Source organism: Litorivita sp. NS0012-18 (assembly GCF_040371945.1).
Classification (GTDB): Bacteria; Pseudomonadota; Alphaproteobacteria; order Rhodobacterales; family Rhodobacteraceae; genus Litorivita.
The window spans coordinates 1-56,160 of the sequence record NZ_BAABWS010000005.1; the positions used below are offsets into that span (position 1 = coordinate 1).

Below are 56,160 nucleotides of genomic sequence, written 5' to 3' on the forward strand. Positions count from 1 at the left end.
CCTTCCGATAATTTTGGAAGGCTTTGCCCCTCCAAAAAAGACGCTGCCTCGGCAGAACATTGAAAGCCGTCGTTGATGCGGGGTGCAGCATTCTGCACTTAGGGCTCAGAGTCCGCATTGCCGCGTGCCGACCCAATTTCTGGTATGCCAGCGTACCCTGTCCGTCAATATGAACTGGCGGCTACCTGAGAAGCCTATTTGCTGTCGCCGTTTCCGATCCGTTTCAAACCGTCGAAGTCGATTTCTTGCTTCTGTTCGTCACTTATATCCGGCCGGATTTTCGATACCGGCTGGGGTCCATGGACGTCCCACATCACCGCGTGCGCGCCTGTAGTCCAGCTATAAACCCAACCAACAACGCTGCGCCCGTCGGTCCCGATCAGATTGGCAATCGCGACGCCTTCACCATTATCATCGTCCACTGTTTACTGACTTCCTGCACTTTGGCGCTGCAATCGCGGCATCGTGTTCCCAGGCTTCGCCTGCACAGCATGACGCAATTGGTGGATGTTGGCTAACTGCTCTTCCTTGAGGTAGCGGATTTCACGAAGGGACATCCAAAGCGGTACGCCCCAAATTTGCATTTTTCTCAAATTCTATGGTCGGGCTCCGTGGCGGCTTCAACGATCGCGAGAACCTCGTAGGGGTCAAAGCCGATGGCGCGGGCGAGGACGACCAGTTCGACGACGTCGACTCGGCGCTGGCCGCTTTCAAGGCGGGCAATGAGGGATTGGTGGCATCTGAGCTTGGTCGCCAATTCAGCCTGTCCAAGGCCTGCCTTGATTCGGGCGTCGACCAACGCCTGGCAGAGTGCCACCTGTCCCGTGCTTCTGATTGTCTTTGCCACGCGTCACATACCTTTTGTGACGTCGCTAGCGGATGAAATCTGTTATCTAAAAAATAGATATTTGAGGGTGGTATCGGCGTCTGGTTTCCATGGGCGGCAAGTCTGATGCTCCCGAGGCTGCCCATCAATCCCCTACCAATTGCAGAAATCGGCCGTAGTCCTCGCTGACTTCCCGCGCTTCTTCGAAAGCGCGGGCCCGTTCGCCGTCGAGGCAACGGAAGTAGCTCTGGATATCCTGGATGTAATCTTCGAAATCGCCACGGATGATGTCCGCATAGTCCCGCGCTGCCTGCGAATCGCTTGGTAGGAAAGGACGGGCCGGGGCGAAGCAGGATTCCGCCAAAACCGGCCCGGGGAGGCAAATCAGGAGGGCCACAGCTTGTAATTGGAGCAGGCATGTCAACCGTGGGTTTCTCAAACCTGTTATCTCCTTGATCGCGGACACTAGCCGTGACTAGTGTTTGCGTAACCAAACTACAGCTAAAGCACGATATTACATCTTGCGGTTGATAGTATACTATCGTAACTCTGGGGTTCAAGTAGGAAGCCCCGAGGTTGCGCCATTGGAGAAAGCGTGAGCCGGGCCATGAACTGGGACATCGAAGCACCAAATGTGGTTACGGAAGCCAGGTTCCGCGAACTCGTGGAAAGCGGCTATAGCGCAGAAATCCTGTGCCAGGAGTCGGCACATAAGAAAGGCCCCAGTTATTACGGGGTCTGGATCATGCGTGCCGTCTCTGACGACGGCGTCGAAAAGCTTCTGGTCACAGCCCGCACGCGGACGACCTACAACGATATCAAGATCCGCGAATTCAAGACGATCTCCGGCGTGGTGTCTTTCTTCATTGGCCTTGGCTTTGCGCATGTCGACCTGCCGCTTGAAGCGGGGACAAGCCGAAGCCACAAGCTCGCCCCATCAGACGAGGGCGCTGGCAACTAACCTTGTCTGTCTCTGGCTGATCGCAGCACCAGCCTCAGCGCAAATGGTCCTGGTCATGGAGAGCGACGGCTCTCTGACCCCATCCCGGTCTCAGAGCAGTTTTGCTCGGAACTACAATGACGGCATCGGTCAGGGATCGGCAGCCGACGACCTTGCGATTTTCGGCAGCGTTGCAACTGTGCCAGAGCGTGAAGCGATGCGCTTTGCAGCTCATGTCGGTCCGGCACCCCTGCCCCGCGCCGATGTCGTAAACGCCATAGAGACCACGGCCCTGCGCTATGCCAGCCATCCCGGCCTAAGGCGCGCGGAGCTTTCCGTCACGGACTGGCTGAGCCTCTACCGCGCCAATATCGAAGTGGAGAGCGCCTATCGGCAGGATGCGATCTCACACGCGGGCGCCATTGGCCTTGGTCAGCTTATGCCCGACACCGCGCGCGACCTCGGCGTCGACCCGCGCGATCCACAACAGAACCTCGACGGTTCCGCTCGCTACCTCGCGATGATGCTGGAAAGCTTCGGCGATCCGCATCTGGCGCTGGCGGCCTACAACGCGGGGCCGGAAGCCGTGCGCCAACACGGTGGCATTCCCCCTTACCGAGAAACCCAGAACCACGTGGCCCGCGTCATGGCTGTCGTGGCCCGATTGGAAGGATCAAATTCGTGAGACAGATTTCAAACCTCTTTGTCGCCTCGCTGGCGCTATTCCTGTTCATTGCCGAGCCCGCCCTAGCACAGAGCATCGATCTCTCTCCGATCCAGAGCCTGTTACAGGGCATCGTCGATGCGCTGACCGGCCCACTTGGCGTTGTCATCGCGACGCTTGCCGTTCTCGGGGTCTTTCTCAGCTGGTTCTTCAACATCATCGATCTGCGCCAGGCGCTCTGGGTCCTGGTCGGCATCGCCGGTGTCGCGGCTGCCCCGACGATCGTTGCTGCGGTCTTTGCCGGTGGCTGAACGCTCGCCCCTCTTTCTTGGGCTCGTGCGCCCGCCGAAGCTTCTGGGCCTGCCCATCATGTATGCGATGGTCTGGCTCTTCGGTTCGGTGCTCTTGTTCGTCTGGGTCCAGCACATCGCGGTGCTGGGTTTCGCCGCCCTGAGCTATCCGGTGCTTTGGAAGGCCGCGGATTGGGACCCGCGTTTCATCGACGTAATGATGACGGCGCTGCAGGAGACGCCACCCACGCGCAACCGGTCCATCCACGGCGGGGACAGCTATGCCCCGTGATGACGCCCGTGATGCAGCGCTCGATCCCCGCACGATGACGCCAGAGTGGTATGCGCGCGAGACCCGCCTTGCGCATACGCTGCCCTATGTGAGCCTCGTCGACGACCAGACCGTGCGCACCCGGGTCAACGAGCTCTTCCGCTGCATCCGGCTCGAGGGGATCAACAGCTACACCGCGGATGATGCCTATCTCGACAAGGTGACCGCGCTCTTCGCCCGGGTCATCGCGCAACTGGGACCGGAATTCAGCTACTACGTCCACAAGGTCTCCAAGGCCATCAAACCGGAACTGGACCCCATTCGTGAGGACAGCTTTGCGGGAGAGGTCGACCGGCGCTGGCGCGCGAAACTTGCAACCAGCGGGCTGCGCGACAAGACCCTGACGCTCACCATCATTCACCGCGCGCCCCCGAAAAGCCTCCTGCCGTTCCTCGGCCGCAGCGCGCCGGACCGCCTGAGAGAAGAGACCCGCAAACGCCTGCAGCGCCTGGGCGAGGCCGTGAACGTCTTCCTGTCAGGCCTTACCGAGCTCAAGCCGCGGCTCCTCTCGGCCGCATCGGGGGAATTGGTGGGGTTTCTGGGGGCGCTCAACACCGGGCAGGAGCTGCCGCTCTACCCGGCCAACACCTACGGCTTTCTGTCCTTCAACGTCGCCAATACCCGCGTGACGTTTCACGGCGACCATTTCGAGCTTTCCGAGGGCGTCGTGGGCCACCGCTACGGCAAGAGCTTCACCATCGGAGAATACTCGGAAGGCACCTCCTGCACCATGTTCGACATGCTGAACCTGCCGGTCGACATGATCGTGACGCACTCCTTCACGCCGATCAATTCGAACCTCATGGCGGGCCGCATCAAGCGGCAAAAGCGCCAGATGCAGGCCAGCCAGGACGCCGCCCTCTCGCTCATGGAAGCCCTTGATATCGCCGCCGATGATCTCGAGGCCAAGCGCCAAAGCTTCGGCGAGCATCACATGGTCGTGACGCTCTTTTGCGACACGCTCGAAGAACTGCAAACCCTCAGCGCCGAGATCGTGAACGCCGCCGCGACTGAGGGCGTGAAGATGATCGGTGAGCGGGTCGCCGCAAAGGCCCATTACCTCAGCCAGCATCCCGGCAACCAGCCCAAGCGCGTGCGTGCAAGCGCCGTCACCAATCGCAACTTCGCGGATTTCGCGGCGTTTCATCGGACCCAGCTTGGCAAGCCTGCGGAGAAAACGCCCTGGGGTCAGGTCATCACCTACCTGCCAACGCCCGAGCAGAGCGCCTACCGGTTTTCCCATCACGAGCAGGGCAGCCCGGACAAAGAACCCACCAGCGGCCATACCCTGATCATGGGACGACCCGGGTCGGGCAAATCGGTGCTGTCGGCCTTCCTGATGACCCAGGCCCGTCGCGCAGGCGCCCGGATCTTCGTCTTCGATTACCGCCTCGGCATGGAGATGGCCGTCCGCGCCAACGGCGGGCGCTACGCCTCCCTCAAGGCCGGCCAGCCCACGGGTCTCAACCCGCTCTGGACAGAGATCGATGCGCGCGGCACCGCCTGGCTCTCGGATTGGCTTGCCACCCTGCTCTACCGTGCCGACAAGCCGCTGACGCCGGCGCAGACCAACCGCATCCAGGAAGTGGTGCGCCAAAACGCGCAGGCCACGAACCCGGCCTTACGGAACTGGCGGGATTTCGCATCGCTCTTCGTGTCCACCGATGACGGCGGCGATCTGCACCAGCGCCTGCTCGAGTGGACCGAAGACGGCCGCTATGGCTGGATCTTCGGGCAGAGCCTCGAGGACACGTTCTCGCTCAAGGGCGATGTCGTGGGCTTCGATCTGACCGGCATTCTCGACAGCGAGGCCGACAAGGAACGGATGGCGGTCCTGTCCTATCTTTTCCGCCGGGTCGAGCGCGAGATCGAGGACCGCCGCCCCACCATCATCGTGATCGACGAGGCCTGGAAGGCGCTCGACAACGCATATTTCGCCGAACGGTTGTCGAACTGGCTCGTGACTGCGCGCAAGCAGAACACCGTCGCGGTGATGATGACGCAATATGCCAGCCAGCTTGAGCGCACCCGGACCGGCAAGACCATCGTCGAAGCCGTTCCGACGCAGATCCTGCTGCCCAATATCCGCGCGCAGCCTGCGGATTACGCCATGCTGAACCTCACGGAGAAGGAGCTCGACGTCCTTCTCAACACGGGCAGCAACAGCCGCTTGGCGCTGATCCGCGACGATCAGGGCTCGATCGTCGTCGATGCCGATCTGAGCGCGCTTGGACCCAATCTCACCATCCTTGGCGGCATGGAAAAGGGCGAAGCGCTTGTCGGCTCCGATTACCGCGACCGCCCAGATTTTTGGAGGCTTTCATGATCCGTATTCTTGTCGCTTTGGCTGCGCTCGGCGCACTGGCCTCCTGCACCCAGTACCAGGAGCCGCAGGCGAACTGCTTCACATTCCTTGCGTCCACAGCACCTGTCGCGCCTGATTGTGACTTCACGCCCCTTGGCACCCCGGAGGGCGACATTGAAGTCTAGCCTGCCTCATATCCTGGCGTTTTGCCTGCTGCCCGGTCTCGCCTTGTCTCAAGGCGTGCCGACCAATGACAGTGGGCTGACCGCGCGCGACATCGTCGAGACCGGCGATCGCGAGGCAGACTTGGCTGTTCAGGCCGACAAGCTTGCCGTGCGCGAACTCATCGCCGAGATCGAACGGGAGCAGCTGGAAACCCTGCAACGCATCCTCGATGCCCAAACCAGCTTCGGCGGTCAAGGACTGCCGGCGATGGTCTCGGGCCTGGAAAGCGGCAGTGGCGATCCAGCCCGCTCTGTCGAGGCGGTCTATGGCACGGGTGACATTGATCCCAATCCCGGCGGTGCGCAGATGTTCGGGGATGCGGCGGAAAACATCGAGCAGCTCATTATCCGCGTGGCTCAGGAGACCAGCGGCTTTGCCGGCGTTGGCCGTGCGGGCCTCTCCCCGGTCCAATGGCGCGCACTCCTACAGGCGCTCATCTGGCAGGAAAGCCGGTTCACGATTGGCGCCCGCTCACCCGTCGGCGCCTTTGGCCTCACCCAGATCATGCCCGGTACCGCCAGCGATCTGGGCATCAATCCGGAATACTATGACAGCCCCTACCTGCAGGTGCATGGCGGTGCACGCTATCTCGCGACACAGCTCAACACCTTCGATGGCAACATCATCAACGCCCTTGCGGCCTATAACGCCGGACCCGGCCGGGTTTTCGAGTATGGCGGCGTGCCACCCTTCCGCGAGACCCAGCACTACGTCCAGGTGATCCCCGAACGCTATAACCTCTATTTGACCCGTATCGGCGGGATCGAAGCGCTTGGCACGATCGACCCCGCGCTTCTGGCCAATGCCAACCTCTCGCTCACTGGGCACGGCGCGGCCTTTTATGGCAGCAACTCACCCGCCGCGATCAGGCAAGCCGCCATGCGCATCCGCGATATCGTCGAACGGATTTCCGAAACCGAGGACGTGCAGGAGAGCGTCGCACTCAACACCTATGCCCGCGCCGAACTGGTGCGTCTCGTGGCCGCCCGCATCCGGCTTCAGGCCGCCCGCACCCGCGTGCTCTCCGCCGAAGAGCTGGCCCAGGCCAGCGCCCGCATGGCCGAAGGCGCGTTCATGGAATTCACGATCAGGGAAATTGACTAATGGGACATTTACTCATGAGAACGGCCTGGGCCACAACGCTTGGAATTGGCTTGCATTTCGCCACCCTCACTCCCGCCATGGCGCAAGGCGTGCCCGTCGTCGACACCCAGAACATCGCGCAAAACATCCAGCAGCTCCAGCAGATGATCGAAGACGAGATCCTGCAAAATGAGCAGCTGACGCAACTCCGCGAACAGCTTGCGACACTCACGGACCAACTCGCGGAGCTGCAAAGAACATATGAAGCCTTGACCCGATTGGCAGAGCTTCCTGAAATCATCCGCACCGAGATGGAGGACGAGCTGAACGGCCTGCTGGATCAGGAATTCGGGGACATCCTCGCCACCATCGAAGCCATCAAGACCGGAGACTTCTCCGGCTCTCTGGCTCCGGTGCGGGCGAGATCGAAACCCAGATGGACCGGGTTCTGGCTGATCTCGGTTTTGACGATGACACGCTTTCGGAAATGGCCACCAGCGGCAATCCCGGGGCCAATCGCGTGGCGACGCAGGCCACCACCGGTGCCCTTGTCTCGACGGCGGCCCAGAACAGCTATGAGGATGCCGGCCAATCGCTCGAGCGGGTCGATCGCCTTGTCGGGCTCATCGACGACATGGAAGAGCTCAAGCAAAGCGTCGATCTCAACACGCGCGTGACAGCTGAATTGGCCATCGCCCTCGTGGCGATGTGGCAGCTGGAAGCGATTCAAACCGTGGGCGATGGCACCGGCGGCGTGATCGATGCCGCCACCATCGCCGAGGAGCAGCGCTTCATGGATTTCACGCTGCCCGAGCTGCGGGCCGAGTGAGTGCGGGGTGTGACGCGTGGCGAGTGAACAAGAGATCATCGAGGAAGAGCTGGTCTACGGTGCCCTGCGCCGTGAACGGCTTTGGCAGCGTCTTGGCCTGATAGGCCTTGTCTTCGGCATCATCGGCTGTCTGAGCGCGGCAGCTGTCTCGATCCTCGATGTCGATCCGCCCCCCGTCGTTGTCCCCTATGATCCCGCCACCGGCTTTGCACTCCCCGAAGCATCGGTGGGCGCTTCCTCGGTGACCGCCAACCAGGCGATCATCGAGGCGGAAGTGTTCCGCTATGTGACCGACCGCGAGGTCTACAACCAGCTCGACAACGACCTGCGCATCCGCAGCGTCCTGCGCCGCTCTGACGGGGCTGCCGAGAGCGGGTTGCGCCAGATCTGGAACAGCGCCAACGAGAACTACCCGCCGACGGTTTACGGGCCGAACGCCCGGCTCGACGTGGAAATCCTCAGCATCAACCGGATCGGCACCAACCGCGCCACGGTGCGCCTGCGCAAGCGTCTGACCTCCATCAACGGCACCCAAACCGGGCTCTTCACCGCGACCCTTCTCTTCGAGTTCCGCCCCGAGACCCGCCGCTCCATCGACGAGGTCTGGACCAATCCGTTTGGGTTCACCGTGCTCGAATATTCCATCCGCTCCGACAGATTGGAGAATTAGTTTGATCAATAAGTTCTTTGTTGCTGGCCTTTTTGCCCTACTGCCGGTCCTCGCTTTCGCCGAAGCCATCCCGCGCGGTGGCCCAAATGACAGCCGCGTGCGGCTGGCAACATATCAAGAAGGTCAGGTCTACCGCCTCAGTGTCTCGCTCACCCATGTCACCACGGTCGAGTTCGGCGAGGGTGAAAGCATCCGCTCGATTATCGCGGGCGACACGGAAGGGTTTGAGATCGATGGCGTGCCGGGCGGCCTTGCCTTTGCAATCAAGCCCGTCGCGCGCGGTGTCCATACCAATGTGACCGTCTATACGAACAGGCGCAGCTACTATTTCAACGTCCAGGAGGTCCGCAGCCCGACCTTCTACGTGGTGCAGTTCCGCTATCCAGACGACGCTGCGCGCCCGACCCGGGCCATCGCGGCCCAGGCGCCGAACTACAACTACGGTGCCAGCGCGCGGACCGAGTTCACGCCAACGCGCATCTGGGATGACGGGACGTTCACGTATTTCGCCTTTCCGAGAAATGCACCTGTGCCAGCGATCTTCCGCTACGCGGGCGGCCGTGAGCGCACGGTCAACACGCAAACCCCTGAAGACGGCGTGATCCGCGTCAGCGGCGTGAACCGCCAATGGGTCCTGCGACTTGGCGAAGAGGTGGTCTGCATTGAGGCGATCGCGCCCCCGGAGGCCGCCCCATGAGCGATACCGAGAACACCGAGCTGGAAAAGCGCCTCGCCGCCCTTGAGAAAGGCAGTGCCCGCGCCCCCACGGCCGCGCAGCGCCGGTCGCCCCTTCTCGCGCTGATCGTGGCCCTCGTCATCGGCGCAGGTGCTGCCCTGCTCTATCTCCTCTCACAGCCCGACGAAGAGGAAGCCTTGCCGACGGCCACCCCGGACGTCTTTCAAAACGAAGGGGACGGCTTTGGCACCATCGAGACCTTGCCCCCGCCCGAGCCCGAGGTTGTGTTCGTCGGACCCGACCCAGTCGAGCCGAACGCGGAGCTTCTGGCGCAAATCACCGCCCTGCAGGCTCAGATCGAGGAATTGCGCAACGCCCCCGAACCGGTCGTCGAGGAAGACACCGCCGCCGCAGAGGCGATCGACGCGCTGACCGCTCAGATCGCGGCGCTGCAAGCCGCCTCGGAAGCAGCACAGCAACGGTTCCAGGACGAACTGACGGCGCGGGATCGCAGCCTTGAGCAATTACGCATGGATCTGGAACTGGCTCAACTGGAAGCCAACCGTCCTGCCCCCGCGCCCTTGGGGCCGTCTGAGGACGAGCTGCGCGCGCGGGACGAAGAACGGCTCCGCCGCGAAGAAGAGGCGAGACTTCTGGCCGAGCTCGAACGCCGCGCCGCAGAAGAACGTGCATTTCAGGAGCGCCGCATCGCCTCACCGACCATCGCTTTTGGCGGTGCCTCCGGAGCGAATGAAACGGCTCTGACCGAACGCACCTTCGGCGAGGTGACGGATTTCGTGCTGAACGGTGCGTTACCCTCCACCGTGACGCAGGCCGAGGTGATCGCCAATCCCTCCAACACGATTCTACAGGGCACCATGATCCAAGCCGTCATGGAAACCGCCCTCGACAGCTCCCTGCCCGGCCAGACGCGTGCCGTTGTCTCCGAAGATGTCTACAGCGTCGATGGCGCGCGCCTTTTGATCCCCCGTGGCTCTCGCCTTATCGGACGCTATCGCTCCGGCGTCGATATCGCGCAGCGCCGCGTCACCATCGCCTGGGACCGGATCATCCTGCCTGACAATCAGACCGTCCAGATCAGTTCATTCGGGGGCGATGAACTGGGTCGCTCCGGTGTTACCGGTTTTGTGGACACGCGCTTTGCCGAGCGTTTCGGGTCGGCTGCCCTGATCTCGCTGATCTCTGCCGCACCCAGTGCCGCCGCCTCCGAGGTTCAGGATGAGACTGCCGCCGACGTTCTCGAAGACGTTGGCGATGATCTGGCAGATGCCACGGACAGCGTCATTGGCGATTACCTCTCCATCGGCCCCGTCATCTATGTCGACCAGGGCGCCCGCGTCACGGTCATGGTCGACCGCGATCTGGAGATATTCTGAGCCCATGTCACTAAGCTATCTCGAAACTTCCCTCGACCGAATCGACGCCGCCGCTCGCGACGATGTCATTGAGATCTGCATCAACCCTGATGGCAGCTGCTGGGGCGAATTCCGGGGCGATCACTTCATGCGCGCGCTGGATCAAAGGCTGAGGGGCGTTCAGGTCAGGGACCTCGGCAACCAGATCGCCTCCTCGGCCAATACAACGATGAGCAAGGATCGCCCCATCGTCTCGGTATCGATCACCTACAAGGGTCGCCCGATCCGGGCACAGGTCATCACCCCGCCCGCCGTACTCTCGGCCATGTCGATCAGCCTGCGGTTCTTCTCGAGCCTGCCGCTCGAGGGTATCGCGCTCGACTTTCTCTATGGCAAAGAACGCAAGCTCGAAGACCTGCGCGTGGAAAAGAAGCGCGCCTTACGCGCCGTGGTGGCCGCGGGTTTGATCGATGATGCGCTCACCTTCTGCGTAGAGAACAAACTCAACATGATCGTCTCGGGTGGCACCTCCACCGGCAAGACCGTAGCCGCGCGCAAAATCCTCTCTCACGTACCGTCCGAGGAACGCATCGTCACCATCGAGGAAGCCGCCGAGCTTCTGCCGACCCAGCCGAATGCCGTGACCCTCATCGCCAATCGCGACGCGGAATTCCAGACCGCCGATGTGCTTCTCACTGCGACGCTCCGCATGCGCCCCGATCGGATCATCCTGGGCGAGGTGCGCGGCAAGGAGGCCATGACCTTTCTGGAAGCCATCAACACCGGCCATGGCGGGTCCATGACCACGCTGCATGCCGAAACCCCGCAATTGGCCGTGCAGCGGCTCGCAATCGCCGCGCTCAAAACCGAGATCCCGATGACCTATGCCGACATGATCCAGTACATCGAAAATTCCATTGACGTGATCATCCAGGCTGGTCGCCATGACGGCAAACGCGGCATCACCGAATTCTACCTCCCCGGCGCAACTGAAATCGGAGCTTCCCAATGAAGACCTTTGAATATGACATCCTGTTCTTCCAGGTGAAGAAGCAAAAGGACTACGACGCGATGCGAAGCGCCTTAAATGAGCGCGGCGCTGAGGGGTGGGAAGTCATTACAGCTGAAGCCGGTGACTACGGCTATACCACGTTCTTGAAGCGCGAGACCGCTGATACGAAGGCAGCATCAGAATGATGCGAGCCGCTGCAATCGGAAGCCTGCTCGTCGCTCTCAGCGCAACCGCTGGCGTCGCTGAACGGAGCCTGATCCCAACCCTCGAAAACCAACCGGATGTCTGCCCTAATCAACCTCCAGAGCCAGAATGGATGCAAAACATAGATGTGCGCGAGTCCCACAAACGGCTCCTGATCCAACAGATCTATCGGGCGCAGAGCATGCAACGCATCGTTGAAGCCCAAGGCTGTGAATGTCCTACGCGGTATCCGCCCTGGGAGGCAGCTGAAGGCGTCTTCGTCGAGAATTTCGCCGCATCTGAATACTGGGACATCGTGGAAGCGACGTCAGAATACCGACGGCAGGCAAATAAGCTTCGGCGCGAAGCAATGCCAATCTGCAAAGCTGCTGGAAACTGGTAGGGTTTCATGAGTGTCGTCACCTACTTCGTGGAAACGGCCGAAGGCTATCTGACTACCGCTGCTGAGACGCAATTCGGTGCGGTCGCCGCAACAGTCGGAACGATACTCGTACTCGGCACTACGCTCGTTGTCATTCTGGTTTTCATCAACGCCATCTACCAATACCGCGCCATGGACGGGCGCACGGCCTTTTGGCTCGCCGTGAAGATCGGGCTGATAGGCGCATTTGCAACCAATTGGGTACAGTTCAACATCCTTGCTGCGGCGATCCTGAACGGGATCGACAGCATTGCCGGATCGCTCGTGGCCTCTGTCGGCGGCGGATCACCGGGCCCATCCGGTACCTTCGCAGAGGAGTTCGATGACCTGATCGCGGCGCTCGGGGACTATTTGAATGCTGCGGGGTCTGAACTGAACTGGATGGCCGGTGCCCTGTTGGACACCCTGGGGGTTTTGCTGCTCTCGATCCTCGGTGGGTTGGCGGCGTTTATAGTCGTTGCGTCCAGGCTCATGATCGCTCTGCTGATCGGGATTGCACCGATCATGATCTTCCTGACCCTTTTTGAAGTGACCAAGGACTATTTCGCGCGCTGGCTTTCAGCGCTGATTTCCTTCGCGATGTACCCGATTGTCGTTGCCGGCGTGTTCGCGACGATCACGGGGGTCTCGCGTGCGCTTCTTGCTGATTTGGGCGATCCGGAAGGGGCCTCCAACATCGGCGCGCTCATCCCCTTCTTCATGATGGTGCTGATGGCAAAGGGGTTCATCATAGCAACGCCATTCCTGGTGCGTGCTATTTCTGGAAACATCATGATGCCAGCGCTCTCTGCTGGATTCGGTGGAAGCTATGCCTTTGCTCGAGGGCTTGCAGGAAGCCAGCAAGTCTACAACCGGTACGCCATCGGAGGTGCGACTGGCGCGGAATACGCAGCACTTCGTGCGCGACATTTCTTCGGTGTGCAACCGTTGCCAAGCCGACCCAATACTGCGGGCGGGGCAACCGCATCTCCCGCCGGCGACGGGACCGGGACCGGCGCTCGGATGCTTGCGCAGCTTTCGAGACTTGGTAGGTTGGGCAGGCGGTGACAGCCAGGTGCCAAAAACTTGCCAAAACTGCAAAGGTTTCGCCGCGGGTTTTTGTCATTGCTAAACGGTTGATCCCTCGCGACACAAGGCACGTGGCCAAACACGACCGTTTCTGCCACAGGCGGAATCGACAATTTTAGCACCGTGCCACGGCCCTGCGCATCGCCCGATTGCCAACTGGCTCAGGCTCTTCGCCAGGGTGTTGCCCTTCACCTTTCCAGTCGTCTGACCAAAGCCAATCTTCGAAATAATAGAGCCAAAGGTAAGTCCACGGAATGATGGTTTGGTCGATCCGCTTCCGCGCGTCCCATTCCCTGGCACCTGGAAGATAAAGACAAAGGCGCAGCGGATCTCTGTAGACGTGAGGCAAAGGACGCCCTGCCGCCAGCAACTCCAGATTCGGGTCGTCTATCTGAACACCGGGCGTTTGACCCGGCTGAAACGTGATAGTGGCAAGGTAGGAGCGCGCCAAGGCGGTCGGTTGTATAGGCTCTTGCCATGTCAATTTGTTTGCGCGGACCTGCCCCACACCACTGATAGCCGGGCTTGCCTTCAGGAACAGCAGCTGCTGCGACAGGGTCAGGTCGTATTGCCCGCCTCGTCCTATCATCAATCACCGAAGAACGTATTTGTGGGCACGGTCGTTGATGCTGCGACCTTCGATGTCGTCAGCCCGACCACAGGTGCGACAGAAAGCAGACCCGATTTGCGACCATCCGACACCGCATTGACGCGGTTGCCGAGAACCCGTCCGGTGACACCGGAACCGAACGAACGCTCCATGTTCAATGACACACGGTCCTGACCAACAGCATCGCGAAGGACTTCAAAGTCGGACAGAGCTTGTGCGTGCCACGCATAGAACGCTGGTGCCCGGCGTTCATCCTTGTTCCAATTGTCGGCGAAGTTTTCCCCGTTGGTTGTCTCGTTCAGGATGGCATAGCCCCGCCGTCCGTCCAGAATGGGGCGGTCGATGAAGTGCGGCATCATCCGGATAGTTTCGACCAACAGATCCATTTCGTCATGGAAGACGTGGTTGCGCACGCAATAGGCATAGGACTGCATCGCAAGGGTGGTAATGATAACGGAAATCGGGGCCACGTCTTGCGTGTTGTTCTGATAAAAAACGTCGCGGTGCCGTTTGAGCAATTGCACGATGCGGCGCAGGATGCCTTTCACTGCTTCTCGGACGGGGAACGGCTCCACCGTCGCCTCGTCCCGCTGCATGGCGATAAACTTGCCCACAAAGGTAGGCCGGAGTGCGGCGCGCTCATCGAACAGGGTCTTGTAGGCCCGCGGGTTTGTCGGATGCCATTCCTTCAGAGCCCGGTCGGGCACCAATTCGCCCCGGTTGCCGCAGACCGGGTTTGCTATCGTCGGGGATAGGTCGAGGTGGAAGTCCCCCGCATAGTTGAGACGCCAACAACGCTTTTTTTCTTCGAGAAGGCGCACATAGGTGGCGTGTTCCTTGAGCCGGTTTCCAACCGCCGCCTTCAGGGTCGCTGGTGAGATGCCAGACGCGATACCTGCACAAAAGCAGATCAGATCGACATCGAATTCCCGCCGCCCGATTGGCTTCACGGCCGTTCCAAGCGCACTGGACCCTTGGAGATAGACCAGAACACTGACGAGTAGGGGATCAGTTGAACCGGACAGCCAGTCTCCGACGGCGCCATAGCTCTGGCGCGCACGATCAAACTGGGTTTCAGTGAGGTCCAGATCCTCGCCTATCTCGTCCAGGATGGTGAATATCTGCGTGCGCCGCCGAATATCACAGTCGGTCAGCGGCTGTCGCAACATCTGATTCATGCCGCTTTCTCCTTGAGTTGATAGACCGGCACGAAGGTATCGGCAGGCTGGGTGAAAAAGATCGGGGTCAGGTGGGGCTTTGCTTTTCGGGCTTCTGACATACCGAGGCCCTTGAGGCGGCCGATCTTCGTGGTGTCATCCAAGGTAAAAAACCCGCTCGGGACAGACGGCGAAATGCGGTAGATGCGATCCCCATCGTAAGGGTGTCCCGTCAGAAGTTTTGCCATGCCGAGGGCGCCATGTGATTGCCCATCCGCGTAAAGGTTGAGGACGTTGAGGCCGAGTCCGGCAAACCCGGGACTTTCGGGCAGCATGTAGACTTCGTCCAGACACCCCAGGCTCAGAATGCGCAGGTCTGACGGATGCCACCCCAGAAGAGTGATGGCTTCGACGACAGCAATGGCTGTGGGATTGTTGGCCCATGTCCCGCCATCGGTCAGGCCAATATCATCAGCAGTGCGATGTCGCTTGAAATACGTAGGTGCCGCTGCCGTAGCCAGGGCGGCATCAAGCGCAGTCTTGCGATAATCGGTTTGCAGGCGTGTGTGATGCGCGGTCTTGTAGGTATAAGGGCTGCGGAGATCGGCATCCCACGCCGGGATCACCAACCGGGTCTGTGATTGCCCGATCAGATCGTTGTTGAGAACGCCCTTGAGTTCACGAGCAAGAATTGCCGCATCGTGCTTTGGACCGACTACGTGCCGACCTGTGGCGGTGAGGGTGCGCCATGCCTGCCGTATCCTCCCCAGCGGTTCATCATCCGCATTGTCCTGACCGAAGATGACAGGCCCGCGACGCTCGTAAAGCTCGAGCAGTTCCTTTGCCGTGCGGCCGAGGCCAAGGCCGAGTGCGATGATGCCACCCGTCGATGTGCCCGCGATGAGATCGAAATAGCGCCCAATGGGCTGGCCCAGATCTTCCTCGAGCCCCGCGAGGAATGCAGCGGGCATCGTGCCCTTAATCCCGCCCCCGTCGATGGAGAGGATGCGACGTATCTGCCTGTTGTTCCCACCGTTGCTCATCCTGACATCCATTCCGCTTATGCCCTTCAGCCTTTCGGCGGATACGGGTCCTTGCCATAGGTGTTGCGCTCGCGGATGCGACCGTTCTCGCCGTGGATCAGCATCTCGCTGCCCTGACGAATGGCGGATTCCCGCGCGGCTGTGATGGCCTCGCGCTGCGTGCCGTGGACGGAAGACGCGCGGGAGTTACCCGCCCCCTTCACTGCCCAACCGCTTTCATGCGGCACAACATGCTGATTTTTCTTAGACATTTCAAGCCTCACGTGTCGATTTCGGTTGACGATGCGACAACCTTATGTTTAAATATACAGGAAGAAATGGCGCTTATCAACCACAACAATAACCGCCGGGAGAGGACCATGTTCGGACAAAGACTCAGGCTTGCCCGCAAGCGGGCGGGTCTATCCATGCAAGCGCTCGCGGAGCGCGTAACCCCAAGCGTGTCAGCGCAGGCCATCAGCAAATACGAGGCGGACAAGATGATGCCGTCTTCGTCGGTGCTGGTCGGCCTCGGCAAGGCGCTCGGCGTGTCACTGGACTTCCTGCTCGGCGGTCAGGTCGAAGCTCTGGAAAGCGTCGAGTGGCGAAAGAACTCGACCGCCTCGGCGCAGGATCGCGCGATGGCGGAATCCATTGTGATCGAGAAGCTCGAAGACTATCTTGCCATCGAGGACATCCTCGACATGCACCCCGCTGAAGACCCCTTCGCCGCGCTGCGCGTGGACATGATGGCCGATGAAGAGGCCATCGACGCCAAGGCGCGGGACGTGCGGCGCGAGTGGCAGCTTGGGATCGACCCGATCCCGAGTATGACCGCGCTGCTCGAAGATAAGGGACTCAAGGTCATCGAGGCCGATCTCCCGGAACGCATCAACGGGCTGGCCTGTCATGTCGAACGGGCGGAGGGCGCACCGACTGAGGTGATCGTCGTCTCGCGGCACACCAATGGCGAACGCAAGCGCTTCAACCTCGCCCACGAACTCGCGCACCGGATCATCACCGAAACCGGCAATGCCGCACTGAAAAAGGAACCCTCGATGCACCGCTTCGCGGGGGCGTTCCTCATTCCGCGTGAGCATCTGGAAGAGGAAGCTGGCCGAAACCGTCACGGCATGACCTGGATAGAGATCATGCGGCTCAAGCGCACCTATGGCGTCTCTGCCGCCGCGATGCTCGTGCGGCTCGGCCAGGTGGACATCCTGTCGAAGAGTGCTGTGGAATATGCGTTCAAGACCTATGCGCGAAGCTGGCGGCGCGAGGAGCCGGAGCCTATCGGTCCAGGCGAGGGCTTCGCGGCTTTCGAGAAGCCGCAGCGCTTCGAGCGCCTCGTCTGGCGCGCGCTCGGCGAGGAGATGATTTCCCCCGTGCGGGCGGCGCAAATGCTCGGGCTCCCCTTGAGCGTTGTCGAACGCGACATCAGGGGGCCTCGTGACCAGTGACCTGTGTTGTCGTCAATGATGCGTCCTGTCTGATCGACTTGAAGAAGGGAGAGTTGCTGCACGTCCTGCTGCGGCTGCCCTATCGCTTCATCGTGCCCCTGCCCATTCGTGAAGAGGAGCTTCTCGACTTCACGGCTCAGGAATGGCGGATGCTCGAAGATGGTGGCCTTGCCACCTATGACCTGCCAGCCGAGCAAGTCGCGCAGGTGGTTGCGCTCAAGCGTGAGCACAGCCGTCTGTCAGCCTATGACTGCTTCGCTCTGGTCACGACAACCTGCCAGGAAAACGGCATCCTCCTGACCGGCGACAATCTTCTGCGCAAAGTCGCCACCGCCCGCGCCGTGCGCGTTCATGGCGTCCTGTGGATCATAGACGAGTTGCACGCCGCCGAAGTCTGCGAGGTCGAGCTTCTTGTTTCCGCACTGCAAATCTGGCGGGCGGATGAGGCGGTCTTCCTACCCCCCGCCGAGATCGACAAGCGGCTGCGCCGTCTCGGGGCATAATCTGAACAAGGTGGAGATGGCTGGACCCTGCCCACGACGTTCCGAGCGAAAGATCGAACGGTCATGCAAACCAGCCCCTTTTTTCAGCGTCAAAAAGCATCGTTTGTGACATTCAGCGTTACGGAAGCTACGCGCAGGTCGCCATGCCCGCCACCCTATCGCGCAACCAGCCTTTCACCATCCTCCTCTCGCAGCATCGCTTCCATGTCGTCCAAGCCATCGACTGCAGAGCGCATCTGCGCCTCATCAGCTACGCTCGCTGCCTCTGCATCGGCGACCTGGCTTCCAAAATCCATCTCCATCTGGCGCTGTTCCTCGGCGATAACGGTTTGAACGACAGGCGCGGTCTTTTTTGGAGCGACGTCGGTTTGCTTTGACGTTTGGCTGCCAGCATCTTGGTGTGCGGTCTCCACAACGGCGTCAGACCCACCTGGTCCGTTTGAAGGCGGAGTCATCGGCATGGCGCGCACGCTCAACGGGAGATTGCCCTGCGGCTCCCCTCCCCCCGGCTCCGGAAACGGCAGTTCTCCCGTCTGCGCTGCATGAATCGCCTTAAACAGCCGGTCGTCGAAATACTGGATCCGCTTTGCACGGACCGGCATCTGGGCATCGATGACCATGACAATTTCATCGAGCGGCAGGCGACGGGCCTCATCTTCCGGCAACAGCGAGCTTTCTTCGGTCCGTGTGGACTGGCTGCGGCCCTCGAAGGGGTTCTTGCCGATGGATTGCGACCGCGTGACCACGGTCTTCGTGGTCTTGCCGACCGCCTTGCTCAGCTCCTCGACGGTCTTTTCATCGGAGGGCGTCAGGTAAAGCTTCACGCCGGCATTGCCCTGCAGGGCGCGGCGGGTGTTCTCGCCGTAGATTTCATCGAGGGCGGGGATGGTTTGGGTGACCACGGCCAGGTGACCACGATAGGTCCGCAGGGTCTCGATGCTCTCGACCACGATGGGCATCTTGCCCAAGCGATTGAACTCGTCGAGCATGATCATCACGGGCCAGGGCTCATCCGGCCCGGGATCCTTTTCCTGCATGGCCGAGAGCAGGTCGGAGAAGAAGAGCCGGATCAGCGGCGCCAGCGGCTTCACCATCAGCGGCTGGACGACAAGATAGACCGAAAAGGGCTTCTTGCGGATCGTCCGGAAGTCAAAGTCCGACACCGCCGTCGCCTCATCGATGGCAGGGTTCTGCCATTGGTCGAGCCCCGAGGTCATCAGGAGCGAGACATAGGAGGTCAGCGTGTCGTTGTTGGTCGAGGCCAGCCGGGTGAAGATCAACTTGGCGGCCCGGTTGTCCACCTCGTGGCCGCGCGCGAAGTATTCCTTCTGCTTGTTCCCGCCCGAAGCGGCGATGCGGTAGATCTCGCCCAGGGTCGGGCGCTTGCGTTGGAATGCCAGCAGGCCTGCCGCCACGAAGAGATCGATCCCGCCTTTGAGCAGCCCCTGCACCCGGTCATTGTCACTCTGCAAGAAGAGCGTCGCGAGGAGCTGCAATTCCATCTGCTGGCGTGCGGGATCTTTCAACTCATAGATGCGTAGGAGCGGGTTGTAGCGATGCGTGCGCCTGCCCTCCCAATCGGTGGGGGCAAAGCGATAGACCTTGTCGCCTTGGGCGTCGCGGTGCCGGGCCGTGGCCTCGAAACACTCGCCCTTCACATCGAGCGTCACGGCGGAGCCTTGCCAAGTCAGCAGGTTCGGGATGACGAAGCCCGTGGTCTTGCCGCGGCCCGTGGGGGCCACGATCAGCGCGTGGGGGAAGACCTTGGAGCAAATGTAGTTGGCGCGGGAGCCCGGCGTCCCCAGCTTGCCGAGGATGAACCCGGTCCCGGGCGCCCCGAAGAAGCCATTGGCCTTCATCTCGCGCGCGGTCTGCCAATGGGTCTGGCCAAACCGTGTGAGGGCAGACCCCGAGAGGGCGAGGCTCAGCATCATGCCAGCGGCGGCAAAGCTGCCGATGATCAGGTGGATAAGTTGCGCGTCCTCCGGGCGGCGATCGAGGATCGCCAGATAGTTCTGCGCGATATAGGCAAAGTCGATCTCGGCCCCGAAGCCCATATCCTGGTAGGTCAAAACCGCCGAGGCGATCGTATAGCCCATGGCGGCGGCCACCAGCATCACGAGCAGGACACCCGTGGCGATCCGCGCCTTTCCCATGGCGCCGCTCAATGGACCTGTCCCCGCTCGGTTTCGCCATCGACGTCTGCCGTGCGGTGTTTTTCGTATTCGGCGTCGGCGAGTTCATCGACCACCTGGCGCAAGGCCTCGGTGTTGGCCGTCGCGGCATCCGATTGCAAGTAGACCTTGGCGACATAGAGCCGGTCGAGACGGTCCTCGAGGACCTTTTCCAGCGCATCGGCATCGCCAGATGTGAGCCGGTCGCGTTGGCGAACGTCCAGCACCCGCGCGATCTCGTCGCGGAAAGCGTCCCGCTCCGCCTCGGTCTCGAAGGGCGCGGACAACTCTCCCGCCCGCTCATGCTCCAGGACACGCGCAATCTCGTCTGCGAGGCGGTCGGTACGGGCAGACTGCGGCGCCGTTTCACCGCGGGCTGAGAGGAGGTCGTCGCGCGTGCCAACCGCAAGCCCCTCGCGCAACTCGTTGTCGCGGCGAACCTGATTGATGGCCTCCGTGTCGCGTATCTCGACGACAGCGGCATAGGTCGCACCGAGCCCGCGGGCGAGGTGGGACGGCATGTCCGGATAGCGCGCGCGCAAGTCATCCGTGACGGCATCTGCAACGGGCGTACGGAGGTCGCGTCCCTCCATGATGCGGTCGACTTCGCGGGTGATCGCACTGGCGCGGGCTACATCGGTGATGGTCTCCCTGTAGGGTTCAGACCGGTCTATCACATCGCCTGGACGTGCGAGCAGCTCCGGATGTGCCTCGAGATACGCGCGCTGCTCGGTCTCGATCCGGCGCTCTGCCCGCGAGACAACCTCCCAATCCCGGCCCTCGATCTGCTGCACTGTCAGACCCTCGGCGCGCATCTCCTGACGGATTGTCCCTTCCATCGCCCGGACCGCGCCCTCATGATAATGGAACTGCTCGCCGACCGGTTCCGCTTCCATGACACCATCCCGGCGCAGCACGTTTTCCCGTTCCAGCATCGTGCCGAGCGCGACATGCACGTCATTTAGAATGTCGCGCGCCTGTTCCAGATCGGCGCGGCGCTCGAGGTTCAGATCCCGCGCCTCAGCCACGCGTGTTAGATCATTGGCGATCCATTGATGCTCGAGCGCTGCATTTGAGGCGCCCGTCTCGATCCGGGCCACCACTTCCGATGTGCTGATCCCGGTGCCGTGTAGTGCCGCGTCAATGCGCGATCTCAGATCGGGCTCTGCCAGACGCTCGCGCTGGCTGGCGTTGATATTGGCTTCGGAATAGATCCCGCCCTCCGAGGGGGTCTCTGACAGCACGGATGATCGCAAACCGAGAGGCTGCATGTGCTGGACCTGCGTCTGGATCTCGATGAGGCGTTTTTCCAGCACGGGACGTTCCGCGTCTGACTTCTCGGCAATCATGCCCTGCACCCGCGCAAGCTTCTCCGCATAGAGGCTTCTCAGATCCTCGAAGCTTTGATCCTCGGCCATATACACATCTCCTGTTCGGTCCACCTGCCCGCCGCGCGCCAGCACCTCGCCCGCACGGAACAGCGCCGCGGCAATATCCTCGCGGGCCTCGCGCGAAGCCTCCGCTGCAAGCGAATGGTAGACGGTTCTGGTATTGGCGATCTCCGCCAGCGTCCGGGTCAGGTCCTGCCCCACGCGTTCGCGCTCGCGGGGTGCGCGCCCCTCTTCTTTCGCGGCGTAGACCTCGCTGGTGCGGGCTGGGTAATGCACAACCCCGCGATCCACCCGGCGCGTGGCCTCCAGCCGCACGCCATACTTCTCCGCCTCCTCGACCATGGCGAGGCGGAAGTCGTCATAGTTGAAGCGGTGATTGCGGCCGAGGAAGAAGAACTCGCCTTCCTGCGAGCGGCGGTTCAGCACCAGATGCGCATGGGGGTGATCGCGGTCCTCATGCACCGCAATGATGTAATCGAAATGCCCCTCATCAGTCTGGAAGAAGCGCTCGGCCACATCCGTCGCGATGTCGCGCACATCCTCGCCGCGCGTGCCGATGGGGAAGGACATGAGCATGTGGGTGGTCTGCCCGAGCTTGGGTTTGAAGCCCGCATCCCACCGCTTGGCAAAGCGCTCGGTCAGGTCCTTGATGTCCTTTGCCTCGAGCTTCGCCTTGCCATCCAGGAACCCGCTACTGTCCACGATATGAGTGGACTTGGTGGTGAGGTAATCGAGCTGGTTTGCGAGCTGCGATTTGGTATGCGTCCCCCCGCCCCGGATCGCCTTGAAGACCGCAGGCCGGTGTCCCGCTGCCGCGCGCACAAGCTGGCTCTGCTTGGCGACATGCAGCCCCTGCATCGAGCCCCGGATCCGGCTCCAGCCATCCCGGAAGACCTCGCCGGTGACAGCGTCGACTGCATCATTCAGCCGCATGGGCAAACTCCCTCAGCGCGGCCGTGGCCTCCAGCTGCATCGCGTCGCGACGGCGCCGCAGGAGCAGGTCGATCTCGTCAGCAGAATCCAGAATGAACCGCGCCAGCCCACGCATCTGCGCAAGGCGCAGTTCCGAGAATTCGGCACCAGTCCCACCATCAGCCCCCTGCCCCTGCCGGTTGGCCTGCGTCATCCACTTGGCGATCTGCGCGACCCCATTGCCGACCTCGTGCAGAGAGGCCCTGTAGCGCTCCATCTCGGCCGCCATCTGCGCGTCCGGAACGAACACTCCGCCCGCCGCCTGAATGAGCCGCCGCAGCCCTTCGGCTCGGCTCTCGATTCCGGCCTCGGCCAGCACCTCGTCGAGCGCCGCAAGCTCCGCAGCCGTGACTTTCACACTGACCGCTGAGACCGGAATAGCGGCATCCGTCTGGCGCTCGGCATCAGCTTTGAGCGTGTACTGAATCGCCCGCACCGACACGCCAAAGCGTTCCGCCAGCACTGAAGTGGAAACGCCTTCCACGGCTTCGCGAACGATCTCCATGCGGTCCGCATCTGTGAGGCGTTTTGAGCGAGACATGCGAAGAAAGACCCCCTATTTCCTGCCACCTTCCACCAAGGCTGACCCCACCTTACGATAATATAACAATCTGTCAATTATATACTTACGTGGCATTCAGGCTCAGGCAGCCTTGGTGTCCGCTTCCCCCGCAGCCCGTAGGGGCGCGGGCCTGCCCCCTCGCCATCAAGAACCCCACCTGTCCAATGGGTCCCCTTCCCCAGCACCGCCCGAGAGTCTGGCCGAACGCCAAGTGTTCGGACGGAACCGCGGGCGGGCGCAAACCCCACCGACAGGGCGGACAGTCAGGGTCAAGGAGGGCCAGATTTGGCTCCGCCAAATCTCTGCCGCAAAAACCGGGAGGCCCTGGCCGATAGGTTTTTGCGGATGGCCCCCTTGAGGCTGACTGTCCGCCCTGTCGCGGCCTGATCATTCCGGGGAGAGTGCGTCCGTTGAACGCGCAGGGACCTGCACCAAGAGGAGGTCACCTCGGGCGATCTGGCCGCCGGACACGGCATCCCTGTAACAGGGATCGGGCCGCCCCAAGATCGTCCTGGGGCGGCCCATCCTCGCCAGAGGATTTAGTCCTGGGGATCTTTCGCGCTCGGTGGGAACATCACCAGCTCCGAGACCGCGACCGGGAAGTCGAGCTTGAGGCTGAAGAACTCCGATCCATCCCCGTTGCGGGTGTTGCGGAACATCGCGCCGACGCGCTGAAAGCGGGTGCGCTCCTGGCCATCGGTATCGGTGAACTTGACGGGAACGGTGGCGACGTAGTGGTTGGTCATTTGGGTTACTCCTTGTTGCGATGGGGATCACCCGGCACGGGGGCAAGAGGCCCGGTCGCAAGCGCAAATGCGGAGGGTCTGCGGCCAGCCGTGGAAGCCGTATTTGTGCTTGCCGAAGCGTGAGCTGAGGGCACGAACGGGCCGACCCCGTGCGATCCACATCAATGAGCAAAAAGGAGAGATCCCGATGAGCCTTGCCATCACGCAGCTGCCACCATCCGCGTCCGAGTCACGGCGAGCCTAGCCGGGGTGCTGACGGAGCCCGCCCGCGTGGATGCGATGTTCCGAAACACGCCCCGAGGGATGCGCAAGTCTTCAGCCTCAAGTGCGACGTCTCGACCCCTCGGTTTTGCGCTGATGACGATGTGCGTGGTGCGCACCATCCCCAGCCCGTACCGATGTGGATGGGCCGAACTCTGACGGACCGGGTAGAGGGATGACGGTGCTGGGCGTCGCAGCCTGTCGATCTTGCGTAACCGACCGCCCGCGCCATGAGACATGACGAAAGGGCCGCGCCAAGCGCGACCCCCTCTCTTCAATCCTGCGACGCCTTCTTCACCGGGTCAGCAACCCGCATGACCGTCAGACCTTTCGCTTCCGCCTTCTGGCCGAGGTTCAGCGCGACCCCGTTGCCACCGAAGAGAACAACCCCCGTCGCCGCGAACTTGTCGTCCAGCATCTCGTCATTGCACTTGAACGGTGCCGCCCGCCCGTGCGCGGACCAGCGCGGATCAAAGCGCGCCTGTGCTATCCCGCGTGCCCGAGCCCACCGAGCCGCAATCATCTCCGCCCCGTGCTTGCCACCCTTGTGGCAGAGGAAGATCTCCTGATTGCGGTTCTGCCTGATCCGTTCGCGAACCTTGTCGAGCGTGTTGAAGATCACATCGACATCGGTCCAGTCGGTTGCGCCCGAGACGATCAGAGGCACGCCCTCGACCTTCGACTTCTCGGCGGTTTCCCGGTCGTGCTGCTCCAGCAGTTGCCGCGCCTCGAAGACCGCCCCGGTCTCTTGCGCCCGGACGTTTGCGCGCGACCCGGCTGCCGGGATGAAGGCGTGACCGGTCTCGATCTCGTAGCATTCCGCCGCTGCCTCGCTCATCACCTCGATGGCGCCGACAATCTCGCGCAGCTGCAGGAAGCGCGCCTGCGCGTCTTCGAGCGCGGTCTCGGCGATCTCCGATCCATCGTGGGATTTTGCCAACGCGCCGATCTTGTCGGCGGTGCGGTCGACCTCCTTGCCGAGCGCCACCTTGCGCCGCTGCAGGATCGTGGCGAGCCCATGCGCCAGCGGTTCGATTTCTGCCTCAAGGCCGGTATTGCGCAATTGACCAAGCAGAGCCTCGAAGCTTTCGCGGATGACGTGGTCGGTCAGGATGTGATCTTCCGGGATCGGCAGCTGTGCGTCCTTTTCCGTGAGCCCGAAAAGCTCGATGGTCTCGTAGGTGTTTGCGGTGTCGTAAGCCATGTCTGGTCTCCAGTGTTCGGTTCCAAGGCCACCACGTGAGTGTGGGGGCATGGCCGAATGCCTGGTTTCCGAATCTGCCCGGGTCAGGGACGGCGCAGCCGCCGGCTTGCCGGGCGCAAAAGTTTTCTGCGCGCAGCACCGGACACATGCGCACCCTCACGCACGGGACCGCACCGCGCCACGGGCCCCGCCCTCGCCGAAAAGTTTTGCGATCCTTGACGCGGGCTGATTTGGGGGCCATCCGGAGGATATGCTTCCGCACTCATGTGTGTGTGTTTTGACGGTAGGTTTGCCCGACCCGAGCAGGCAAACGGCCCGACCGGACGCGGGAGACGGATGGAGCGGCGGGATCGTTTTGCCCCGCAAAACAGACCAGAGCGCAATCCGGCGGAGCGGCCGGGGAGGGACGTGCTCGCGAGGCGGGCAAACCGGGGGCCTGGGTGCAACGCCGCGGTGAGGCCGCATGGCCGAATGCGCGACGGACCGCAGGGCCGTTCTCCCCTGCGACACGCGAAGCCGAGCTGGGGAGGCCGGAAGGCTATGTCTTTAGTTTTCGTTGAGCACAATAATCGCCTCGGAACGACGCATCCCAAGAGCGCTAAAAATCTGTGGGACTCAGCCGCCGAGGTCAAAAGCGGAAATTCGCTGCACCGTGCGTGAACTGGTAAGATGCGGACGAAGCTGCCGTTGCAATGCAACAGCAGAATTTCGACTCTACGTTGTTTAAGAGCTAAGCGAGCAGCGTTTCGAACATTAACGTGGCCAGAACTCCAAGTATGAAAAAAGTGGCCGAAATGATAATGTCACGATTCCTCCGCGCAACTATCAAGTACCGATCCATGGCGGACTGAGAAAGTTTGGCTAGGTCATGTTCTAGCTTAGCGAGGCGATCATCCGTATATCCGTTTGATCCAAGGACTTTCTTGGGGCGCTCTCCGAGCCTCCCGTTGACCAGTTTGTCTACAATTTCTGTTTTATCCTTACAGAATGCAAACGCATCCTCCTCCGAGTACCTTGTATACAAGTCCCAGAATTTTCCGCCAGATTTCACATACTCTGCAGATACAATTGAGCGCAGAACGTTTGCAGCAAGCGCTTTTTCCAGTGTGATCCCGGCCTCTTCTGAGAAATCCTCAAGTTCGTAGGTAGTTGCTGCAACAACAATAGAATTCCTACTGTCGTGACAGAACTCCCCAAAATTGCTTCGGGCAAACCAGTTCCCCTCCAATGCATTTCGAAATACGAGGACGTTGCACCACGCCTCTTCATCAATTGCCGGAAAATCGAAAAAGTAGTCATCAGGCACAACCTGACCAGATGGGATGTTTACCTTGGAGGCGCTGTCAAAAGACAAGTTAGCTGACAAGAAATGGCTGTGCCTCAGATGCCTAAGAAAGATGTCTTTGTCCAAACCTCTCGCTTGACGCCCAACAAATAATACCCGGACTCGTCTGTCTAGTGTGCTCAATTCTTACGCCCCATGAGTTAAACATAGCTATGCGAGGACCACTCTAGCGCACTTCTTGGGTAGAGAAAGAAGACATTCCTTTAGATCGCAGCATTCGGGAGGTTTGGGCTCATTGCCGACTTTCGCTGCGATACATATCGCGGCAATGACGCTTTACGGCCCATTCCTGCCGTTGGCTCAAGGATCAATATGCTGCGGTCGCAGCCCGCATTACCGACATTCGTGCAGTATGCAGCATTCTCTCTTTGGGAATGACCGGGTCGCGGGACAATGTGTGCTTTCGCCGCGCATGCGCTAATGGCGGCAACTCTATTTTTCTTTGGCGTCGAAGGCTTCTGTGAAGGTTCGTGACCCGATGCGTCACGAGTGGGCCCTCAGCTTGGAGTACGTCAGCTCTATGGGGTTCAAATCGAAAGAGAACGGTGGCAGGTAGCCCACGCGACAACCATTTAGATATCCAGATTGTGCGTGAGCAGGCATTGCTGATATCTGCTCTGGCGGCAAGAATCGTGGCTGATTTCGTATCTGTGTTCGTGGTGAGCCGGTCATCGACCTTCCGCAGCGAAAATGGAAGCCGGGCATGCTAACGGCGAGGGTGGGTCGGTATTTGCCAGGCCTCAAGTCAAGTTCTTCTGAAAACTAAGAATCAAACGGATCAAGATTGACGCATTCGTTTTTTTATGCCGTAGTTTTACCTTAGGTCAACTTCTCGGGGATGGCGCAATATGAATTTGTTAGGCTGGGATACTATATATGTGTCAGATATCGTCGAGATTAATACCGAGCTTGGCGACTATACAGCCTCTATCAAACAAAGCTTAAACGCGAGTGAAAGCGGAGCATCGATTCAAGCTGAACTTGGGCGATGGCAAATTGTCCGGGGCGGCAGCGGAAAATATGTGCGCATCGCCATCGAGATTACGCAGGGCACGTTGAAGTTGTCTGATACATCTGTTCAACTTTCTGGTTGCAAAGTTCTTTTGAACATCAAGCTATCGCTTCTACCTGCCCCGACTGGCGGTGGACAACAGTTGGTGTTCGATTTTGAGGCGGCTGGAAAGCCTGACGCTGCAGCCACTGTAACACCTGTCAGCCCAAATGGGATCATTTCACCAAAAGCCAGCCTGACACCGTTTCAGGAGGCAATGTTGGGAATGGAAGTTGCCAAAACGCTTGTTGCCAATGCAGGCAAAGTCGCCTTTGTTTTGGCCCACATCGAGCCATTTGGATCAAGCGGCATCAGCTGGCTGGAACCGAAGAAATGCGCATTTTCATATGGTGAAGAGGTTGGGACCAATCGCCAACTCTTGGCAATTTTTGCGGTCACAAACAATCGCTCTATTACCGGCCTGCCGACAAACTTGAGCACCGGCTTGCTGGCTTCTGATTGCAATGCTGGAATGGCCATAAGCGAGACTTTGTTCCTCAAGAATGTTTTCGCGCCCGCCTATGCAAAATCCTTGCATACGAGCGTTGCCAATCTTGCGGTTTCTGGCCCCCGTGATTTTTTTGACTTTGACCAACACGAACGAGGTTTCGATAAGGAATTCCTTGAAACCCTTGACACTTTGGTCGGCACTGATTGGGGCGCGAATGCACAGGATACACTGCATACAAAACATCACATTGACCTGCATCATATCAAAGTTGGTCTGATCACCTATGACCCAGTGATCGACGGCGCCTCGGCGGTGGTGTCCGACGATGTAATTTCAACGGCGCTGCATGGGCATTGTTCTCTGAAACTTGGGATCAACATGACCTTTCATTCGTCATCTGTCATGACCGCAACCTTCGATGCAAAATCGCAGTCGGTCAAATTCCACGTCAAAGGAAAGCCTGCATTTGCAAAGAAGGTGCACGTGCCGCCCCTTTTGAATTGGGCCAAACTGATCGACCTGATCGCAGGACTTATTTTTGATGCGGTTGTTGCGGCGATCGGGTCTGCGCTAAGCGATGCGATCAACCGGGTCACGTCCAGCAAGAAAATCTCAGAACACGCGATTGCGGCCGTGACCTGGGGAGGGAAAGGTACCTTTAAGCCGATCCGCGGTGGGTTGGCCTCAGCATTTTATATTCAAGGCAATTATTAGGAAGTTGAATTCAAATGTCCGACCAACTTGACACACATAATTGGAGCATGGTTGCAGCTGTAACCTATGATGAGGTGAATGCCGCAATCGCCGCGCAAGCGTCTTCGCCCACGCAACTTCAGATCACCGACACTGACAAAGAAGGCAACACAACAATCCTTGATGCCACATGTGGCCCCTGGACGTTGACGACCGGGGGCGCGGGGCAGAATTTGATGATCCACGTACCGATCACTGGTGGGACGATCACATTTCTTGGCAAAGAATACGACCTCTCGCCAGCTTCGACGATCTTCAAGGTCTACGCAAAGTTCTTTGATCATACGCCTGACCAAACTGCCGGAAAAAAGAACCTGCGCGTCACCGCAACCCAGGAATCGACGGGCGACAGATCGTCGGCCACTGAGCCCGCGCCCGCGCAACCCTCTGGGATGGCCCAAGCAATGCTGGGGTTGATGCTGAACAATTGGGTGCTGAAAAATATCGAGGAATTTGGCAATGTCTTTGCTGTCGTCGATCTTGAAGCGCAGTTCGCAAAGTACAAGAACCTTGGCTGGATGCGCCCATGGTACATCGGCTACGCCTGTGCCGAGCCGAGTGAAACACCCACGACCGCCAATTCTGTATTCGGTGTTCTGGCGTTGATTGATGAGCCGCCGACAGAAGCCCAGAAGCAGGCGATGATTCAAAAAACAACGTATTCGGTCGATCTTCAGGCGATCCCAAATGGTGCTGACGGCGGTTTGGTTTTGGCACCGGAAGTGTTCTTGAAGCATATGATGCTTCCCGCGGTTCCCTATATGTTTCAAACGGTTGAAGACGCAAAGGATGTCCCAACCTCAGATTTCGTAATTTTCAACGACGGGCGATCAATTCAAAACTTGAAAAAAATCAAAATGCAGGGGATGCAGTTGGATCCTATAGGCAAAGATGGAAAGCCCGATAAGAAGAACCCTACGACTGTCTATCCGACAGTACCCAAGAAGGCCTTTAATCTGGAAGTTGATGGTCAGTACCTTTCAATCACAGCAAACGATATCACCTTCAGCGGCGGCCCTGGCATTACAGTGAAATTGAACTACCACGGGCAACTGACAATTTCATTGCAGGAAACCACCGATCCGCTCGGCAAAAAGGTCAAAGCACTGCAACTGAACGATTACACGAATAACACCGACGGCAGCGTTGAAACCGCAAAATGGGTCAACATCGTGAACATCGTGGGCGGGGTGGTTTCACTTGTTGGGGCGATTGTGGGTTTCGGTGCCAGCCGGATTGTCAAGGCGGCATCCGGCGCAGTTAACGCCGCCACTTCGGCTACTGTGGACACCACCATCGCGGTCACAGATGACGTTTCGCTGACCTCGGAAGCAACGATCAGCTGTTGCCGGGGTATTTTCAAAGGAAGCGTAGCCAGCATTACGGAGCTGGGTGCCCGTTTTGCAGTTATCTCCAAAGTGGCAGCAGCGGCCGCCTTTGTTGGGGGGACGGTGACCGGCATCCTTTGGATTCTGAAAGGGGTTGCGGGGCTTAACTCTAAAACGCAATTCGATATGGCCGATTTTATTGAAGACGGGCTGTTTGAAGCGCTGACGTTTCCCAATGGCGGTGCCTACAAGCTGACCTCGGCGCAGCTGAAAGGTGTCCTTTTGATGGGGCTTGAAAATACAAACAAGAAGGGATGAACAATGGGACTTGATATTTTTAACTGGGATGTGGTCGGCGCGCTAAACTACGATCAGGTGAATGCGGCGATCGCAACTTCCGGCGCTTCCCCGACACGATTGCAACAAACCGCCAGTGCGGGCGGTTCTTCGATGGACATCACCTGTGGAACCTGGCGTTTGACCACCGGTGGTTCAGGGGAAAACATACTGATCGAAGTGCCAATTACAGGCGGCACTGTAACCATTCAAGGCAATGACTTCACACTTGACCCTAGCACCTCGACAACATTGTTTTCGGTCGATGCCTCGTACCTTCCACAGCCAGGCAACAGCGCACGACGCGAATTGCGGCTAAGCGACAAGAGGCAATCAGGCACGCCACCCAGCGCCTCACCCCCGACACCGGCGCAAGCGAATGTGCTGGTCCAGGCTGAATTGTCCGCTTTGCTGACCGAATGGGTTCAGACCAACCTACAGGAATTCAATCATGTGTTCGCGGTCGTGGACCTTGAGGTGGAATTCGAGCATCAGCCGGGCTTTACATGGATGCGCCCGTGGCACATTGGCTATGCGGTCAAAGAACCAGATTCCAATGCTACCACAGCTAACAGCGTTTTCGCCGTTCTGGCATTGATTGACGAGCCCGGCTCTCAGGCAGAAAAAGACGTGCTAACCAGTCGGCTAACCTACCAGGTTGATCTGGGCGCGATTCCGGCCGGAAAAGATGGGGGGCTTGCTGTCAGTTCGGCCAAAACGCTGAAGCACATGTTCTTGCCAGTGGCACCTTTGATGTTTGGCAACAAAGACGACTATCCGCCGATGTCCGACTTTACGCTTCACAACGATGGGACCGCGATCAATAACAACAAAAAGCTGACCATGCAAAAGATGAAGCTGGATAACGGGAAAGAAGTTCAGCCTTACGTCAATGAGAATAACTTTGAAATTTCGATTGATGGCAAACGGCTGAAAATCGGTTTTGTCGATGCGTCCTATGACTATGCCTTGGGCGTTGTGATCAAGTTGACGATGCGATCTGAAAACTCTGTCAAATTGACCTCCGACAACCACTTCACGCTGAACGAAGAAAAAAGAACCGGTGGCGGGTCGGTTACGACGACGGTTGCGGTGGACGTTTTGTCGATTGCTGCGGGCGTCGTTTCATTCCTCGCGGCTTGTGTCGGTGCGGGCGCGGGGAAAGTGGCCAAAGTTGCAGAAGTCGCGGCCGAAGGTTTGGATGCGGCCTCCATCAGCCTGGAAGAGGTGTCAGGCGGTTCAGAAGCCGCGCAAGAAGCCGAAACCGCAACCATATGCGGAGGCATGATAACCGGCACAGCGCCCGAGCTGGAATCACTTGGCGCGCGGCTGATGACCGTTGCCAAAGTGGCCGGCGCCACATCATTTGTCTTTGGCACACCCGCCGTCGTGTACGGGATCGTCGCGGCAATCGCGAATGGCCAGTCTTCGATTTCCGGCGATTTGGAACCGTTTTTTGACGCGGCAATGGAAAAAGCGATGAGCTTTCCGAATACGCCAAAATACCGGCTCACATCGGCTGAACTGGATACGAATTTGATCTTTGGATTGACCAAGTCTTAAGGGGGTAAAAATGTCGGGTCTTGCACCAACCGATGGCTGGGATACCGTTTTCGGGATACGCCTTTCCGAGGTCAATGCGGCGCTGACAAACAGCGCCGCCTATCCGAAGGCCTTTCAGGTAGATGACCCTACGGATGGCATTATGGCACAGGGCGTATTTGGCAGTTGGCAAATTGCGCCGGGCGGGTCGAACCAGCTTGTGAATTTTGTCATTCCAGTACCCCAAGCGTCAGTAACTTTACCCGACAAGACGGAGGAACACCTTCAGGACGTCACAGTTCCGATCCTTTTGCGGATGGAATTTATTCCTTCCAATCAAAGTTTTCCTTCGGGCACGGGGCACGATCTGGTGATCTGGAACGGCAAGGAAAGTAAAGACCCGGCAGTCCAGGTGGGTCAAATTTCCTATGGTGGGCATGAACAACCATCTTTTGTGGCCCAGGCTGCGTTTTTGGAATTGATCGGTGCCTGGCTGAACGCCAACATCAGCGATTTTTCACATGTCTTCGCGACAGTGAATCTAAACCGAAAGGCCGATAAAGAATATCAATGGATGCAGCCGACTTCGACGGCCTATGCCTATTCCGATGTCGGCTATCAGGCGGAAGGCGTTCTGGCTATTCTCAACATGACCGAAGGTCGGTCAAGCTCTGGTCTACAACGGCAAATTAGTTCTTCAATCCTTGAAAAAGAACAACAAGCGGCATTCTTAATATCGTCGGCACGCCTGATAGAAAAGTTCATCCTACCGACACTGCCGAAGGTCTTTCCAGGCTCAAAAGTGGATGACTTCGAGATATCGAAAGACGGGTTGTCAATTCACAACAAGTCCAGCGTCCCTTACAAAGTAAAAGATAAGAAAAATAACACCTCTCATGATGTTACACTTGAAACACTCCAGGTTACCATGGACGGCACCTTCCTGCGTTTCGAAGCGGTTACATGTGCTCCGATCATTCCGGGAATCAAAGCCATGTGCCATACCATCAATGCGTTGAGCATTAAGCTTGCGCAAAAAGCAGATGGCAAACCTGGCGAGCAAACGTTCACATTTGAAGATGCCGAGCCCCCGCTTACCAATCACTGGCTTGACAAAGATCCAGCGATTGCGGTGACAGAAGAAATACTAACGATAGTTGCAATCATTGTGACCTTAATTATTATTTTCGTGACCGATGGTGCTGCAATTCTAATCGTTGCCGGAATCATAGGGGTGGTATTGGGGACAATGATGATAACCGAGGGCGTGGTTGGTCTGGTAGACAAAGACAACGGCCCCGCTATCGGCAAAGCCGTTTTGAACGCGACGGCTCCTATTTGCTGGAAAGACGCAGATGACTTTAAGGTTACCAAGGGGTCCCTTAACGGATCTCTGCAATTGATCGGGATTTCGAATGTTTCTGTTTCCGATTAGTGCATTTTTCCGGTACAACCTATAGGCCACCATCGTGCTTGGGCTTGATGAAGAAATTTGGGGTGGAAAATGAAGCATATCACATATGCAGTTGCAGTTTTGGTCGCAGCCATGTTCTGGGGCGTGTCTGTCAGTGCAGCGACCCTCGTATCGGTTTCGGGCGGGGGAACAGGTGGATTTGCCGCCGGACCAATTGGTGTTGGTACAACCGGAGATCAATATTACTCTGCATTAACCATCAGCTTCACGCTTGATGCGGATTACACGGGCGTATCCATCGACGCAGATGTTTTCTGTAGCAACTGCACTGGTAATGCCTATCTGACGACCGACCTTGGACCGGGCACGGGTGTTGGGGATCTCACACAGATTGATGCTTTTTCCGGCACCTATGGGTCCATCACAGGATTAACAACCATTTTCAGCGGGTTGTCCCTGAGCGCCGACACCTATTACGTGACCATCGCGGTCACGGACAGTATTCTGTCGTGGGGTAGCGGATCGCCGACCACATTCGGCGGGACCGGCGGGACCGCGGGACTGATTGACCTAGGCGCAGAGAACCTTGACGGCCTACGCGACTACGATTCAAGTTTCGTTTCATTGCAAAACACTGACAACCGTTTGGTCTATACTGTTTCTGGTGATGGTGTGATAACCCCGCCGCCGACCCCTGTAGTTCCCGCGCCTCCGGCATTGGCGTTGGCTTTGACCGGTTTTGTTGGTTTTGGTTTTCTGCGGCGGCGTAAGCGCCAAACCTGACATGTGCCCGGGTTGCGGTCCGCGCAAAGACACATTTCGCGCTCTCCTCAAGGCCAGCATGCAAGACGATAGCCATCAGGAACAACGGCAAAAGCCGACTTTGATACATTGTGCAGCATCTGTCAAAATGGGCTCCAAGCCGACCTCAGATGCAACGCAGCATCTTGTGATAAAGTGTTCCCGTCAACGTCGGGTTGTCGTTGTGGGAGGGATTGGCGGATCGGAGGATCAGTCATGGAAACACCAAACTTACCTGCCATTCGCGCACTTCGTCCTGCATGGAACAAGGGCCGTATCGTTGGCCAGAAACGCCCATTGAAGTGGTCCCATCTTTTCGGACAGGTTTGCAGCTTTGCTAAGGTGTATCGTTTTTAGGTTTCATGCTGCTTTTTGCTCTTCCAAGCTTGTCCAATATGCCTCGTTCGGCGTTTGCCGATCAAGCGCGGAATGAGGGCGCTCTGCGTTGTAGAATGCCATCCAGTTCTTGATGACCCTTCGGGCTTGGAAGCCGTCACTGATCTCTTCCAGATAGATCGCCTCTTGCTTCAGGCTGCGCCATAGCCGCTCGATGAAGATGTTGTCCAAGTATCGGCCACGCCCATCCATTGAGATGCGCACGCCTGCATCGGTCAGCGTGGTGATCCAAGCCGATCCGGTGAACTGGCTGCCCTGATCCGTATTCATGATCTCTGGCGGGCCGTATTTGGCGATGGCTTCGTTCAGCGCATCGACGCAGAAGTCGGCGTGCATCGTGTTTGAAAGCCTCCAGCTCAGGACTTTGCGCGTCGCCCAATCCATGATCGCCACGAGATACAGGAAGCCATTCCTGACCGGGACGAATGTGATGTCGGCGCACCAGACCTGGTTCGGTCGGTCGATCTGCATCTTCCTAAGCAGATACGGATAGACCGGATGCTGTGGATGCGGCCGGCTGGTTCTAGGGCGTTTGTAGATTGCTTCCAAGCCCATCTTTGCCATCAGCCTTCTGACGCGATGACGCCCAACAACAATCCCTTCTCGGCGCAGATAGGCCGCGATCTGGCGCGACCCGAAGAACGGGTAACGGGTAAAGACGCGATCAATCTCTTTCATCATCGCCAGCGTGTCCGCGTCGATCCCAACCGGTGTGTAATAGAACGCCGACCGCGACAACTGCACCAGTTTGCATTGCTGACTGATACTCAGATCGGGGTGATCGCGCTGGATCATCGCGCGTTTCTTTGCCGGGCTCACCTTTTGAGCCCTTCCGACAAAAAATCATTCTCGACCGCCAGCCTCCCGATCTTAGCATGCAAGTCCTTGACCTCAGCCTCCGTCGGACCTGTTTGCTTTCCCCCGGAGAAGACATCGGCCATCCCATCGATGGCTTGCCGCTTCCACGTGCTCACCTGGTTTGGATGCAATTGGTGCTTCGCGGCAATCTCCTGCACCGTCTTGTCGCCACGCAGCGCTTCCAACGCCACCTTGGCCTTAAACTGATCTGTAAAATTCCGGCGCTTTGCCATTATTGTATCCCTCCAAAGGTTTGGGATACACCTTAGCTGACTGTCCAGTTTTCCGGGACCACTTCAAACTCTCCTGGGGCGGGAGAATATGACGGATTGTTCTTCCAATGTAGGTTCAGTCTTTCAGTCAGGTTCTGCGAAGTTCCGTTGAAGTCCTTAAAGTCGACCGCAAGCCTGCTGAAGCTTTTGGGCGGGTGTTCGGGATCCCCTCCTGGGAAATAGTATTGCCAGCCTCCGCCGTAAACCGGGGTCGCGTCGATGGGTAATGCAGTATACCCTTCCGAACTGTTCTTCATGTAGGTGACGTCGCAGGGCCAATGATATTCATCGAAGATTTTATGTCGTGCGGCGTTTTTAGGCTGGTCGAACTCTGTATCGGCAAAAAAGGCTAGATGGCCTTCTGTCGGGCAACCAAGATTGCCTACAGTGGATGAGATTTGTGATAGGTCCAGTTGAGCCAAAAAATGCAAAGGCTGCTTGTTTGGACCGGTGGGCCAAGACATTTCTTCCGCAAGCCGAGGCAACCCACCGTACCAAGAGTGAACAGTAGACCATGCCGAATCTGCAGTGCGTCCGGGCGATGAAATGAGAGAAAATTGGGCCACTGGCTCTACAGTCCTCCTGCAAATGGAAACGAGCCACCACCGGCCTCAATCGATACTACAAGTCCACTTTCTCGGGGCAAGCGGTCATTCGGTCTTGGCGCAGCATCCGGAACTATGGGCTCTTTCAAGCAGTTCGCTGCTGACGCAAATTCTTCGCGGATGTTCGCGCTTAATTATGAGATGTTCGTGCGCAATGGCCACATCTGATCTGACTTAGCCGAGGGCAAATCGAAGCGCGCCCGGTCGTCAGACAAGCGGAAAACCGTGCCGGTGTCTGTAAGCCAAGCCGTAAACCGGGTGACGCATTTTCTGCTAAGTATTAGATCGAGCGCCGGAATCGAACCGGTGTACACGGATTTGCAAGACTAGGTATCTTTCTGAAAACGCTTGGAATTTTGTTTAGATCGCGGCCCGAATTCGCCGGAACATATGTAGAATGTTTAGATCTATTTGGTTGTAGTCAAGCCCAACAGATACTCCCTCAGTTCCTTAGCGGGTCGGATTTCTCGCTCTCACCCTTCAATACGATCCGCATCTGGTCGGCGGGAAGCGGGCGCAGAAGTTTGGATGCCGCTTCTGCCGTTCCTGTTAGCCAAGTTTCATAATCTTCGGGCGCAACAATGACCGGCATCCTGTCGGGATGAATGGTGCGCACCAAGTCGTTCGGTTTCGTGGTGGCAATCGAGTAGGTATCTTCCTCAACCAGCTCACCTTTGATGTTTCCCTTCCAATGCCGCCAAATCCCCGCAAATGCGAATGGCGGGCGTTCGTCGGGCTCCTCAGACGTGAGGCCGAACCAATAATACGTTGCGGGATTTCTGCCCTTCGCTTCACAAAAGGACGACGCAGGGACGAGGCATCGGCGTGACTGGAAGGATTCACGCCAGAATGGTGAAGTCTGCAACTTGTCGTCACGGGCGTTGTTCACGGCCCGTGGCAGGATCGGTAGCCCGGTCTTCTTGGACGTTTGCGGCATCAAAAAGCCCCAATGCATCCGAACAAGTTCCCGTGCCCCATCTGAAACACGCAGAACAGGGGCATGATACTTGGGGAAGATGGCGCTTAGCGGTTCCGCATTGCCCATGTAATCCATGCTTGGTTCGACGTTAAAGAGGCCGCGCATGGCGTCGGCAGCCGTCGTGTTGGAATAGAGATTACACATCCCGGAAACTTAGCGGTCTGGATCAGCACTGGCAAATGTTCTATCTTTGTTCCTTCACTATTTGTGTGCGAGGAATCATGCCCGCCGGTTATCCGCCGATCCATCCTCATCCTGGTAAGCCAGTTCGAACGATCCGCGATGCGGCACGTGACGGCCAACTAATGGTTCTGCGCTGCCGTCTGTGTCGCCGCTGTGTCCATTTCCTTGCAGCCGTGGTTGAGGCTTCCCACCCCTGCCACATCGCCCCCTTCGGCTGCTCAAAGTGCGGTTCCTGCGACTACGTCGATATTCAGTGGCGTAGCCCTGCTCCGGGGGACATTGGCACGCTTCCTATTCGCCGCCCCGTAGGATGGAAGCGGGTTTGGAAAACAGTGAGGTTTGGAAATGGTGACAAGTGAACGAGAGGGTTCGGCCCATAGCTGACCTTCGTGACTGGCGCAGCGGATGGCTGATGTCAGCACGTTAGCGACGGATGTCGAGAGGCTGCTCGGCCCGATGAAGCCTCAGCTGATGGTCACCGATCCGCCGTCCAGGGCTGGCAGAAATTCACCGGGAAAAAGCCGTTATCGATGGGGGTGGTCGCATTTTAGACGAGGTAAAAGCCGATCAGTCAGACGTCGCTCTACCGAGCGAACAAGATGCAGCCGCTTCTAAGTAGTCTTAGTTCTGAAGGAGAAATGCGTAATAGCAGGACTGAGAAATGCCCAACACCAACTCTCCGTGAATTTCGCCAATCGTGCCGCACCAATCGCCATCGGTGAACACGCTCTGTGTGTGGCCGCCTGCAGGGAGATAGGCAATGCGACGGGAGTTGTAGTTGTAAAAGTTGATGATTCCACCTTCGCCGAAAACATAGTATCCAAGCGCTTTATTATCCTCTGTGACGAGATTTCGCCCGCCGCCAACGCGATTGGCATAATTACTTGGGCTGTTCTCGTACTTGCTGGGGCTGTTTTCGTATCTGCTGTCGGAATTTTCGTACGTGCTGGAGCTATTCTCATATTTACTAGGACTGTTTTCGTATTTGCTGGGGCCAATCTCATAAGGAAGCGCGCTAGGGTCAATTATGACTGTAAGGATGTCTGCGACCGACGCCTCGGGCGCAGACATTAAGGCAATTACAAGGACCGAGAGAACATTTTTCATGGTGAGCCGTGCAACCTAACGCATTACGAAGTCAGAAATCGCCTGCTCTAAGCGCGCCCTGGAGCCCGGCGAGACGGCAATAGAAAAGTTGGCTTGCACTACGCAGCCACGGATGTGCTGCATCTTCATGGCGGTCTCAAATAAAGTCGCTCCCGAGCCGAGAATGTTCATCTCTGTCACCGCAAACCCAATGAAAATGCCTGGGCTCGATATCGTGGGCTCGTATTTCAAGTGACGGCCCGTTGCGCCGGTTCCAGAGAGATTGCCTTCAATAACTTGGTCGATTTTTGTTTGCATCTCTGGAGAGGGACCCTGAAAAGCTGCCGCGAACTCTGCACGAAGCGCGCTGAAATCATCTTCGCTAATTCTACCTTGGAAATCTTCGAGTCCGCGAAGTGAAAGGACAACAACTTCCAACATGCTTGCATCATCTGTTACGTAAGCCGCACCAACCTCGTTTGTTCTGTTCGGATTGCTCCGGAGAATTTCAACTGTCTCAACATCGTTGGAAAGCGCGGCCCATTCCCCTGACCGGTCTACAACAATGCTCGATGGGCAAGATCCTACGGTTATTTCTTCTGCGAGCGCTGCAACTGGGCCCGTCATAAAGAGAACAGCAAGGGTGGTGATTGCTTTTGCATACATCATATCAACGAAGTTTAGCCGGAATTCACCATGCTCTCCATCAGGCCTGGCTGGACGAAAAGCATGAAAACCAGGATGAGCATAGAAACGCCAAACAGCCACGTGCTACGATTTTTCTTTGCGGCCCAGGTAACTAGATATGCTAGCCCCCAGCACGCTACGGCCTTTCCGATGCCCTCGGCGTAGGGGCTTTCCAAGGGACCAGGAAAAACAATCGCATTCAAAATCGCAGCGATAACGGCGAATGCCACAAAGGCTAGGGAGTTTTTCACTAAAATGGGCATCCTATAGCCTTTGTTAATTAACGGCGTCGCCAACTCTGGCGGAGTGAGGTGCGAGGTCAAGCAGTAAGATCTTCGACGAGCGCGCATTTCGCAAGCCATTGCACGCGGTTAGCTGTCGGTCAAGGAGCCATCCACGTCACTTCTCGGCAGGCTATAGACCCGCCCCCGATCCTAGACCTTCTCCGCGGTCACTTCGAGCCCGAGCCTCTTCTTCAGCGCCCCGGCCATCGCGCCGCGCACCGTGTGCGATTGCCAGCCCGTCGCGGCCATGATTTCCTCGGTGGTCGCGCCGTCCGTCGCTCGCAGCATGTCGATCAGCGTGACCTGCTTCATGCCCTCGCGCGGCGTGCTCGTCTTGGGTTCGGGTTCGGGGGCAGCGGAGGTGTCAGGTTCGATGTCGATGGCGGCAAGGCCTATGTCGGTGGCAACCAGCGTGACGCCGTGCCCGTCGCCAGTCTCTCGCCAGCCGCACTCCCCCTTGCGAATGTCTTCTACTTGCGCATCGCTGCCGTTGATCAACGTCGTAGCGAACGTCCGTCTTCCGCCCACTACGACGGTTCGACTTCATTCCAATGAGCATTCATTGGCAAGCTCGCTGCCCTAGTCGCGATGTCATCGTATCTGACCGGCATGAAATCCCACACATCAACCCCGACATTTACCGAGTTTGATGACCCTTTCCAGTTGTCATGGACATGCCCAAAGAACTGTAGTGCCCCGCGTCTTGCATGGTTCCACGTAATCATCGGGTAGTGGCACAGGGTATTCAGTTGCTTCTGTGGCCCATCACGCAATTCGATGAATGGCGAAACAGTATCCCAGTCCAGTTCCAGCGTGGGCTGGAAATCGTGGTTGCCAGTGATCAGGTGCTTGCGCGCTCCGGGTAGTTGGTTGAAGACCTCGTTCAGAAACGGGACATCCTTTGCCTTTCGACCAAAGGCGAAGTCGCCGATGATCCACAGATCGTCATCTGGTCCGACACGGTCCGCAAGGTTCTTGAGCATGGTGGCATCCATGTCGTCGGTATTGGCGAAAGGCCTATTACAGAACGTGATAATATTTTCATGCCCAAAGTGGGTATCCGCCGTATACCAATGCGCCATTCTGTTCGTGTCCAACTCTGAGTACCCAAGCCCCTTCGGGCTCTTCGGTTGCATTCGCTGCGGACGAAACGAACGTCTCCAATGCACGCTGGGTTCCTTCAAGCATACCAGCACAGAAAAAGGGGAACCGTGATCCCACGGCTCCCCTTGCAGTTCAGATGTTCAAGCCTCGTACCAAGGTCACGCGACCAGCGACAGCCCCGCGCCCGCATCGTGCGACGGCTCACCGCTATCGATGAACGGGATGATCGAGAAGGTCTGACCGCCGCGCTGCTCTTCGTTCTGCACGGCGTTCACGCGCAGATCACCATCGGGCGTGTTGATCAGCAGCGAAAGGTAGTCATTGCCCGTGCGGCTGCTCTTGGCCATCCACGCCGAGCCAACGCGGATCGGCGTGCCCCGGGGCGAGCTGACCTCGATGCGGTAGTCTGGGTGGGTCTCCTCGGACTTGTAGCTGTTCTCGATCAGCATGAACTCCAGATCGAACATCATATTGGCGATGTAGCCGGTGAAGGCGTTGTCAGCGTCCATGGCGGTGAGCTCGCCCGAGATCGAGCCGGATTTCATCAGGCCGTTCGAGACCAGCGGGATGATCTCGAATTCGCCGCTCTGGGCCGCGCGCGCTTCCTTCGTCTGCACGGCATTGACGCGGAACGGGCCCAAACCGACATCGATCTGCATCGAGATGTAGGGATTGCCGCTGGTCGTGCCGGTCTCGTTCCAGGCCGTACCGATGCGCACCTTGCGGCCAGACTTGTTGACCGCCGTCACGTCGTAATCCGGGCTGCGTTCGGACATCTTGGCCCGCGCTTCCAGCTGGATGGCGATATCAAAGCGCGTCGAGTGGATCATGCCGGTGTACTCGGCGGCTGCGGTCTCGACATTGCGGGTGAGGGTTCCTGCGAACATGGGATATTTCCTTTTTGGATTGGCCGGTGCCTGACGTTCTTGCCAGCGCATCCGGGATTGCTTTCTCGACCCCTTGAGGGATCACAAATCAGAAAGCCTTCTTTCCTTTCAGCCTCGCCCACGGGTCAAAGCTGCCGTCCGAGTGGGAATGCCCCCGCGCCTCCGGGTGCTACGCCCCTCCCCTGCCCGTCTGGTCTTGATTGGCTGCCCGGATTTTCCGCGCCGTCCTCCGATCGCGCGATGAAGAACTCCGCCTCTTTTCCGTTCAACCGTTGCCCTTCCCGGTCGGTCAGGCCGATGCAGCTACCGTTCGGCACATAGGTGATGAGGTACTGACCGAGCCGGTCCTTGTGGACAATGTAGCTAGTATTGGTCCAATGCACGGTCTGGCCGGCATCGACGGCCGCCTTGATTTCATCGAGTGTCATAAGGTCCTCCAGACGACGAATGGTGGGGAAACGACGCAAGAAGCCCGATCTTCCAACCGGGCTTCCGTGCGGCATTCAATTGGCAAAAAGCCGGGTCCTGTCAGGCACTCTGCGCCGCTTGCATCGCGCGCGCCGCCATCCAATCCTTGAGGCCAAGAACTGTTCTGCCGGCGGCGACCTCGGAGGCCCAGGCAACCCTTGGGTCGCCGCAGGGCTCGGAGCCGACATGCCGGTTGATATGGCCATTGGCCATCCATGGCTCGGGCTGGATCCGTCGCAGCCAGTCCGCCATGCTCGGGATACGGCCCTGACAGTCTTCGCGGACATGCTGCTCGCCGATCCAGCGCACGGGTATGTCACGACCCGCGCTATTGGTCAGGGTCAGGCCGAAAACCCGTTCCGCCTCGAACAGGCCTTGAGCGTGGTGGCGCATGGCTCGGTGCGTGAAAAGCGCAAGGTGCTCTTTCGAGGCATCGAACCAGTCATGTATGGACTGATAGTCAGACGTCACCCCGCCGAATTTCCGGGCAGAGCTTTCAGCATGATGAAGCGGATGGGCCATCTCAAAGACCCTCGACATAGCTGTGCGAACATTCGACATAGCGGTCCGCGTGATCGAGGGTGATGCTGTCTAGTGCTATGTCCCAGGTCAGCGTGCCGTAGCCGCCCTCGTTATTTTCGAACCCCGGGTGATGGTGATAGGCGAGCGACCAGGCGAAATCGCCAATCTCTGTGGCAAGCGCCTCCGGCAGTCGGATCTCTGCAGGCTGAACCGTCACATCCTCGACATTGCCGGAGTCGCCATAGCCTTCGTATTCGGCAGTCACCTCGCTGATGCCAAGCGCACGTAGTTGCGCGAGCAGCTCCGCTCGAGATGCCTTCAAGGTGGTTTCGCGCTCTGCACGCCACTGAGCCGCCATTGCGGCATAGTCGATCTGGGGATTGGTCATGGGTCTGTCCTCTTATCTGCAATTGGGGGGCCGGGCCTGGCATTGGTCAGCGCGCGCCCGGAAAGCGCAGATCGGCCAAATCCCGATCCACGCCGCCCGACCGGAAGCTCGCTTTGACTCTTCAGGCGGCTTGTTCTGACGTCATGGCGGCTTCCTGCCCCACGATCCGGGCCAGAATGCTTCCCGTGTCGATCCCGTCCCCATGCGGCAGGAACACCCGCAGCTGGAAGGCGATGATCTCCGTGAAACACCCCATTGCCTTGAGGCCATCAATCATGCCCCGATCCGCGCCGCCCAGCTCGAGGCGCATCTCGCCTGCGACACGGCGACAGGTCAGGGTCAGACCCCGGCCCAGATCGACAGGCGCGGTGGTGCCGAGGGCGGCGGTCAACATCTCCTGCGGTGTTTGCGGGTCGGAGACGAGGAAGCGGGCGCGCAGCGCGGCCGCCCCTTCCTCGCTCAGAGTCCGCCCGATCATCGCGGTCGCCCCGTCGGGCGTGACCCGGTAGATGCGCTCATTGGTGGTCGGAATGTCCTTCCAGATCGGCAACAGCAGCCCTGTCAACAGGTAGAGCTTGGTCGTGGTGGTCTTGGGCAAGGAGGCAGCCTCGGAATCCCAAAGCCTTGCAAACTCGGGCTTACCGATGTTCTCCCAGGCCGAGGACCCGAACCGCGTCTCCTCCAGATAGCTGGACCCGTTTGGCCGCACCGCCTTGCGCATCAGCGTGACAATGTCCTCGTCATACATCTGCATAGGGCGCGCCGAGATGAGCGCCGCGCGGCCGGAGGCGCGATTGACCATCGGCAGCTTGTCGGGATTGCGCGACAGGGCGTCATCCGCCGACAGCACGTGGGCCGGGTCCGTCACCTCGAGCCCGATGATCCGCGTCACCGCGCCGGATTTCGGGCAGGTCCAGAGATCCTCGGTGGAGACCTGCTCGATCCTTTCGCCACGCAGGGTTTCCACGCCGAGATCGAGCGTGCCCGCCGCGCGCGCCCGTTCAGTCTGATCGGCAATCCGGCGCATGAACTCGGCAAAGAGCGCGTTCTGCATGTGGATGGGCAGGGCCAGAACCCGGTTCAGAAACCGCTGGATCGGGGGCAGCTCTTCAAGGAGCACGCCGTCCTTGTCGATCAGTCGCAGGGCCGTCCAGTCGGTGAAGCGCTCATAGGTCATCGCCTCGGCGCGCCCGGCGGCAAGATCGGCATAGTAGCCACGCAGTGCGGCCCGCGCGATCGGGCTTTCGAGATTGTCCTCCTCGCGGAACATGCCCTGCGAGCCGGTTTCTCGCTGGCCCTTGGTCAAGGCCCCCAGCTGGTCGAGGCGCTTGGCGATCGTCGAGGTGAAGCGCTTCTCGCCATGCACATCGGAGGTGCAGACCCGGAAGAAGGGCGCGCTGACCTGGGCCGAGCGATGCGTGCGGCCCAACCCCTGGATGGCCGCATCGGCGCGCCAGCCGGGCTCCAGCAGGTAGTGCCGCCGCCGTTTCTGGTTCTTCGCCGTTTGCGCCGCGTGATAGGACCGGCCCGTCCCGCCCGCATCCGAGAAGACCAGGACATTCTTCTCACCATCCATGAAGGCTTGGGTCTCCGACGAATTGCTGCTGGCGGCGCGCTTTTCGATAAAGAGATGGCCATCCTCGGCCTTGAGGGGCCGGATGGACCGCCCCGTGACCTCTGCGACGGCCTCGTCGCCAAAGGTCCAGAGGATCTGATCGAGCGCCGAGGGGATCGGAGCCAGCGTCATCAATTCCATCATGGCCGCGTCGCGCAGGGCAAGCGCCTCGCGCGAGACAACCAGCGCGCCGGTCTCGTCCCTGAGCGGCTCGGCCACCATATTGCCGTCGATCTCGACCAGCTTTTGCGCGTGGATCGGGAAGGCCTGTTCCAGGTAGCCCAGAACATAGTCGCGCGGCGTCAAGGCACCCTCGACGAGCTCGTCTTTCGCGTCCATCGTTTCAAGCCGACGTTTCAGCAGACTCTCGCCGGTCGAAACCACCTGGATTACACAAGCCTTGCCCGCTGCAAGATCGTCCTTGATCGCGCGGATGATGGTCGGGGCCTTCATGCCCATCAGGAGATGGTTGAAGAAACGCTGCTTCGTGCTCTCGAAGCGGGACTTGGCCGAGGCGCGAGCGGCCGAGGCATTGGTCTCGCCAGAGGCGTCGTTGACGCCGGTCGCAGTCAGCGCGGCTTCGAGATTGTGGTGGATCGTCCGAAACGAAGCCGCGTATGCGTCGTAGATCTCGATCTGGGCCGGAGTGAGCGCGTGTTCTAGCACGTCATACTCCACCCCATCAAAACTGAGGGCGCGCGCCGTGTAGAGCCCGAGCGTCTTGAGATCGCGCGCGACCACTTCCATGGCCGCGACACCGCCCGCCTCCATCGCCGAGACAAAGCTCTCGCGGCTTGGAAAGGGATATTCGGGGCCTTGTCCCCAGAGACCGAGACGCGCGGCATAGGCCAGGTTGTGCACGCTCGTGGCGCCCGTGGCCGAAATATAGAAGACGCGAGCGCGGGGTGCTGCCAGTTGCAGCCGCAGGCCAGCAAGGCCCTGCTGGGAGGGTTTGACCCCCCTGCCCTGTTCAGTGCCGGCGGCGTTCTGCATGGCATGGGCCTCATCAAAAGCGAGGACGCCTTCAAAGTCTTCGCCCATCCACTCAAAGATCTGGCTCAGTCGCGTGGTGCCGCATTTGCCCGCGGACCGCAGCGTGGCGTAAGTGACAAAAAGGATGCCGTCGCCTATCGGGATGGGCTGGTCCGGTTTCCATTTGGAGAGCGGCTGGATGTCGGCAGGCGAGCCGCCGAGATCGGTCCAGTCGCGGATGGCGTCCTCGATGAGCGTGGCGGATTTGGAGACCCAGATCGCCTTCCTGCGCCCGGAAAGCCAGTTCACGAGGATGAGGCCTGAGCATTCGCGGCCCTTGCCACAACCGGTGCCGTCCCCGAGGAAGTAGCCGAGGCGATAGGCACGTGCATCCGGGTCGTCATCGGCGCGCGTCAGCTTGGTCTGGTCGTCATCGATGGAGAACCGCCCTGGCAGGTCGCGACCATGGGCATCATGCGCCATAATGATGGTTTCCAGCTGCGCCTCGGAGAGATGTCCCTCCTCGATCAGCCTGGCGGGCAGGCGCAGTTCCGCACTGGCCGTGCCTGAAGGCACCGGCGGCGCGACAGAAGCCATGGCGATGCTTTCGACGAGCGGGGTGGGATGTTCCTGCGCACCCGCGATCTCGATCCGCTGCGGGCGGTAGCGCGCATAGATGTCCGAGACGGGCGTGTTGTCGCGCGCGATATCCAGGCTCGTGAAAGTGAGCGGGATAGCCGCATTGTCCCGAGGTTTGGAGATGGCGGCAGGCACAGCGGCGGTCTTGCGTGGGGCAAATGATGGAACGGTCGGCCGAGCAGGACTAACCACTGCCGCCCGTTGGACTGCGCGCATCTCGGTCCGGGTTGCGGCCACTGCATCGACATATGCCAAGGCCTCATCCAGATCCTGCACAGGGACGCGGATCATTTCGCCGTCCTCCTGCACCTTGTCGAAGACCATGAGCTGGGTTTCGACAGAGGTTCCGAGCTTGCGGTAGACCTGCCCCGGCATCGTCAGCGCCAAGCGCGGCGTCAGGAGACCGCAGGCGCGGGACCAATGCGCGGCATCGCGTTCGGGCGTGAATCCCGGCGGCATAATCGCCACCAGCCGCCCACCGGGTGCCAGACGCTTTGCAGCCGCAATGAGATGTTTGGCAGCGATGTGCCTGTCGCGGGATCGGTCGACCGAAGAGGCGAAGGGCGGATTCATCACTACCACGTCGGGCAGAACCGGCGTCTGCAGCAGATCATCGATATGCTCGCCGTCATGGCCTGTGACCTCGCCGCCGAAAACCGCGCGCAGGAGGCGCTGGCGAAAGGGGTCGATTTCATTGAGCACAAGCGTGCCACCGGCCCGGGCGGCGAAAGCAGCCAGGGCGCCAGTGCCAGCCGACGGCTCAAGCACGGTCTCGCCCTTGCGAATGGCTGCCGCCCGCACCGTCAGGGCCGCGAATGCCAGCGGCGTGGAGAACTGTTGCAGCCGGATCTGCTGCTCTGAGCGGCGGGTTTCCGTCAGCAGCCGTGAGGCGCGCAGCTTTGCAGCAGCGATGTCACCTGCCGCGTCGGCCCCACGCAGCAGCACCTGGACAGCCGCAGCCTGCATCAGGTCATATGCCATGCGCCAGTCCCAGGCGCCCCCGGCATCGCTGCCATGAAACGTCTCGCGCATGATCCGCGCGAGCGCTGAGCTGCGCAGGGGCTGGTTGTCGACCTCCGCGCCGATCTGCGCGAGGGCAGAGGCGAGATCAGCGTCGGAGATTGAAAAAGTCGGGTTCGCCGTTTTGGGTTTGGTCATGGGGATTTTCCTTTGGATCAGGGTCTGAGTTCCAAAGGACAAAAAGCCCGCTTTCACTTTTCCGTGGTGACGGGATCAGACCGCGCTGACCTCCAAGGCCTGGTCAGGACTTGGGTTCGACCTGCCGCTTCGCATCAATCAAGGCCTGCGCGGCCTGCATTACCTGAACCTGTGAAGTTCCACCGCGTGCATCCTCAAGCGCGGTCTGTACCTGCGCGCGAAACCACGCGTCATACGAATTGACATCAGCCGCCACGGAAATGCTCCTCGAGACCGAGGTGCGGCTGTTCCTTACCCGTTGGGTCCATTGCGCTTTCTCCGACTATGCTATGGGTCGATGCTACATCACCCACAGTGGTGCCGTAAACGGCAAGGCCGTAAGGTTCACAGCTAACCGGGCCACTCACCGATCAGGTACCGCGTCCAGGGACGCCTCGAACCGCTTGCCCGCCGCCGCTGCTTCTTTCAAGAGCGCGTCGAAACTGTCAGGTGGGTTGCCATCTTCCAGCATCCCTTTGAACGTCGCATAGGCATCCGTCTTGCTGCCATAGGCGCGCAGAGTCTTGTCGTCGTTCACCCAGGCCACCACGATGACCTTGGCATCGCTGTTGAAGCGGTAGAACAACCGATACTGCTGGAAGAATTTCGCCCGGAACCAGTGCTTGCGGTGATCCCCGAGCGTGCTGCCTTGCCGGTAGGCGGCGGCACCCGGATCTGCCGGTATGGCCTCGTTGACCAGCTTGAAGATGGCGGCCAGCCGTTTCGTCGGGTTTTTCTTGCGCCATGTCTTTGGATCGCGTGCCTTACGCGCTTCAACTTCCTCGATCAGCCCTTCGAGCTGGTCCAGAAAGAGCGGATGCGCATAAATTGACCATCCGTTTACGGCAAGGGGCGCCCCTGCGGGCACGCTATCGCCGCTCATTCATCCTCGGGCGATAGCGGCGCATCCAGATCGACGTCAACGTCTCCGACCAGTGCTGCAAGACGGTCATGCAAAGCCCCATCGAACGCCCGAATGCGGTCCGGATGCGCCTTGATATCTGCCTCGACAAAATCGAGAAAGGCGCCGAGCGCGGGATCATCCTCTTCGGCGCGCACGGGCTCGATATAGACCCTGCCACTCGGCTCGGTGCAGTAGCGAATCTGGTCGCCCTTGCCCAGCTTGAGCTGCTTTCGCACACCTGCCGGCACGGTTGTCTGATACCGATCAGTGAGCTTCGAGACATCTTGTGTGAGCACTGTCATGGCAGTCTCCTGAAAAAAGGGGCTTTGTTGTTCGAGTAGGTAATGCATTTGCATTGTCTTGTCAAGACAAGCCGCAGGATCTGTTGTCGCCGGGCAGGTCGATGAGCTGTCCGGCGCAGCACCTATTCTCGCCCCGCGAGATACTCTGCCAGCACCGGGCTAGCAGCACCTTTCGCGGAGCTAAGCAGCTCCGAACCCGCAAGCGTGGCCTTCGAGAGGCGTACGAGCCCACCGGTTTCCTCGATCCGGTAGCAGCGCCGCTTTTGCCGACCCCGCCTGTAGTGCGTCGCGGTGACAATCTGGCAGGTGCTGCCATCGGTGAGCGTCACCGGTGCTGCGAGCCTGATCTTGTCGCCTTCCTCGTAGTCCGGGATCGCAGCCCAATCCCTGCAGCGCTGGCGCCAGGCATGGGCATAGCTGTCCGGGTCTTTCAGGTTGGAGAGAAGCTCGATCAGCCCAAGGGGAGCGCGAGACTCGTTCGGGCCAGCGCTTTCCTCCATATCCTTGTAGCCCCAACACCCATCGTCGTAGGCGGTGAGGAAGACGGCGGCGAAAGTGATCGAGCCGTCAGGATCGGTGACATAGGTCGCGTCTTCAACAGGGGTGCCGTCGAGACTGGTGACCCTTGCCGCCGAATACCAGGTGGAGCCAACCTTGCAGGCCTTGACCAGCTCCGTTTTGCGCCTGTCGCCTTCGAAGGTACAAAGCCTGGTGATCTCCGCTTTCTCATCCGCGTAGGTTTTGACGCGGCCGTCGGTGTAGAAGAGCCAACCCATTTCAGAGTCCTTTCTCTCGTAGGGAAAATTGTTGTCGCCAATGTCCCAAGAGGGCCGCAGGCCCGGCAGGGTATTGGCGATGCTTGTTTGAGAAAGGGCGCGTTAAGCCGCCCTCCGGTCATCGAGTTCCATCAGCGCATCGAGCGGCACGCGATAGGGCTGCATGGCGTCGAAATCCTCGCAATTGCCGCAGTTCTGGACGATCGCGAAGGTATCGCAGGCATCCTTGAGGATGACCCGGAAGGTGCCGCCAAGACCTGAAGGCACCTCGTAGGTTCCGCCGATCAGATAGTCCGAGGCCCGGCGCACGAAGACGCGGATGCTGTGGCCATCGGTGGCGAGCCGGATCGCCCCCTGCCCCCGGTCGATGAGCACCTGCACATCGTCGAGAATGTCGGTGTAGAATTGGCCGGTCAGATCGCGAAACGCCATGCGGCGCTGCGCCATCCAATCGGTGTCGCGAAACGGGTTCATGCCGTCGGCAAAGGCGAAGGACGGATCGGCCTGTTCGGTCGTGACGATGCGGGTGGTTGTGCCGTCGATGCCGTTCGAGCGCAGATGCACGCCGTTGCCGACGATGAGGATCAGGGCCGGCCTGTCCACGGGTCCGGTCCAGTTGGGCAGGAAGGTCTTGCAGGCGCGCGCATGCGCAATCTGCGCCGCAACTGCGGAGGTAGAGAACTTGAGAATAGCCATGGGGATGTCTTTCGGTTGAGTGTGGGAGGATCGACCCGCGCGGGCGGCATGGCTCGCGCGGGTCGCGTTTGGACTCAGGCCGCTCGCGCGACCTCGCTGTCAGGCTCGGGGGTTTCCTCAATGGGTTCCGCCTCATCACAGGCGACACCGGCGGTCTGCATCATCGGCGGGCACCAGGCGGCCACGGCGGCACGCTGTGCGTCGGTGAGCGTGGCGAAGGGCTCGGCGAAGAGCTTGTCGCAGAAGGCGACGATCTCCTTCTTACTCGACGAGGCCAGCGTCACCGCCTCCTGGGCGAGGCCTAGATCCTCCCCGACGATCTTCAAGAGCCAGGCCTTCTTGAAGCGATTGAAGAGCGCCGCGTTCGGCGCCCAATGCGCTCGGATGTCGGGCATGATCTCGATCTCGAAGTCATGCATCAGGCTGTCGCGCTGGCGGTCCTGCGCGAAGCAGGACTGCGTGGTGCTGGCGGTTGCAAAAGCGACGAGCTTGGCCTTCTCGCCTGCCTCCAGCGCGCGAAACGCCGCGAACTGATCGGCAGGGGACCGGGTGTCATCGAGCCAGGAAAGGTCAAGCGCATCATGCGCCGCCGCCACCTGCTCAAGCGAGGTCTCGTCGATCTCGTCCATCTTGGCGTGGCTACGGTATTCCCTGCGGGCCTCGACCTTGATCGCCTGCGTGACGCTCATCCCGGTGCCCAGGACGTCGCTGACAAGCTTGAACAGCGACAGATCGAGCGTGGCCTCAGGATGCAGCGCCATCGCTGCCCCGAGCGCCATCGCCCGCTCGGTCTTGAGGTCCTCGGCCAATGAGGCCGGGTAGCTGATTTCCCCGGCGTCCGGGGCCTCCTCCCCGGTCGGGTTGGCCGAGGAGCCGCGCGCGCCCTCTTCTTTCGCGGTGTCATCCGGACGCACAAGGCCAACATGAAACGTCACCTGTCCACTCGACCAGGACGCAATCACGCCTGCACGGGCGAGATCCTCGGTGCTGTAGGCTTCCTGCAGGTCGCGGGCTTCCTCTTCCAAGGCGTCCACGCGGTCGTAGAGCGCATTGTAGGCATCGTCTGCGAGCCCCTCATCTTCCATCTCGAGCTGGAGTTGCTCGAGCTCGGTGGTGATCTCGTCGATGCGCTTTTGGGCGGCCTCATCTGGCTCGATCGGGCCGGGATAGACGCGGCCGTAGTCGACCATAGTCGCATAATCATAGCGCACCATCGCATCCGCCCAGGCAAAGCCCAGTTTTGCGCGGGCCTCTTCGGCGACGGCACTGAGTTTTTCAAGCAAGATGGTCTCGACCAGCGCGGCGTCCTCGAGCACGGAATGCTCTTCCAGGAGATCGGCCGCGATGGCCCCACCCCGCGCTTCGTAGTCCTCGCGCACAAAGGCCCCGATATCATCGCTGACCTGCACACCGCGGGATTTGAGCGCCTGACGGACGGTGTAGGCCTGCAGGTAGCTGTCTTCCTTGGTCAGCGCCTCATAGACCTCCTTCTGCACCTCCTGGCTCGGGTGCTCGGCAAAGGCCTTCATCGTGTCGAGCGTGATCGTCTTGGCCCGGGCCGCGGCGCGGATGTCGGGGTGGATCAGGCCATAACGCAACCGGCCTTTGACGGCGGCAACCGTCGTGCCGAAGGTCTTTGCGATGGTCTCGGGCGTCTGGCCGTCGACTTCCATCATCCGGGCGAAAGCCTCGAACTCGTCGATGGCATTCATCGGCGCTTGCGTGATGTTCTCGGCGAGCGACAGAGCCGTGGTGAGGTCGCACTCCTCAGGGATAAGGCGGCACTCGATCTTGGTCTTCGCCGTGAAGCCCTTGGCGGCTTTGTCGGCAACCAGTTCCTTCAGCGCGGCATGGCGTCGACCGCCTGCGAGTACGGCATATTTGCCGTCGATCTTCTGAACCAGGAGCGGCTGGAGGAGACCCAGCACCGCAATGCTGGCTTTCAGATGTGCGATGTTCTCGGGGTCGTAGGTTTCGGGGGAGTTGCTGCGGACGTTGGCGGGGTGGGCTGTCAGATCGCCGATGGCGACGGAAGCGGGATTGAAACTTGCGGTCATGGGATATCCTTCTTGGTGAGTTAGATGCGGCCCGCGCCATCAAGCGCGTGACCAATCCCCGGCATCGGGGATCACCACGACAAAAGGCCCGCTTTGCCTTTTTGGGGCAGCGGGCCTTCATCGTCTGAGATGTCAGGGGGAAGTGTCCCCTGCCCTTCTACCAGTCGCGCGCCAGCATGATGGTCAGCACGCGCATGGTGGTGGCCGGATTGTCTGGGGTCTCGGCCCCGTAGCGGAAGTCGGAATCCGCCTCATAGAGGTCGATTTTCCAGAACACGGTCTCGCCCCGGATCTCGACCGCTCCGAAATCATGCCAGCCCTCCGGGTCGTTCTCGGGTTCGAACGTGTCGAACGCCCCCGTGACATTCACCGCCTCGGCCATGAAGCCGTCCCCTGCCTCCATGAGCGATCGGGTGACGTGCATCCGGCCTTGGATAGGCGCCTCTGGTGCTATCCCGAGGCAGGCGAGCTTGCGGAAAGCGTCATTCTGAGCGGCGATTACGGCGGGGTCTGGGCGGTCTGTCAGAGGCTGTGCTGCGTTGGTCATGGGTATGTCCTTTGAGAAGTTTGAAACACCCTTCTCAAAGCCTGCTTTCCCTTTGCCGACACACATCCCCTCAAGCGGCCTGGTCGACCTCCCCTGCCCTGCCCGCCTCCGACCGTGCGATCAGGTAGTCGCAGGCGCGCTGCGCGTCAGCGGCGTGCTTGAAGATGGCGCCCTTGTCCGAGCGCAGAACGCGCAGCCAATTGTAGAGATACGCTGCATTCATCTCGAGCGTATGCGCCGTGAAGCCGAGCGTCTGACCAAGGAACACCGAGGTCAGCTCGCCGACGATCTCTTCGCGGGCATAGGCCGTGTTGCCGAAGCGCGAGAGACCGTAGTCGCGGTTCAGCCGATGGCGCGCCTTGGTGGCATGGGCCAGTTCATGGGCCCAGACCCCGTAGAAGTTCCGCGGGTTTTCGAACCGCGAAATGGATGGCATGAACACCTTGTCTACAGGTGGCAAATAGTATGCTTCCGTCCCTGTGAAGACGGTCGTGATGTCGATGGCATCGAAAAACGCCTGCATGTGCGGGATGGGCTCGGACGGCGGATGCTCGGGCGCGGGCTCCGGATCGGGGAAGAAGCTGTCGGGTAGGCCATCGATCTGGCAGGCGTTGAACACGCGGTAGGATTTCTGGAAGCGGAACACGCGGGCCTCCTCGGAGCGATCATCCCTCTCCCCGTGGTCATCCTCGCCGCCGGCGTCTTTCCGGCTCTGGCCGTAATAGACGACTACAGAGGATTTCTCACCCTTGCGCACCTTTGCATCCAACGCATTGGCCTGAGGCAGTGTCATCCAGAATGGCGAGCTGTGGCCCGCCATCACGGTGCGCATGGTCAGCAGGAAGTTGTTCACCCCCTGGTAGGGCTCACCGCCCACGCGCAGGGGGCGTGAGCTGCCGCCTGCGGTCCAGGGCTTGCGCCACGGCAAGACGCCGCGCTCGATGATGCGGATGATTTCGTTTGTGATGACCTCGGAGGCATCGAATTTGGGCGTGCGGGATCGGGCCATGGCTGGCCTCCTTTCGAGTGTTGGTGAGAGGGAATGGTGATCAGGTTGACTGGCGGGGGCGCGGATCGTTGGCGATCCTGGCACCGAGGGCTTCGACCATGTCGATGTAGGTGGTCAGCGAGACGGAGCTGCCAGGACCGCAAGGGTCAGGATCGACCGATCCGTCCCGCGCCACCCGCGGCAGGTTCGCGATGGCGATGACGTCACTGATGGGTCGGATATCGATGAACGGGGTTCCTCGTGCGACCGCGAGGGCAGCCAAGGGAAAGCGCTCGATCGGCGCGAAACTCGACACGGTGGTCCAACCGAGATGGAGGAATGTCCCACCGTCTCCGCAGATCACATGCGCATTTGGCAATGACGCGGCCTGCTTGAGATAGCCGAGATCGCGGAGAATGGCCGTCCGCTCGAGCTGCCGTGCCAGCTCCTTCTCGCCGGTTCGGCGCAGCTCTCTATGTCGCCACCGGGAGGCGGCGGTTGCGCGGAGCACGCGCAAGACACCTGTTTGCATGGGAATGCCCTTCATCCGGAACGGCAGACCGGAACCCGGCCCGGACCCATCTGAGGGACCCCAAAGGCCCTCATCCGTCGGTCACAAAACCCGAAGAACACTTTCACTTTTCACCAGCCAACTGGTCCGGGGTAATGGCCGAGGGTCCAACACCACCGCGGACCCCAGTGACTGCATGCAGTAAGTGGCGGTTCCGATCCAAGATCGGCAAGCTATATCGGTAACTCCGGTCCGACTGCTGCAGTCTTTCTCATATTATCAATAACTTATCTGACGTTCTCGATCGGCAAATGCGCTCCAACGGCGACTTCTCAAGCCCAAAAATCAGGATTTGCTTCGTTCAGAGCAATGCAGCGTTACGGATTAGCATGGGAAAAGAAGTCACATTACCTCCTGACAGCTTGAATTTCGGCAATATTGCCGCTATATACCGTCAGTATCACTGTAGGAGCATAGATCATGCACATCACGAACTTTGCTGAAGCCGGGCAATTCGAACCGCGCAAGATCGCCGCGGTACTACGCACATCAGCAGAAGAGATCGCATTGACCGTCGGCTTGGGCAAGGACGCGCTGCAGAGGCGAGCCCGCATCGGTTCGGACAAAACGCAGCGTCGCCTGCGCGAATTGGTAGAGGTGCTGAACAAAGTCGAACGCCGCTTCGGCTCGGAATTGATGGCCTATGCATGGTACCGGTCAGAGCCCCTGCCCGGCTTTGATGGCCGAACAGCCATGCAGCTGGTTCAGGAAGGCAAAGCTCAGCAAGTTCTGGAATACATCGATGCGGTCGATGCGGGCGTCTTTGCCTGATGCCCCTGAAAGATGGACGCTACGCAGGGCCACTCTATCGCGCCCTGAACCCGGTCTATGCGCGTGAACCTCTGTCCGGACGAGGCGCCGAACTCTATGGAGGGCGCTTTAATGCCAAGGGCACCCCTGCCCTCTACACCTCGCTGGATCCCGCGACCGCTCTTAGAGAAGCCAACCAGGTCGGCAGTCTGCAACCCACGATCCTGGTGTCCTACAATGCTGACCTTGGGCCTATTTTCGATACCCGCGATCAGGACGGACTTGACCGGTATAACGCGACCGAGGCGATGCTTGTCGATCCTGCATGGCGCATGAAGATGCTCGATGGCCAACCTGTGCCGACACAGGATTTAGCACGCGCCCTCATAGCGGATCGGTTTGCGGGGCTTCTGATCCAGAGTTTTGCGAAGGGCGCGTCATCATCGGACTTGAACATCGTTTTGTGGGTCTGGACTGACAATACCGGTTCTTTGGAAGTGGTGGATGATGAAGAGCGGCTGTCACGCATGTGAGTTGTGAGACTTGGTGCCTGATCTGTCCACCGCGGTGGACATCAGCGGGTCGGAGGAACACGGATTGACCGTGCGTTATCGCCCTAGTGTAATTGGCTCGGTCGCTTCGATGCACGTGGAGAGACCGCGCGTCATTGGGCTAGTTGCCGGTCAGACGTCCACCGCGGTGGACACTAGGCGGATTGCATAGCAGTTTTAGACAGACGCTTGATCAAAGCCACTGGATCAAATTGGTCTTGACGTTGGCCCAAGGTGATACTGTGAAAATACGCTCCAAAGTCCCGGATGCGTTTTCCAAGTTCTAGCATGATGAAAATCGCGCATGACGCTTTCTGAGCTCCTACTGCATCCTTGGCTTTCTCGAATGTTTCTGGGTGAATGCCCATCATGGGTGCAAGTGTTCGAGCATGGTTTTCAATGTCCAACCAGTCTCTAAGTCTCTCTGTGGAGAACGATGTCGCTTGATTACAGACTGAGGTTAGCAAGTCTGGTTTCAGAGCTTCATTGCCTATGTTGCTATCTAAATCTTTTTTTTCTTCTTCAGACTTAGATTGGTGCCGGACAGTTTGTCCGTCATTGGCGGGCAATTCCATAGTTTCTGGTGAGTCATCTGGGGCATACAAACTCTGGCATTCGCTGTCCGTGTTGGCGAGCAGCGCGCGGTATTCGGACAGGCTCAGCTTCCTGCGTAGAGCTCTCCGTGCGTGGTTGATGAATGTGTTGCTTGGATCATGCTCTTCCAAATGGGCGAGCTTTGTAAGGATCTGTTTGCGGACAAATATCCGATCCCGCCGGTTGTTTTCCATCTCATGTGCGATGGCGATAAGCTCGTTCGCACGTTGGAGGAGGGGGGCTAGAGACAGTCCATAGCTGATGCATTGACCGCCGGAT

General features: G+C 59.4%; 59 protein-coding genes and 1 pseudogene (1 of these 60 only partly in view). 24 read left to right on the top strand and 36 right to left on the bottom strand.

Going from position 1 to position 56,160, the window contains the following annotated elements; translation table 11 throughout:
- Nucleotides 1-194 precede the first annotated feature (194 nt).
- The 3 genes from ABWV64_RS14685 to ABWV64_RS14695 all read right to left on the bottom strand — a co-directional run bounded on the left by ABWV64_RS14685 (nucleotide 195) and on the right by ABWV64_RS14695 (nucleotide 1,223).
- The gene (locus ABWV64_RS14685) at nucleotides 195-422 is read right to left on the bottom strand and encodes a hypothetical protein (protein ID WP_353346604.1); all 228 of its coding nucleotides are present in this window, start codon (nucleotides 420-422) and stop codon (nucleotides 195-197) included.
- Nucleotides 423-589: 167 nt separating this feature from the next.
- Complete coding sequence (locus tag ABWV64_RS14690; protein ID WP_164193010.1) at nucleotides 590-847, bottom strand: helix-turn-helix domain-containing protein; 258 nt, start codon at nucleotides 845-847, stop codon at nucleotides 590-592.
- 124 nt (nucleotides 848-971) lie between these two features.
- Nucleotides 972-1,223, bottom strand: a complete 252-nt coding sequence (locus tag ABWV64_RS14695) for a hypothetical protein (RefSeq protein WP_353346780.1) — start codon at nucleotides 1,221-1,223, stop codon at nucleotides 972-974.
- A gap of 210 nt (nucleotides 1,224-1,433) precedes the next feature.
- On the opposite strand from ABWV64_RS14695, the gene ABWV64_RS14700 reads away from it, so the two are divergent.
- From ABWV64_RS14700 to ABWV64_RS14730, 7 genes are read left to right on the top strand one after another with little or no spacing between them, the layout of a single operon-like run.
- A complete protein-coding gene (locus tag ABWV64_RS14700) occupies nucleotides 1,434-1,787 on the top strand; it encodes a hypothetical protein (protein ID WP_353346606.1) in 354 nt (117 codons plus the stop codon).
- Nucleotides 1,788-1,830: 43 nt separating this feature from the next.
- Entirely contained in the window at nucleotides 1,831-2,451 is a 621-nt protein-coding gene (locus ABWV64_RS14705) for a lytic transglycosylase domain-containing protein (RefSeq protein ID WP_353346608.1), read from the top strand.
- The gene (locus ABWV64_RS14710; RefSeq protein WP_012187163.1) at nucleotides 2,448-2,741 is read left to right on the top strand and encodes a TrbC/VirB2 family protein; all 294 of its coding nucleotides are present in this window, start codon (nucleotides 2,448-2,450) and stop codon (nucleotides 2,739-2,741) included. The genes ABWV64_RS14705 and ABWV64_RS14710 overlap by 4 nt, the downstream gene beginning before the upstream one ends.
- A complete protein-coding gene (locus ABWV64_RS14715; protein WP_353346611.1) occupies nucleotides 2,734-3,012 on the top strand; it encodes a VirB3 family type IV secretion system protein in 279 nt (92 codons plus the stop codon). Before ABWV64_RS14710 ends, ABWV64_RS14715 begins: the two co-directional genes overlap by 8 nt.
- On the top strand, nucleotides 3,002-5,377 hold the full coding sequence (locus tag ABWV64_RS14720; protein ID WP_353346613.1) for a VirB4 family type IV secretion/conjugal transfer ATPase: 2,376 nt from the start codon (nucleotides 3,002-3,004) through the stop codon (nucleotides 5,375-5,377). The genes ABWV64_RS14715 and ABWV64_RS14720 overlap by 11 nt, the downstream gene beginning before the upstream one ends.
- A complete protein-coding gene (locus ABWV64_RS14725) occupies nucleotides 5,374-5,541 on the top strand; it encodes a hypothetical protein (RefSeq protein ID WP_353346615.1) in 168 nt (55 codons plus the stop codon). The genes ABWV64_RS14720 and ABWV64_RS14725 overlap by 4 nt, the downstream gene beginning before the upstream one ends.
- Nucleotides 5,531-6,685 (top strand): lytic transglycosylase domain-containing protein, encoded by a 1,155-nt coding sequence (locus ABWV64_RS14730; protein WP_353346617.1) that lies wholly within the window; start codon nucleotides 5,531-5,533, stop codon nucleotides 6,683-6,685. The genes ABWV64_RS14725 and ABWV64_RS14730 overlap by 11 nt, the downstream gene beginning before the upstream one ends.
- Nucleotides 6,686-6,693: 8 nt before the next feature.
- Here the strand turns inward: ABWV64_RS14730 and ABWV64_RS14735 are convergent, their stop codons facing one another.
- Nucleotides 6,694-6,918 (bottom strand): hypothetical protein, encoded by a 225-nt coding sequence (locus ABWV64_RS14735; protein ID WP_353346788.1) that lies wholly within the window; start codon nucleotides 6,916-6,918, stop codon nucleotides 6,694-6,696.
- On the opposite strand from ABWV64_RS14735, the pseudogene ABWV64_RS14740 reads away from it, so the two are divergent.
- From ABWV64_RS14740 to ABWV64_RS14775, 8 genes and pseudogenes are all read left to right on the top strand, one after another.
- Nucleotides 6,829-7,493 (top strand): annotated as a pseudogene (locus tag ABWV64_RS14740) (type IV secretion system protein). The gene ABWV64_RS14735 and the pseudogene ABWV64_RS14740 sit on opposite strands and share 90 nt — an antisense overlap.
- A 16-nt stretch (nucleotides 7,494-7,509) precedes the next feature.
- On the top strand, nucleotides 7,510-8,163 hold the full coding sequence (locus ABWV64_RS14745) for a VirB8 family type IV secretion system protein (protein ID WP_076981280.1): 654 nt from the start codon (nucleotides 7,510-7,512) through the stop codon (nucleotides 8,161-8,163).
- A gap of 1 nt (nucleotide 8,164) precedes the next feature.
- Nucleotides 8,165-8,860 carry a TrbG/VirB9 family P-type conjugative transfer protein gene (locus ABWV64_RS14750; protein ID WP_353346620.1) on the top strand — a complete coding sequence of 232 codons (696 nt, stop codon included), beginning with the start codon at nucleotides 8,165-8,167 and terminating at the stop codon, nucleotides 8,858-8,860.
- On the top strand, nucleotides 8,857-10,236 hold the full coding sequence (locus tag ABWV64_RS14755; RefSeq protein WP_353346622.1) for a TraB/TrbI/VirB10 family type IV secretion system protein: 1,380 nt from the start codon (nucleotides 8,857-8,859) through the stop codon (nucleotides 10,234-10,236). Before ABWV64_RS14750 ends, ABWV64_RS14755 begins: the two co-directional genes overlap by 4 nt.
- 4 nt (nucleotides 10,237-10,240) lie before the next feature.
- The gene (locus tag ABWV64_RS14760; protein WP_353346624.1) at nucleotides 10,241-11,227 is read left to right on the top strand and encodes an ATPase, T2SS/T4P/T4SS family; all 987 of its coding nucleotides are present in this window, start codon (nucleotides 10,241-10,243) and stop codon (nucleotides 11,225-11,227) included.
- Nucleotides 11,224-11,412, top strand: a complete 189-nt coding sequence (locus ABWV64_RS14765) for a hypothetical protein (protein ID WP_085638574.1) — start codon at nucleotides 11,224-11,226, stop codon at nucleotides 11,410-11,412. Before ABWV64_RS14760 ends, ABWV64_RS14765 begins: the two co-directional genes overlap by 4 nt.
- Nucleotides 11,409-11,813: a hypothetical protein gene (locus tag ABWV64_RS14770; RefSeq protein WP_353346626.1), complete on the top strand. Its 405-nt coding sequence runs from the start codon at nucleotides 11,409-11,411 to the stop codon at nucleotides 11,811-11,813. The genes ABWV64_RS14765 and ABWV64_RS14770 overlap by 4 nt, the downstream gene beginning before the upstream one ends.
- Nucleotides 11,814-11,819: 6 nt before the next feature.
- Nucleotides 11,820-12,899, top strand: a complete 1,080-nt coding sequence (locus ABWV64_RS14775; RefSeq protein WP_353346628.1) for a TrbL/VirB6 family protein — start codon at nucleotides 11,820-11,822, stop codon at nucleotides 12,897-12,899.
- 136 nt (nucleotides 12,900-13,035) lie between these two features.
- On the opposite strand, the gene ABWV64_RS15985 is transcribed toward ABWV64_RS14775, so the two are convergent.
- Genes ABWV64_RS15985 through ABWV64_RS14790 form a run of 4 tightly spaced genes read right to left on the bottom strand, consistent with a single transcriptional unit; the run spans nucleotide 13,036 to nucleotide 15,981 of the window.
- A complete protein-coding gene (locus tag ABWV64_RS15985) occupies nucleotides 13,036-13,509 on the bottom strand; it encodes a type II CBASS E2 protein (RefSeq protein ID WP_502902678.1) in 474 nt (157 codons plus the stop codon).
- Nucleotides 13,509-14,708: a nucleotidyltransferase domain-containing protein gene (locus ABWV64_RS14780; protein ID WP_353346630.1), complete on the bottom strand. Its 1,200-nt coding sequence runs from the start codon at nucleotides 14,706-14,708 to the stop codon at nucleotides 13,509-13,511. The genes ABWV64_RS15985 and ABWV64_RS14780 overlap by 1 nt, the downstream gene beginning before the upstream one ends.
- Complete coding sequence (locus tag ABWV64_RS14785) at nucleotides 14,705-15,730, bottom strand: CBASS cGAMP-activated phospholipase (protein WP_353346632.1); 1,026 nt, start codon at nucleotides 15,728-15,730, stop codon at nucleotides 14,705-14,707. The genes ABWV64_RS14780 and ABWV64_RS14785 overlap by 4 nt, the downstream gene beginning before the upstream one ends.
- 26 nt (nucleotides 15,731-15,756) lie before the next feature.
- Entirely contained in the window at nucleotides 15,757-15,981 is a 225-nt protein-coding gene (locus ABWV64_RS14790; protein ID WP_009815559.1) for a DUF2188 domain-containing protein, read from the bottom strand.
- Between the two features lie 108 nt (nucleotides 15,982-16,089).
- Between ABWV64_RS14790 and ABWV64_RS14795 the strand changes: the two genes are divergently transcribed.
- Together ABWV64_RS14795 and ABWV64_RS14800 are read left to right on the top strand one after the other, a co-directional pair.
- Nucleotides 16,090-17,169, top strand: a complete 1,080-nt coding sequence (locus ABWV64_RS14795; RefSeq protein WP_353346635.1) for an ImmA/IrrE family metallo-endopeptidase — start codon at nucleotides 16,090-16,092, stop codon at nucleotides 17,167-17,169.
- Nucleotides 17,166-17,672: a PIN domain-containing protein gene (locus ABWV64_RS14800; RefSeq protein WP_353346637.1), complete on the top strand. Its 507-nt coding sequence runs from the start codon at nucleotides 17,166-17,168 to the stop codon at nucleotides 17,670-17,672. Before ABWV64_RS14795 ends, ABWV64_RS14800 begins: the two co-directional genes overlap by 4 nt.
- A gap of 155 nt (nucleotides 17,673-17,827) precedes the next feature.
- Here ABWV64_RS14800 and ABWV64_RS14805 read toward each other — a convergent pair whose 3' ends face one another.
- From ABWV64_RS14805 to ABWV64_RS14830, 6 genes are all read right to left on the bottom strand, one after another.
- The gene (locus tag ABWV64_RS14805) at nucleotides 17,828-19,828 is read right to left on the bottom strand and encodes a type IV secretory system conjugative DNA transfer family protein (RefSeq protein WP_353346782.1); all 2,001 of its coding nucleotides are present in this window, start codon (nucleotides 19,826-19,828) and stop codon (nucleotides 17,828-17,830) included.
- A gap of 8 nt (nucleotides 19,829-19,836) precedes the next feature.
- Nucleotides 19,837-22,170, bottom strand: a complete 2,334-nt coding sequence (locus tag ABWV64_RS14810; protein ID WP_353346639.1) for a relaxase/mobilization nuclease domain-containing protein — start codon at nucleotides 22,168-22,170, stop codon at nucleotides 19,837-19,839.
- Entirely contained in the window at nucleotides 22,157-22,750 is a 594-nt protein-coding gene (locus ABWV64_RS14815) for a transposase (RefSeq protein WP_353346641.1), read from the bottom strand. Before ABWV64_RS14815 ends, ABWV64_RS14810 begins: the two co-directional genes overlap by 14 nt.
- Before the next feature lie 560 nt (nucleotides 22,751-23,310).
- Nucleotides 23,311-23,517, bottom strand: coding sequence for a hypothetical protein (locus tag ABWV64_RS14820; protein ID WP_007120662.1), 207 nt, complete (start codon nucleotides 23,515-23,517; stop codon nucleotides 23,311-23,313).
- Between the two features lie 535 nt (nucleotides 23,518-24,052).
- On the bottom strand, nucleotides 24,053-24,982 hold the full coding sequence (locus tag ABWV64_RS14825; RefSeq protein ID WP_353346643.1) for a DUF2493 domain-containing protein: 930 nt from the start codon (nucleotides 24,980-24,982) through the stop codon (nucleotides 24,053-24,055).
- Between the two features lie 730 nt (nucleotides 24,983-25,712).
- Nucleotides 25,713-26,393 (bottom strand): hypothetical protein, encoded by a 681-nt coding sequence (locus ABWV64_RS14830; protein ID WP_353346645.1) that lies wholly within the window; start codon nucleotides 26,391-26,393, stop codon nucleotides 25,713-25,715.
- A 782-nt stretch (nucleotides 26,394-27,175) separates the two neighbouring features.
- Here ABWV64_RS14830 and ABWV64_RS14835 point away from each other — a divergent pair.
- From ABWV64_RS14835 to ABWV64_RS14855, 5 genes are all read left to right on the top strand, one after another.
- Complete coding sequence (locus ABWV64_RS14835) at nucleotides 27,176-28,543, top strand: TULIP family P47-like protein (RefSeq protein ID WP_353346647.1); 1,368 nt, start codon at nucleotides 27,176-27,178, stop codon at nucleotides 28,541-28,543.
- Between the two features lie 14 nt (nucleotides 28,544-28,557).
- Nucleotides 28,558-30,228, top strand: coding sequence for a TULIP family P47-like protein (locus ABWV64_RS14840; RefSeq protein ID WP_353346649.1), 1,671 nt, complete (start codon nucleotides 28,558-28,560; stop codon nucleotides 30,226-30,228).
- Nucleotides 30,229-30,231: 3 nt separating this feature from the next.
- Nucleotides 30,232-31,809: a TULIP family P47-like protein gene (locus tag ABWV64_RS14845; RefSeq protein ID WP_353346651.1), complete on the top strand. Its 1,578-nt coding sequence runs from the start codon at nucleotides 30,232-30,234 to the stop codon at nucleotides 31,807-31,809.
- A 10-nt stretch (nucleotides 31,810-31,819) separates the two neighbouring features.
- Entirely contained in the window at nucleotides 31,820-33,223 is a 1,404-nt protein-coding gene (locus ABWV64_RS14850; RefSeq protein ID WP_353346653.1) for a TULIP family P47-like protein, read from the top strand.
- 69 nt (nucleotides 33,224-33,292) lie between these two features.
- Nucleotides 33,293-33,985, top strand: coding sequence for a hypothetical protein (locus ABWV64_RS14855; RefSeq protein ID WP_353346655.1), 693 nt, complete (start codon nucleotides 33,293-33,295; stop codon nucleotides 33,983-33,985).
- A 378-nt stretch (nucleotides 33,986-34,363) separates the two neighbouring features.
- Here ABWV64_RS14855 and ABWV64_RS14860 read toward each other — a convergent pair.
- The 21 genes from ABWV64_RS14860 to ABWV64_RS14960 form a co-directional block, all read right to left on the bottom strand.
- Nucleotides 34,364-35,493 (bottom strand): IS3 family transposase gene (locus ABWV64_RS14860; protein WP_502902680.1). Its coding sequence is split into 2 segments (ribosomal slippage): nucleotides 34,364-35,220 and nucleotides 35,220-35,493, totalling 1,131 coding nucleotides; the frame shifts between segments, so codons are not numbered across the junction.
- Nucleotides 35,494-35,522: 29 nt separating this feature from the next.
- On the bottom strand, nucleotides 35,523-36,095 hold the full coding sequence (locus tag ABWV64_RS14865) for a DUF1963 domain-containing protein (RefSeq protein WP_353346659.1): 573 nt from the start codon (nucleotides 36,093-36,095) through the stop codon (nucleotides 35,523-35,525).
- Nucleotides 36,096-36,576: 481 nt separating this feature from the next.
- Nucleotides 36,577-37,257 (bottom strand): SOS response-associated peptidase, encoded by a 681-nt coding sequence (locus ABWV64_RS14870; RefSeq protein ID WP_353346661.1) that lies wholly within the window; start codon nucleotides 37,255-37,257, stop codon nucleotides 36,577-36,579.
- Between the two features lie 660 nt (nucleotides 37,258-37,917).
- Nucleotides 37,918-38,403 (bottom strand): hypothetical protein, encoded by a 486-nt coding sequence (locus ABWV64_RS14875; RefSeq protein ID WP_353346663.1) that lies wholly within the window; start codon nucleotides 38,401-38,403, stop codon nucleotides 37,918-37,920.
- Nucleotides 38,404-38,418: 15 nt separating this feature from the next.
- Complete coding sequence (locus ABWV64_RS14880; RefSeq protein ID WP_353346665.1) at nucleotides 38,419-39,150, bottom strand: hypothetical protein; 732 nt, start codon at nucleotides 39,148-39,150, stop codon at nucleotides 38,419-38,421.
- A 353-nt stretch (nucleotides 39,151-39,503) separates the two neighbouring features.
- Nucleotides 39,504-39,851, bottom strand: coding sequence for a DUF3489 domain-containing protein (locus ABWV64_RS14885; RefSeq protein ID WP_353346667.1), 348 nt, complete (start codon nucleotides 39,849-39,851; stop codon nucleotides 39,504-39,506).
- Nucleotides 39,852-39,880: 29 nt separating this feature from the next.
- Complete coding sequence (locus tag ABWV64_RS14890) at nucleotides 39,881-40,435, bottom strand: metallophosphoesterase (protein ID WP_353346669.1); 555 nt, start codon at nucleotides 40,433-40,435, stop codon at nucleotides 39,881-39,883.
- Nucleotides 40,436-40,615: 180 nt separating this feature from the next.
- On the bottom strand, nucleotides 40,616-41,344 hold the full coding sequence (locus ABWV64_RS14895; protein ID WP_108887203.1) for a DUF736 family protein: 729 nt from the start codon (nucleotides 41,342-41,344) through the stop codon (nucleotides 40,616-40,618).
- Nucleotides 41,345-41,469: 125 nt separating this feature from the next.
- On the bottom strand, nucleotides 41,470-41,772 hold the full coding sequence (locus tag ABWV64_RS14900) for a hypothetical protein (RefSeq protein ID WP_353346671.1): 303 nt from the start codon (nucleotides 41,770-41,772) through the stop codon (nucleotides 41,470-41,472).
- A gap of 100 nt (nucleotides 41,773-41,872) precedes the next feature.
- Nucleotides 41,873-42,334 carry a DUF6915 family protein gene (locus tag ABWV64_RS14905; protein ID WP_353346673.1) on the bottom strand — a complete coding sequence of 154 codons (462 nt, stop codon included), beginning with the start codon at nucleotides 42,332-42,334 and terminating at the stop codon, nucleotides 41,873-41,875.
- Between the two features lies 1 nt (nucleotide 42,335).
- On the bottom strand, nucleotides 42,336-42,722 hold the full coding sequence (locus ABWV64_RS14910; RefSeq protein ID WP_353346675.1) for a DUF6878 family protein: 387 nt from the start codon (nucleotides 42,720-42,722) through the stop codon (nucleotides 42,336-42,338).
- Nucleotides 42,723-42,843: 121 nt separating this feature from the next.
- Complete coding sequence (locus ABWV64_RS14915; protein ID WP_353346677.1) at nucleotides 42,844-47,106, bottom strand: strawberry notch-like NTP hydrolase domain-containing protein; 4,263 nt, start codon at nucleotides 47,104-47,106, stop codon at nucleotides 42,844-42,846.
- A 103-nt stretch (nucleotides 47,107-47,209) separates the two neighbouring features.
- Nucleotides 47,210-47,362, bottom strand: a complete 153-nt coding sequence (locus tag ABWV64_RS14920; protein WP_085638654.1) for an antitoxin PaaA2 family protein — start codon at nucleotides 47,360-47,362, stop codon at nucleotides 47,210-47,212.
- A gap of 147 nt (nucleotides 47,363-47,509) precedes the next feature.
- Nucleotides 47,510-48,028 (bottom strand): type II toxin-antitoxin system YhaV family toxin, encoded by a 519-nt coding sequence (locus ABWV64_RS14925; protein ID WP_353346679.1) that lies wholly within the window; start codon nucleotides 48,026-48,028, stop codon nucleotides 47,510-47,512.
- A complete protein-coding gene (locus ABWV64_RS14930) occupies nucleotides 48,025-48,351 on the bottom strand; it encodes a type II toxin-antitoxin system PrlF family antitoxin (RefSeq protein WP_075777243.1) in 327 nt (108 codons plus the stop codon). The genes ABWV64_RS14925 and ABWV64_RS14930 overlap by 4 nt, the downstream gene beginning before the upstream one ends.
- A 122-nt stretch (nucleotides 48,352-48,473) precedes the next feature.
- Complete coding sequence (locus ABWV64_RS14935) at nucleotides 48,474-49,127, bottom strand: DUF6927 domain-containing protein (RefSeq protein WP_353346681.1); 654 nt, start codon at nucleotides 49,125-49,127, stop codon at nucleotides 48,474-48,476.
- A gap of 102 nt (nucleotides 49,128-49,229) precedes the next feature.
- Nucleotides 49,230-49,823, bottom strand: a complete 594-nt coding sequence (locus tag ABWV64_RS14940; protein WP_353346683.1) for a regulator — start codon at nucleotides 49,821-49,823, stop codon at nucleotides 49,230-49,232.
- A gap of 74 nt (nucleotides 49,824-49,897) precedes the next feature.
- On the bottom strand, nucleotides 49,898-51,880 hold the full coding sequence (locus ABWV64_RS14945; protein WP_353346685.1) for a ParB/RepB/Spo0J family partition protein: 1,983 nt from the start codon (nucleotides 51,878-51,880) through the stop codon (nucleotides 49,898-49,900).
- A gap of 157 nt (nucleotides 51,881-52,037) precedes the next feature.
- Nucleotides 52,038-52,427: a DUF3768 domain-containing protein gene (locus ABWV64_RS14950; RefSeq protein WP_353346687.1), complete on the bottom strand. Its 390-nt coding sequence runs from the start codon at nucleotides 52,425-52,427 to the stop codon at nucleotides 52,038-52,040.
- A 70-nt stretch (nucleotides 52,428-52,497) separates the two neighbouring features.
- On the bottom strand, nucleotides 52,498-53,436 hold the full coding sequence (locus ABWV64_RS14955) for an ArdC family protein (RefSeq protein ID WP_353346689.1): 939 nt from the start codon (nucleotides 53,434-53,436) through the stop codon (nucleotides 52,498-52,500).
- A 40-nt stretch (nucleotides 53,437-53,476) separates the two neighbouring features.
- Nucleotides 53,477-53,947, bottom strand: a complete 471-nt coding sequence (locus tag ABWV64_RS14960; RefSeq protein WP_353346691.1) for a hypothetical protein — start codon at nucleotides 53,945-53,947, stop codon at nucleotides 53,477-53,479.
- A gap of 459 nt (nucleotides 53,948-54,406) precedes the next feature.
- Between ABWV64_RS14960 and ABWV64_RS14965 the strand changes: the two genes are divergently transcribed.
- Together ABWV64_RS14965 and ABWV64_RS14970 are read left to right on the top strand one after the other, a co-directional pair.
- Nucleotides 54,407-54,757: an MbcA/ParS/Xre antitoxin family protein gene (locus ABWV64_RS14965; protein ID WP_353346693.1), complete on the top strand. Its 351-nt coding sequence runs from the start codon at nucleotides 54,407-54,409 to the stop codon at nucleotides 54,755-54,757.
- Nucleotides 54,757-55,269: an RES family NAD+ phosphorylase gene (locus tag ABWV64_RS14970; RefSeq protein WP_353346696.1), complete on the top strand. Its 513-nt coding sequence runs from the start codon at nucleotides 54,757-54,759 to the stop codon at nucleotides 55,267-55,269. Before ABWV64_RS14965 ends, ABWV64_RS14970 begins: the two co-directional genes overlap by 1 nt.
- A 173-nt stretch (nucleotides 55,270-55,442) precedes the next feature.
- On the opposite strand, the gene repC is transcribed toward ABWV64_RS14970, so the two are convergent.
- Nucleotides 55,443-56,160: the 3' portion of a plasmid replication protein RepC gene (gene repC / locus ABWV64_RS14975; RefSeq protein ID WP_353346698.1), read on the bottom strand. The gene runs 338 nt beyond the window's last position; only the last 718 of its 1,056 coding nucleotides appear in the window; its start codon lies off the right edge, out of view — the gene reads right to left on this strand; it ends in the stop codon at nucleotides 55,443-55,445.

Coding starts and splice junctions, on each gene's coding strand:
- ABWV64_RS14700 (WP_353346606.1), top strand. CDS start 1,434: ATGAACTGGGACATCGAAGCACCAAATGTGGTTACGGAAGCCAGGTTC.
- ABWV64_RS14705 (WP_353346608.1), top strand. CDS start 1,831: ATGGTCCTGGTCATGGAGAGCGACGGCTCTCTGACCCCATCCCGGTCT.
- ABWV64_RS14720 (WP_353346613.1), top strand. CDS start 3,002: ATGCCCCGTGATGACGCCCGTGATGCAGCGCTCGATCCCCGCACGATG.
- ABWV64_RS14725 (WP_353346615.1), top strand. CDS start 5,374: ATGATCCGTATTCTTGTCGCTTTGGCTGCGCTCGGCGCACTGGCCTCC.
- ABWV64_RS14755 (WP_353346622.1), top strand. CDS start 8,857: ATGAGCGATACCGAGAACACCGAGCTGGAAAAGCGCCTCGCCGCCCTT.
- ABWV64_RS14760 (WP_353346624.1), top strand. CDS start 10,241: ATGTCACTAAGCTATCTCGAAACTTCCCTCGACCGAATCGACGCCGCC.
- ABWV64_RS14765 (WP_085638574.1), top strand. CDS start 11,224: ATGAAGACCTTTGAATATGACATCCTGTTCTTCCAGGTGAAGAAGCAA.
- ABWV64_RS14770 (WP_353346626.1), top strand. CDS start 11,409: ATGATGCGAGCCGCTGCAATCGGAAGCCTGCTCGTCGCTCTCAGCGCA.
- ABWV64_RS14775 (WP_353346628.1), top strand. CDS start 11,820: ATGAGTGTCGTCACCTACTTCGTGGAAACGGCCGAAGGCTATCTGACT.
- ABWV64_RS15985 (WP_502902678.1), bottom strand. CDS start 13,509: ATGATAGGACGAGGCGGGCAATACGACCTGACCCTGTCGCAGCAGCTG.
- ABWV64_RS14780 (WP_353346630.1), bottom strand. CDS start 14,708: ATGAATCAGATGTTGCGACAGCCGCTGACCGACTGTGATATTCGGCGG.
- ABWV64_RS14785 (WP_353346632.1), bottom strand. CDS start 15,730: ATGAGCAACGGTGGGAACAACAGGCAGATACGTCGCATCCTCTCCATC.
- ABWV64_RS14790 (WP_009815559.1), bottom strand. CDS start 15,981: ATGTCTAAGAAAAATCAGCATGTTGTGCCGCATGAAAGCGGTTGGGCA.
- ABWV64_RS14795 (WP_353346635.1), top strand. CDS start 16,090: ATGTTCGGACAAAGACTCAGGCTTGCCCGCAAGCGGGCGGGTCTATCC.
- ABWV64_RS14805 (WP_353346782.1), bottom strand. CDS start 19,828: ATGGGAAAGGCGCGGATCGCCACGGGTGTCCTGCTCGTGATGCTGGTG.
- ABWV64_RS14810 (WP_353346639.1), bottom strand. CDS start 22,170: ATGCGGCTGAATGATGCAGTCGACGCTGTCACCGGCGAGGTCTTCCGG.
- ABWV64_RS14815 (WP_353346641.1), bottom strand. CDS start 22,750: ATGTCTCGCTCAAAACGCCTCACAGATGCGGACCGCATGGAGATCGTT.
- ABWV64_RS14820 (WP_007120662.1), bottom strand. CDS start 23,517: ATGACCAACCACTACGTCGCCACCGTTCCCGTCAAGTTCACCGATACC.
- ABWV64_RS14825 (WP_353346643.1), bottom strand. CDS start 24,982: ATGGCTTACGACACCGCAAACACCTACGAGACCATCGAGCTTTTCGGG.
- ABWV64_RS14835 (WP_353346647.1), top strand. CDS start 27,176: ATGAATTTGTTAGGCTGGGATACTATATATGTGTCAGATATCGTCGAG.
- ABWV64_RS14840 (WP_353346649.1), top strand. CDS start 28,558: ATGTCCGACCAACTTGACACACATAATTGGAGCATGGTTGCAGCTGTA.
- ABWV64_RS14845 (WP_353346651.1), top strand. CDS start 30,232: ATGGGACTTGATATTTTTAACTGGGATGTGGTCGGCGCGCTAAACTAC.
- ABWV64_RS14850 (WP_353346653.1), top strand. CDS start 31,820: ATGTCGGGTCTTGCACCAACCGATGGCTGGGATACCGTTTTCGGGATA.
- ABWV64_RS14855 (WP_353346655.1), top strand. CDS start 33,293: ATGAAGCATATCACATATGCAGTTGCAGTTTTGGTCGCAGCCATGTTC.
- ABWV64_RS14870 (WP_353346661.1), bottom strand. CDS start 37,257: ATGTGTAATCTCTATTCCAACACGACGGCTGCCGACGCCATGCGCGGC.
- ABWV64_RS14875 (WP_353346663.1), bottom strand. CDS start 38,403: ATGAAAAATGTTCTCTCGGTCCTTGTAATTGCCTTAATGTCTGCGCCC.
- ABWV64_RS14890 (WP_353346669.1), bottom strand. CDS start 40,435: ATGGCGCATTGGTATACGGCGGATACCCACTTTGGGCATGAAAATATT.
- ABWV64_RS14895 (WP_108887203.1), bottom strand. CDS start 41,344: ATGTTCGCAGGAACCCTCACCCGCAATGTCGAGACCGCAGCCGCCGAG.
- ABWV64_RS14900 (WP_353346671.1), bottom strand. CDS start 41,772: ATGACACTCGATGAAATCAAGGCGGCCGTCGATGCCGGCCAGACCGTG.
- ABWV64_RS14905 (WP_353346673.1), bottom strand. CDS start 42,334: ATGGCCCATCCGCTTCATCATGCTGAAAGCTCTGCCCGGAAATTCGGC.
- ABWV64_RS14910 (WP_353346675.1), bottom strand. CDS start 42,722: ATGACCAATCCCCAGATCGACTATGCCGCAATGGCGGCTCAGTGGCGT.
- ABWV64_RS14915 (WP_353346677.1), bottom strand. CDS start 47,106: ATGACCAAACCCAAAACGGCGAACCCGACTTTTTCAATCTCCGACGCT.
- ABWV64_RS14925 (WP_353346679.1), bottom strand. CDS start 48,028: ATGAGCGGCGATAGCGTGCCCGCAGGGGCGCCCCTTGCCGTAAACGGA.
- ABWV64_RS14930 (WP_075777243.1), bottom strand. CDS start 48,351: ATGACAGTGCTCACACAAGATGTCTCGAAGCTCACTGATCGGTATCAG.
- ABWV64_RS14935 (WP_353346681.1), bottom strand. CDS start 49,127: ATGGGTTGGCTCTTCTACACCGACGGCCGCGTCAAAACCTACGCGGAT.
- ABWV64_RS14940 (WP_353346683.1), bottom strand. CDS start 49,823: ATGGCTATTCTCAAGTTCTCTACCTCCGCAGTTGCGGCGCAGATTGCG.
- ABWV64_RS14945 (WP_353346685.1), bottom strand. CDS start 51,880: ATGACCGCAAGTTTCAATCCCGCTTCCGTCGCCATCGGCGATCTGACA.
- ABWV64_RS14950 (WP_353346687.1), bottom strand. CDS start 52,427: ATGACCAACGCAGCACAGCCTCTGACAGACCGCCCAGACCCCGCCGTA.
- ABWV64_RS14955 (WP_353346689.1), bottom strand. CDS start 53,436: ATGGCCCGATCCCGCACGCCCAAATTCGATGCCTCCGAGGTCATCACA.
- ABWV64_RS14960 (WP_353346691.1), bottom strand. CDS start 53,947: ATGCAAACAGGTGTCTTGCGCGTGCTCCGCGCAACCGCCGCCTCCCGG.
- ABWV64_RS14965 (WP_353346693.1), top strand. CDS start 54,407: ATGCACATCACGAACTTTGCTGAAGCCGGGCAATTCGAACCGCGCAAG.
- ABWV64_RS14970 (WP_353346696.1), top strand. CDS start 54,757: ATGCCCCTGAAAGATGGACGCTACGCAGGGCCACTCTATCGCGCCCTG.